The organism is Leptothoe sp. PORK10 BA2 (assembly GCF_034932105.1).
Taxonomy (GTDB): Bacteria; Cyanobacteriota; Cyanobacteriia; order Phormidesmidales; family Phormidesmidaceae; genus Leptothoe.
Map to the genome: position 1 here is coordinate 1 of NZ_JAYGIG010000129.1, position 49,238 is coordinate 49,238.

General features: G+C 51.4%; 45 protein-coding genes and 1 pseudogene. 23 read left to right on the forward strand and 23 right to left on the reverse strand.

Going from position 1 to position 49,238, the window contains the following annotated elements:
* Positions 1-208: 208 nt before the first annotated feature.
* The 3 genes from VB741_RS20615 to VB741_RS20625 all read right to left on the reverse strand — a co-directional run bounded on the left by VB741_RS20615 (position 209) and on the right by VB741_RS20625 (position 2,685).
* The gene (locus VB741_RS20615) at positions 209-604 is read right to left on the reverse strand and encodes a DUF2358 domain-containing protein (protein ID WP_442786415.1); all 396 of its coding nucleotides are present in this window, start codon (positions 602-604) and stop codon (positions 209-211) included.
* Between the two features lie 31 nt (positions 605-635).
* Complete coding sequence (locus VB741_RS20620; protein ID WP_323367089.1) at positions 636-1,226, reverse strand: hypothetical protein; 591 nt, start codon at positions 1,224-1,226, stop codon at positions 636-638.
* Between the two features lie 217 nt (positions 1,227-1,443).
* A complete protein-coding gene (locus VB741_RS20625) occupies positions 1,444-2,685 on the reverse strand; it encodes a DUF4912 domain-containing protein (RefSeq protein WP_323367090.1) in 1,242 nt (413 codons plus the stop codon).
* Between the two features lie 327 nt (positions 2,686-3,012).
* Here VB741_RS20625 and VB741_RS20630 point away from each other — a divergent pair, with 327 nt between their 5' ends.
* Positions 3,013-3,783: an LmeA family phospholipid-binding protein gene (locus VB741_RS20630; protein ID WP_323367091.1), complete on the forward strand. Its 771-nt coding sequence runs from the start codon at positions 3,013-3,015 to the stop codon at positions 3,781-3,783.
* A 10-nt stretch (positions 3,784-3,793) separates the two neighbouring features.
* Here the strand turns inward: VB741_RS20630 and VB741_RS20635 are convergent, their stop codons facing one another.
* From VB741_RS20635 to VB741_RS20645, 3 genes are all read right to left on the reverse strand, one after another.
* Complete coding sequence (locus VB741_RS20635) at positions 3,794-4,672, reverse strand: phosphatidate cytidylyltransferase (RefSeq protein ID WP_323367092.1); 879 nt, start codon at positions 4,670-4,672, stop codon at positions 3,794-3,796.
* A gap of 150 nt (positions 4,673-4,822) precedes the next feature.
* Positions 4,823-5,821 (reverse strand): NAD(P)/FAD-dependent oxidoreductase, encoded by a 999-nt coding sequence (locus tag VB741_RS20640; RefSeq protein ID WP_323367093.1) that lies wholly within the window; start codon positions 5,819-5,821, stop codon positions 4,823-4,825.
* Between the two features lie 213 nt (positions 5,822-6,034).
* A complete protein-coding gene (locus VB741_RS20645; protein ID WP_323367094.1) occupies positions 6,035-6,607 on the reverse strand; it encodes a peroxiredoxin in 573 nt (190 codons plus the stop codon).
* Between the two features lie 290 nt (positions 6,608-6,897).
* Here VB741_RS20645 and VB741_RS20650 point away from each other — a divergent pair, with 290 nt between their 5' ends.
* The 8 genes from VB741_RS20650 to VB741_RS20680 all read left to right on the forward strand — a co-directional run bounded on the left by VB741_RS20650 (position 6,898) and on the right by VB741_RS20680 (position 13,898).
* A complete protein-coding gene (locus VB741_RS20650; RefSeq protein ID WP_323367095.1) occupies positions 6,898-7,311 on the forward strand; it encodes a Fur family transcriptional regulator in 414 nt (137 codons plus the stop codon).
* Between the two features lie 238 nt (positions 7,312-7,549).
* A complete protein-coding gene (locus VB741_RS20655; protein WP_323367096.1) occupies positions 7,550-9,688 on the forward strand; it encodes a hypothetical protein in 2,139 nt (712 codons plus the stop codon).
* A 188-nt stretch (positions 9,689-9,876) separates the two neighbouring features.
* Positions 9,877-10,359, forward strand: a complete 483-nt coding sequence (locus VB741_RS20660) for a GNAT family N-acetyltransferase (RefSeq protein WP_442786411.1) — start codon at positions 9,877-9,879, stop codon at positions 10,357-10,359.
* A gap of 24 nt (positions 10,360-10,383) precedes the next feature.
* The gene (locus VB741_RS26490) at positions 10,384-10,524 is read left to right on the forward strand and encodes an HNH endonuclease (protein ID WP_442786412.1); all 141 of its coding nucleotides are present in this window, start codon (positions 10,384-10,386) and stop codon (positions 10,522-10,524) included.
* A gap of 380 nt (positions 10,525-10,904) precedes the next feature.
* Positions 10,905-11,687, forward strand: a complete 783-nt coding sequence (locus VB741_RS20665; protein WP_323367098.1) for a TIGR04255 family protein — start codon at positions 10,905-10,907, stop codon at positions 11,685-11,687.
* Complete coding sequence (locus tag VB741_RS20670; protein WP_323367099.1) at positions 11,581-12,306, forward strand: hypothetical protein; 726 nt, start codon at positions 11,581-11,583, stop codon at positions 12,304-12,306. Before VB741_RS20665 ends, VB741_RS20670 begins: the two co-directional genes overlap by 107 nt.
* Positions 12,306-13,058, forward strand: coding sequence for a hypothetical protein (locus tag VB741_RS20675; protein WP_323367100.1), 753 nt, complete (start codon positions 12,306-12,308; stop codon positions 13,056-13,058). Before VB741_RS20670 ends, VB741_RS20675 begins: the two co-directional genes overlap by 1 nt.
* 318 nt (positions 13,059-13,376) lie before the next feature.
* Positions 13,377-13,898 carry an SMI1/KNR4 family protein gene (locus VB741_RS20680; protein WP_323367101.1) on the forward strand — a complete coding sequence of 174 codons (522 nt, stop codon included), beginning with the start codon at positions 13,377-13,379 and terminating at the stop codon, positions 13,896-13,898.
* A 210-nt stretch (positions 13,899-14,108) separates the two neighbouring features.
* Here VB741_RS20680 and VB741_RS20685 read toward each other — a convergent pair whose 3' ends face one another.
* A complete protein-coding gene (locus tag VB741_RS20685; RefSeq protein ID WP_323367102.1) occupies positions 14,109-14,348 on the reverse strand; it encodes a hypothetical protein in 240 nt (79 codons plus the stop codon).
* Positions 14,349-14,626: 278 nt separating this feature from the next.
* On the opposite strand from VB741_RS20685, the gene VB741_RS20690 reads away from it, so the two are divergent.
* Positions 14,627-14,938, forward strand: coding sequence for a carbon dioxide-concentrating mechanism protein CcmK (locus tag VB741_RS20690; RefSeq protein ID WP_323367103.1), 312 nt, complete (start codon positions 14,627-14,629; stop codon positions 14,936-14,938).
* Positions 14,939-15,135: 197 nt separating this feature from the next.
* On the opposite strand, the gene hflX is transcribed toward VB741_RS20690, so the two are convergent.
* Positions 15,136-16,638: a GTPase HflX gene (gene hflX, locus VB741_RS20695; protein ID WP_323367104.1), complete on the reverse strand. Its 1,503-nt coding sequence runs from the start codon at positions 16,636-16,638 to the stop codon at positions 15,136-15,138.
* Between hflX and VB741_RS20700 the strand changes: the two genes are divergently transcribed.
* The 3 genes from VB741_RS20700 to VB741_RS20710 all read left to right on the forward strand — a co-directional run bounded on the left by VB741_RS20700 (position 16,639) and on the right by VB741_RS20710 (position 19,206).
* Positions 16,639-16,776 (forward strand): hypothetical protein, encoded by a 138-nt coding sequence (locus tag VB741_RS20700; RefSeq protein ID WP_323367105.1) that lies wholly within the window; start codon positions 16,639-16,641, stop codon positions 16,774-16,776. It begins immediately after the preceding gene.
* A 535-nt stretch (positions 16,777-17,311) separates the two neighbouring features.
* Positions 17,312-17,710, forward strand: coding sequence for a CAAD domain-containing protein (locus VB741_RS20705; RefSeq protein WP_323367106.1), 399 nt, complete (start codon positions 17,312-17,314; stop codon positions 17,708-17,710).
* A 218-nt stretch (positions 17,711-17,928) separates the two neighbouring features.
* The gene (locus VB741_RS20710) at positions 17,929-19,206 is read left to right on the forward strand and encodes a hypothetical protein (RefSeq protein WP_323367107.1); all 1,278 of its coding nucleotides are present in this window, start codon (positions 17,929-17,931) and stop codon (positions 19,204-19,206) included.
* 50 nt (positions 19,207-19,256) lie between these two features.
* Here the strand turns inward: VB741_RS20710 and VB741_RS20715 are convergent, their stop codons facing one another.
* The gene (locus tag VB741_RS20715; RefSeq protein WP_442786417.1) at positions 19,257-20,117 is read right to left on the reverse strand and encodes an ABC transporter permease; all 861 of its coding nucleotides are present in this window, start codon (positions 20,115-20,117) and stop codon (positions 19,257-19,259) included.
* Between the two features lie 60 nt (positions 20,118-20,177).
* Entirely contained in the window at positions 20,178-20,963 is a 786-nt protein-coding gene (locus VB741_RS20720; RefSeq protein WP_323367109.1) for an HAD family hydrolase, read from the reverse strand.
* Between the two features lie 395 nt (positions 20,964-21,358).
* On the opposite strand from VB741_RS20720, the gene VB741_RS20725 reads away from it, so the two are divergent.
* Positions 21,359-23,020: a D-Ala-D-Ala carboxypeptidase family metallohydrolase gene (locus tag VB741_RS20725; protein ID WP_323367110.1), complete on the forward strand. Its 1,662-nt coding sequence runs from the start codon at positions 21,359-21,361 to the stop codon at positions 23,018-23,020.
* Positions 23,021-23,142: 122 nt separating this feature from the next.
* Positions 23,143-23,895: a hypothetical protein gene (locus tag VB741_RS20730; RefSeq protein ID WP_323367111.1), complete on the forward strand. Its 753-nt coding sequence runs from the start codon at positions 23,143-23,145 to the stop codon at positions 23,893-23,895.
* Positions 23,896-24,077: 182 nt separating this feature from the next.
* On the opposite strand, the gene VB741_RS20735 is transcribed toward VB741_RS20730, so the two are convergent.
* On the reverse strand, positions 24,078-25,373 hold the full coding sequence (locus tag VB741_RS20735) for a glucosyl-3-phosphoglycerate synthase (protein ID WP_323367112.1): 1,296 nt from the start codon (positions 25,371-25,373) through the stop codon (positions 24,078-24,080).
* Positions 25,374-25,596: 223 nt separating this feature from the next.
* Positions 25,597-26,763, reverse strand: coding sequence for an RpoD/SigA family RNA polymerase sigma factor (locus VB741_RS20740; protein ID WP_323367113.1), 1,167 nt, complete (start codon positions 26,761-26,763; stop codon positions 25,597-25,599).
* 368 nt (positions 26,764-27,131) lie between these two features.
* Between VB741_RS20740 and priA the strand changes: the two genes are divergently transcribed.
* The gene (gene priA, locus VB741_RS20745) at positions 27,132-29,747 is read left to right on the forward strand and encodes a primosomal protein N' (RefSeq protein WP_323367114.1); all 2,616 of its coding nucleotides are present in this window, start codon (positions 27,132-27,134) and stop codon (positions 29,745-29,747) included.
* Between the two features lie 125 nt (positions 29,748-29,872).
* Here priA and VB741_RS20750 read toward each other — a convergent pair whose 3' ends face one another.
* The 6 genes from VB741_RS20750 to nudC form a co-directional block, all read right to left on the reverse strand.
* Positions 29,873-30,046 (reverse strand): hypothetical protein, encoded by a 174-nt coding sequence (locus VB741_RS20750; RefSeq protein ID WP_323367115.1) that lies wholly within the window; start codon positions 30,044-30,046, stop codon positions 29,873-29,875.
* 189 nt (positions 30,047-30,235) lie between these two features.
* Entirely contained in the window at positions 30,236-30,862 is a 627-nt protein-coding gene (locus tag VB741_RS20755) for a fasciclin domain-containing protein (protein WP_323367116.1), read from the reverse strand.
* A gap of 92 nt (positions 30,863-30,954) precedes the next feature.
* Entirely contained in the window at positions 30,955-31,803 is an 849-nt protein-coding gene (locus VB741_RS20760; RefSeq protein ID WP_323367117.1) for an anti-sigma factor domain-containing protein, read from the reverse strand.
* A gap of 69 nt (positions 31,804-31,872) precedes the next feature.
* Positions 31,873-32,454, reverse strand: a complete 582-nt coding sequence (locus VB741_RS20765) for a sigma-70 family RNA polymerase sigma factor (RefSeq protein ID WP_323367118.1) — start codon at positions 32,452-32,454, stop codon at positions 31,873-31,875.
* A 188-nt stretch (positions 32,455-32,642) separates the two neighbouring features.
* A complete protein-coding gene (locus VB741_RS20770; RefSeq protein WP_323367119.1) occupies positions 32,643-33,236 on the reverse strand; it encodes a hypothetical protein in 594 nt (197 codons plus the stop codon).
* A complete protein-coding gene (nudC, locus tag VB741_RS20775; RefSeq protein ID WP_323367120.1) occupies positions 33,233-34,144 on the reverse strand; it encodes an NAD(+) diphosphatase in 912 nt (303 codons plus the stop codon). Before nudC ends, VB741_RS20770 begins: the two co-directional genes overlap by 4 nt.
* A gap of 92 nt (positions 34,145-34,236) precedes the next feature.
* Between nudC and VB741_RS20780 the strand changes: the two genes are divergently transcribed.
* From VB741_RS20780 to VB741_RS20805, 6 genes are all read left to right on the forward strand, one after another.
* The gene (locus VB741_RS20780; RefSeq protein ID WP_323367121.1) at positions 34,237-35,004 is read left to right on the forward strand and encodes an SDR family NAD(P)-dependent oxidoreductase; all 768 of its coding nucleotides are present in this window, start codon (positions 34,237-34,239) and stop codon (positions 35,002-35,004) included.
* Between the two features lie 448 nt (positions 35,005-35,452).
* The gene (locus VB741_RS20785; protein WP_323367122.1) at positions 35,453-37,399 is read left to right on the forward strand and encodes a polysaccharide deacetylase family protein; all 1,947 of its coding nucleotides are present in this window, start codon (positions 35,453-35,455) and stop codon (positions 37,397-37,399) included.
* Positions 37,400-37,482: 83 nt separating this feature from the next.
* On the forward strand, positions 37,483-39,030 hold the full coding sequence (locus VB741_RS20790) for a phytoene desaturase family protein (RefSeq protein WP_323367123.1): 1,548 nt from the start codon (positions 37,483-37,485) through the stop codon (positions 39,028-39,030).
* 66 nt (positions 39,031-39,096) lie between these two features.
* Positions 39,097-39,774, forward strand: a complete 678-nt coding sequence (locus VB741_RS20795) for a transaldolase family protein (RefSeq protein WP_323367124.1) — start codon at positions 39,097-39,099, stop codon at positions 39,772-39,774.
* 169 nt (positions 39,775-39,943) lie between these two features.
* A complete protein-coding gene (locus VB741_RS20800) occupies positions 39,944-40,675 on the forward strand; it encodes an alpha/beta fold hydrolase (protein ID WP_323367125.1) in 732 nt (243 codons plus the stop codon).
* 112 nt (positions 40,676-40,787) lie between these two features.
* The gene (locus tag VB741_RS20805; RefSeq protein ID WP_323367126.1) at positions 40,788-41,324 is read left to right on the forward strand and encodes a DoxX family protein; all 537 of its coding nucleotides are present in this window, start codon (positions 40,788-40,790) and stop codon (positions 41,322-41,324) included.
* Positions 41,325-41,342: 18 nt separating this feature from the next.
* Here the strand turns inward: VB741_RS20805 and ttcA are convergent, their stop codons facing one another.
* Complete coding sequence (gene ttcA / locus VB741_RS20810; protein ID WP_323367127.1) at positions 41,343-42,176, reverse strand: tRNA 2-thiocytidine(32) synthetase TtcA; 834 nt, start codon at positions 42,174-42,176, stop codon at positions 41,343-41,345.
* A gap of 246 nt (positions 42,177-42,422) precedes the next feature.
* Here ttcA and glmS point away from each other — a divergent pair, with 246 nt between their 5' ends.
* Positions 42,423-44,321: a glutamine--fructose-6-phosphate transaminase (isomerizing) gene (gene glmS / locus VB741_RS20815; protein WP_323367128.1), complete on the forward strand. Its 1,899-nt coding sequence runs from the start codon at positions 42,423-42,425 to the stop codon at positions 44,319-44,321.
* 69 nt (positions 44,322-44,390) lie between these two features.
* Here glmS and VB741_RS20820 read toward each other — a convergent pair whose 3' ends face one another.
* The 4 genes and pseudogenes from VB741_RS20820 to VB741_RS20835 all read right to left on the reverse strand — a co-directional run.
* Positions 44,391-46,358, reverse strand: a complete 1,968-nt coding sequence (locus VB741_RS20820) for a CHASE2 domain-containing protein (protein ID WP_323367129.1) — start codon at positions 46,356-46,358, stop codon at positions 44,391-44,393.
* Between the two features lie 86 nt (positions 46,359-46,444).
* Positions 46,445-47,293, reverse strand: a complete 849-nt coding sequence (locus VB741_RS20825) for a FecR family protein (RefSeq protein ID WP_323367130.1) — start codon at positions 47,291-47,293, stop codon at positions 46,445-46,447.
* A 207-nt stretch (positions 47,294-47,500) separates the two neighbouring features.
* The gene (locus tag VB741_RS20830) at positions 47,501-48,331 is read right to left on the reverse strand and encodes a FecR family protein (protein WP_323367131.1); all 831 of its coding nucleotides are present in this window, start codon (positions 48,329-48,331) and stop codon (positions 47,501-47,503) included.
* 434 nt (positions 48,332-48,765) lie between these two features.
* A pseudogene (locus tag VB741_RS20835) lies at positions 48,766-49,238 on the reverse strand (ISKra4 family transposase); the annotation flags it as partial.

Genomic DNA, 49,238 nt, shown 5'->3' on the forward strand with positions numbered 1-49,238 from the left:
GCTGCTGCCCTTCAACTTTTTGATCACCGCTTGTAACTGATGACGCTCATCGGGGGTTAGGCGGACAATATACTTTTTCTGCATAGGATTCCGGTACGCTGCATAAAGCTTACCGCAACACTCTCAATAATCCTAATTTTTAGTCTTGACGGTGCACTAGTCAATAGGTTTAATCCTAAGGCCAGATTAAAAACAAGTGATCAGCAGATTATTCGGGACTTACAAGAGAGCCAAATAATTGTTTGAACACGGCCCACCGGGAACAGTTCCATTGGTCAATGTGGGAGCAGATCAGCCCCGCACTATTCAGCTGTAGCTCACTCCAGCCGGGGATAGAAATCCGAGGCTGCCACGGCGTCGGTGCCGTGAAGTGCAGGGTCCACCGGGTGATAAAGGTATCGGGATGGGGCTGTTCTACCCCGTGTAATTCCAGCTCTATATTGGCAAACCACCGCTCAATCAACCCGATCATGCGCTGGTAACGGGCCACCCCCCGGAACTCATTCATCGGGTCTTTGAAATACACATCCTCTGCATAGAGCTCATAGCTTTGCCCCTGGGGAAAGCGGGCATAGTCAGTTTTGACCTGGTCGATGACCTGCAAAATCCTGGTTTCTGAAGGATGGTTCGGCTCATTATCCATTACCTAAGGCCTCCGATGGATTCACCTCGGGATTCACCTCGGGCCAAAGCCTTTCTAGCTGACGCTGCCAGCCGGCTAAAGCCTGTTTGCCATAGTTGTCGTCTTCCATATCGCCCATGACGCCCTCTGCATAAAATCGGTTGATGGTTTGCAGGGTGGCTTCTAGGGATTGGCCCTGGAGCTTAGCGGCTTGAATCAGCTGCCGTACTTTGGTCTCAATTAGAGTATTGAAAAAGGGAGAAATTCCGGCTTGTTTCATGGCGATCAGCTGATCGAGGGCGGCGGAGAATTGATCCCCGTCTAGGCTGGCCAAATTATGCTGAAAGACTCCCCATAGTAGGTTTTCATGGGTGGCATAGCAGGGGGTTCGATCAAAGTTAGCCCTGAGGATTTCGGTTAAATAGGGTTGGGCTTCTGCCATAGGCACAATGGGCACCAGCAGCCTCAACCAGGTTTGATCCTCTGACAACAGGACCAATAGCCGCAGATCCGAGGTTTCCACTTGCCATTTATGGGGAGGCTTGAGTTCGCAGGCACGATCAAAGCGGGTCTGGAGTAGGTGGGTGATGTCTTGGGGAGTCATGGTGCAGGGGAGCAAGGGGTTGCAAATGGGTGACGTTAGATTTATCACCTTGGTGATAGCACCATAACGTAGGCATTTATGGCGGGCGATGGAGAATATCCGACTCTAGACATAGAAAAGGGGATGTAGTAGAACCACACCCCCCTGCAACTAGTTTGAAATCAGTCTGTGAATTCAGTCTGTGAATTCAACCCACTAACTGACAGGCTGAATTAGCCTAAAATGCGAACCATTCTTCAACCGCTTCTGCCTTGGTGTTGGTATTACGCTCAGGGGTTTCACGGGTGAACTTCATGTGGATTGAGCGAGTTTGCTCACCGTCAACGGCCACAGCCTTAATGGGATAGTCAATGAGACCATCCTGGAAGGACATTTGATAGCGGAAAGTGCCATCGGGCTTGAGGTCAATTTTGCGATCGCCAATCGTCACAGTGGCATCAGGCTCAGTAGCACCGTAAACAATCAGCTCAGCATCGGCAATCAACCAGAACTGACGCGGACGCATGGGGGGAGCAGAAGCGGAGAAGCCAGCCCCGGACATGTTCACGCCAGACGCTGTGGGTAGGGACCACATGCCAACACCGGAGGGGAAGACAAAGGAGCTAACGGACTCCTCGGGCACCTGGTGCATGGAACCAAAGATGGAACCTGCCACCCGCTGAGCTTCCATGGACTGGGCCTGGGCAAAGATGGCATCGTATATGGGGTTGCCTGCAGCATCAAAGCCAACAACACCGGGCTTCTTGCTGGGGGGAACCAAGGTCATAATGGTCTTGCCGCGCAGATCCTCGTCCCAGTTGAGCGTGACAAAGTGGTCTTCAATCCAGTCGGAGGGATAGACGGGAGGAACGTGAATGGGGCTGGAACGAGCCATCAGCAACCAACGACCGTCGGCGGCGACGTAGCCAATTTCTGCCATGTAGTCGCGATCGCTAACGGGAATTGGCAAGAACCACTCCCGAGTCATCTCATCGCATTCAAACTGCTGAAGACTGTGGGGGCTAACGTGATTGATATCAATGTCAGTCACGTCATAAAACCGAATGGCTAGGCGAATGCCTCCTTGGCGGCGCATTTCATCCTTGTGGGTGCCCGGAATATCCCAGTAAGCATAGGCCCACTGAGGGTCGCGGGGCATTAGCACAATGCGGCTTTCGCCATAGCCACCGGGCAAATCACCAAACCCTTCATCCACGGTCGCCAATTCTTCCATGGCTAGAACCGCAGTGGCGGTACCTGTACTACCAGCGGTAGCGGCACCCGCTGCCATAACTGCTTCTGTTGTAGATGTAGACGCAGGTACCTGTCCGCTGTCCCGAGCAACCTGGGCGGCACGAATCGCGTCAACCAGCTCAACCTTACGCATGCGGCTGTAGCGGGAGACCTCGTACTCACTCGCAACTAACCGTAGCTGACGCAGTGTCAAATCTTCTAATGGAGCCCTTGAACCGTTACCCATGACCATACCCTTCTTTTTCAGCACTGCAGAATAGACAGCTAAATCACCCTCTGGGGATCGCTTTCGAGATTCATCATGCCAATAAATGTTACGGGGATCAAGTCCAGCGATCCCCGTAAAAACGTTTATCCATTGAGTTTTCAATGGTTTCAGAAAATATACTGTCATGAAATCATGACAAATAGGGGAATCAGAAAGAATCCGGGGAGCAAAATAGTCATGATTTCATGACAAGTTGGGGATCGTTGGTATTTGGGTGCCGTAGGCCAGGTCTCACCCGTCAGAGGGTATGCAATGATTGGGGCTAGACCTGTTGAGCCAAGAGCCATGCCCCCATCCCCTTCCACCAGCCAAGGCAGTCGTTTGATCAGTCGTGTGCTGCCGGTGGCGGTCAAGTTCTGGCTGCAAACCCAGCTGGATGACATCGGGGATTTGAGCTTTGAGATCCAGGCTACTGACCGCCAGGTGTTGACGGGCCAAATCCCCGGTCTAGCCTTGTCGGCCCAGGGAGCGGTCTATAAGGGGGCGCGGATTACAGCTGTCAATATGCAGGCCAGGGATATTCAGATCAATATTGGTCAGGTGTTGCGGGGTAAGCCCCTGCGGCTAAAACAGGCCTTTCCTATCCAGGGGCAGGTGGTTTTTGCTGGGGAGGATCTGGCCGTGTCCAGCACCGCCTCGGTGCTGGCAGACGGGCTGCTGGATTTTTGGCAAACCCTGCTGGCCAAAGCCGATGTAGCCGCAGAAGTAGCCGCCCACTATGGCCCTCACACCATGGCATGGCAGGATCTGACCCAGTACCAGTCAAAAATGGAAACCGCTGGCAGCGGATTAAGGCTGCATCTGATCAGCCAAGGTGAGCAGCAGAATGCGCCACAGACCCCAACGGAACTCTGTTTGCAGGGGAAAATCGCCATTGACCAGGGGCAGATACTCCAGCTGACCACCGCCCATTGGGGGTTGCCCTCTGGGGATTGGGTGCCTAGTGAGGCCCTGAGGGGCTTTAGTTGGAATTTAGGCGAGCACATTGATGTGCAGTCCCTGGCCATTGAAAATGACCGGTTAAGCTGCCAGTGCGCCATTATGGTGCAACCCTAATGGCGCAACCCTAAATGTCTGGCCAAATCCCTGGCAAGCTGGGCAGCAACAGGGTAATGAAGTAAAACACGAGGGGAGCGGTAAAAATATAGCTGTCGGTGCGATCTAAAATGCCGCCGTGGCCAGGGATGAGGGTGCCGGAATCCTTCACCCCAGCGTCGCGCTTCATCAGGGATTCGGTCAGGTCCCCCAGCAGGCTAGAAACGCCAACCATGGTGCCAAAGGTAGGGCCGGTGATCCACCACAGGGGCCACTGCATTAACCGGGCTCCCAACAGTCCCACCAGCAGGCTGCTACCCAGGCCAAAGAGGGCACCTTCCACGGTTTTCTTGGGGCTGATGTGGGTCAGAGGGGTGCGACCAAAGGTACGTCCAGCCGCATAGGCACCGATATCCGCCGCCCAGATACAGGAAAAGGCCAATAGGGTGTGGATCAGGCCAATGGGCAGACTCTCTAGACTCCAATCGGTGGGCCAGTAGCCCCCCAGGGGCAGGCTGGTGGCGGGGCTTGCCCAATCCCGTAGCCGAATCCAGAAGCTGGGGAGATAGCCCCCATAGAACAGGCCCAAAATAGACGTGGCCACATCGGCAATGGTGGCAAACTTGGGCTGAAAGAGGACGTAAAAGCAAATGCAGGTCCCTGCCAGGGACAGGATCGCATCGCTGAGGGGCGGGGCGATGTGGGCCGAGATCAAGAGCACCTGACTGACGATCAGGGTGGTTTTAACGGCGGCGTTAATGCCCTTGGCCTTAGTCAGGGCAAAAACTTCGAGCTGACCGAGATAGACAATGATGCCGAAACCAATGGTGAAGTACCACCCGCCTAATATGATCATCAGGAGGGCAATTGCGATCGCAACTGCACCACTAGCAATACGGATCCACGGCATAAACGAATAAGTAAACAGTCTACCTAGTCAGAATAGACCGATTCAGCAGCGAGGCACGCTCTCCACCAATGGATCTCTGGATTGGACCTGATCTGGGTCTAGCTCAGACCTAGATCAGGTCTAGTGACTGAACTATATCTAGACAGGCATCTAGACAGGCGTTGAGATCAGGTTCTCCTCCCACTTACGGGGGGCGCTAGCACGGCGAATGTAGCGCCAAATCTGAGTCGCCGCCAATGTACCATCGGCCACCGCCACAGTCACCTGGTTCAGACCCTGTTTCAGATCCCCCACGGCAAAAATCCGATCGTGGGTGGTTTGGCCCATATTATTCGTCACCAGATTTCCCCCGTCCCAGGTCAGGCCCTCAATCCCCTTAAGATACTGATTGTGATAGATCGAACCCATGTTGATCAGACCAGTGGTGGCCTCCACAACGGTGCCATCCTGCAGCTCTACACCGCTCATCTTGTGGTTTTCTCCCAAAATTTGAGCGATGGGGGCTTCATACAGAGGGTACCCATAGTCCGCTAACTTTTGCTTCATCTCAGCCCCCACGGTGAAACCATTGGTGAGCACCGAAATATAGGGGGTAAACCAATTCAACACAAAGGCCACATCAATCTGAGATTCCCGACTCACCATGACCACGGCCTTCTGATCCCACATGTCAAAGCCATCACAGATCATGCACACATGGAGGGTATAGCCCGCATAATCATAGACATTTTGCATGTTCTCCAGCTCAGGCAAAACATCAATCACACCAGAGGCAGCAATCACATATTTGCTACGTAGGGTATAGAATTTACTGTTTGTCTTTCCCACCTTGACCTTGACCGCAAACGTATCTCCCTCGTCGGTCACCTCTTCCACAAAGGCCCGCAGGTGGTCGGCCCCCCATGCCAAGGACTGCTGCACACCATGGCTAAGAATGTCACGTCCCGGCGTGTTGGGATCTAGACCTAAATAGTTACGGGTGTCCTGCATCCATAGGGAACGCCCCTTACCTTTTTCAATCACCAGACATTTCAGACCGTAACGGGCCAGGTAGATAGCTGCTGATAGACCGCCCATGCCACCACCGACCACAATGGCGTCATAGAGGGTATCCAGATGATTTTCAATATTGGCACTCGATAATTTCATGGGTTGCTAACCTGCCCTCAGCAGGTGTCAATAGTCGGGATGGGTTAGATCGGGAAAATGAGAGAACTCGACATAGATATAGATACGGAAGGCAAAGAAGACAATACTGTGAGCCTTCTTTGCCTTCTTGCTTGACCTTCTTTTTTGGCCTTCTGACCTAAAATTTAAGCGTAACGCTCAGATTTTAGGATGGGTTTTAGGATGGGCTTAAACTTAACCCACAAACTCTTTAATCGGCTCGGAAACACCCGGAGCATCTACGCCCTTCAGGTAGGCCAACATGGTGTCAGCATCAGAAACCTCAAAGGGGTCAATGGGGCAGTTGTCACCAAAGTCAGGCTCAGCAAATAGCTGCTCGATGGTCATGTCGTTAACCACCATGGAATAACGCCAGGAGCGCATCCCAAAGCCGATGTTGGACTTGTCCACCAACATGCCCATTTTGCGAGTAAATTCGCCGTTGCCATCGGGCAGCAGCTTGACGTTTGTAGCGCCCTGCTGTTTGCCCCACTGGAACATCACAAAGGCATCATTGACAGAGATGCAGTAAACGGCATCAACGCCCAAGCCTACCATTTCGTCATACAGCGCTTCATAGCGGGGTAGGTGGTTAGAAGAGCAGGTGGGAGTAAACGCACCGGGCAGGGAGAAGACAACGACCTTTTTGCCAGCAAAGATATCTTCGGTGGTGGTATCCTGCCAGCGATAGGGGTTAGGGCCTTCAACGGACTCATCACGAACGCGAGTCTTAAATACAACGCTGGGTACTTTTTCGATAACAGCCATGATAATTCCTGTATTTTGCTTGCTAGGTGGATCGTTAGTAAAACAGATATGGCGGATTCAATAGCAAAATTGAACGGCCGCCTACCTAAACCAGAATAGTTCTTATCTTCAAAAATATCAACATCTAAGAATAATTCTGACTTTGAAGTCTATATTAGATAATGTGGATGCTACGATAGGGAAATATAGGTGCACTATAGACTTTACAGGGTCATACGGCTTGTATAGTCTGATGCAGCTGGTGCGTAAAATTAGATTTATATCCTCGTTCCCATCTAAACCTTGTGGTGATGTCTCAGCAGACAGAAGAAATTGTCAAGCTCCTCAAATCCAAGCATCTGCGCGTAACGCCCCAGCGATTTGCAGTCTATGCCAACCTGCTTGCCCGCGAGGATCATCCCACTGCTGAGCAAATCTTGAACGATGTCAATAAGGATGTGCCCCGGTCTTCCCAGGCGACTATCTATAGTTCTTTGCAGGCACTGCGGGATGTGGGCCTGGTGCGCGAGGTGCTCTTAGACGAAGGGGTATGTCGCTACGATGCCAATGTGGAGCTACACCATCACTTTCGTTGTAAGGTGTGCGGCTCTATTGAGGATATTCCCTGGGAGCGATTTCAATGTTTGGATACGGCCCAGCTGCGGCCAGGACTGACCGTGGATAACTATGAAGTGACGGTGCATGGAGTTTGCGATCGCTGCTAACCCGCACCAACCCCAAAGTCATCGCCTACTATCAGCAATTAATTTACCGTACCCCACTGCATCCAAGGGTTTTAACGCATCAGTTTTCATCCCAGAAATAAAACTTCAGCAGAACTTCGAAGTAATTTGAAGTCCGCAACACCATACTTTTGAACAGATTGACATACAACTAAAGGGTGGTGTGTCCCAACCTTACCGTTGCTGATTAATCCGCTTTCGCCAGCTGGACTGTGGGCCATTGGCCCAACCTCCAACCCTGGGTCTTGCCCAAGGATCAGCCACGTTCCAATCAGCCTTGAGTTGTCCCCTAGATATTTTTTCTAAACTCATGACAGCCCTCAATCCTATTCTGAATTTTCTAACCCAGCCTGCCAGCCCCGAAGTTGAGGCAATTTTGCCCCTAGCACTGACCAACTTCGCCGATGGGCAAGATGCCACATCCCTATTGCAAACTCTTAATGCCGCCTTCTTGGTCGTGTTAGCAGGGGAAACCCATCCCAGCTTTGCCACCGCCCAAACCTATTTAGATAAACTCTCCACCTCCCCTGATTGGGGCAAAGCGGCCAAATTTTACGCCCACAGTGCCCAGCTCATTACCCAGGAATTAGCACAAGCCTGCGCCCAAGATGCTGAACTAAACGCCAAACTAGACCAAATGGCCGCAACTTTGGCAGACGCCGCCGGAGATGACATCGCCACCGCCAATGCCGTTTGGTCCGTCCTATTTCCCGAAGGGACAGGCATTTGGGGCCAAGAAGCTGACCAGGTCACCCAGCTGCGTCAACAACGGACAGTCACCATTGACCAGCTCAACCCCCATCCCATTGAGAACCCCGCCCAGCAGGTCCTATTTACCTCCAATGCCCTGCTGACCATGCCCCTCGGGTCAACCGACCTGTCCAATTTTGATGCCGACTTCCAAGCCCAGCTCACCGAAGCAGCCGACGACCCCCAGCTCTACTGGTACGACCATCCCATTCCCATTGGCATCAGCGAAGAAAGCAACGAAATCCTCTACGGTCTTAAGCACCTGAACCATGCGGTGGAATTTGAGCAGCAGCAATCGGGCAGCACCGACAAGGTGAACTGCGTGCTGTCCGTATCCGTCACCCATGAGCGTTTACAAACCCTAGGCAAGAACTACCTAAAGCAGGTGCTGGCAGCCAGTGAGCCCCTAGCTCAGCTGAACATTTTTGCCTTTACCGAGACAGACACCAACAGTTTGGTAGAAAAGGTATTGCTGCCTATTCTGGAACAGTCTTCTGCCAGTGAAGATGCGGAGAAAATGCTGTCCGTTTTTGGGGTAGATGGTCGTTATGGCCGACACTACAGTTTCCTTAAGGCCATTGTGCCCCTGTGGCATGTGCTAGTGGACCCCAAAATCAAGGCCACCTTCAAGATTGACCTAGACCAGGTCTTTCCTCAGGCCGAGCTACTAGAGCAAACCGGTGCCACCGCCTTTGGCCATTTGCAAACTCCCCTGTGGGGTGCCACCGGCACAGATTCGGCCGGTCACCCCGTTGAGTTAGGCATGATTGCTGGCGCATTGGTGAACCAAAAAGATATCCATCAGGGGATATTTACCCCGGACGTAACCTTCTCCAATAGCAGTCTAGCCCCAGATGAATATGTGTTCTTTAGCAAACTGCCCCAGGCCCTATCCACCGAGGCGGAAATGATGACCCGCTATGCAGCGGGCACGGACTTTGATGGAGAGACTAAGGCCATTCAACGTATCCATGTGACCGGTGGTACCAACGGTATTTTGGTGGACAGTCTGCGGCGCTATCAAACCTTTACCCCCAGCTTCATTGCCCGGGCGGAGGACCAGGCTTACATTCTGTCGGCCCGGGGGCAGCAGCCAAACCTGGCCTATGCCCATGCCTCTGGTTTGATCATGCGCCATGACAAAGAAGGCTTTGCCCAGGAAGCCATTGCCATGGCTAAGGTGGGTAAGCAGGTGGGAGACTATCTGCGGATCTTGTTGTTCTCGGCCTATGCCAAGGCACTGCCCGAGGAGATCGGCAGCATTAAGTCAGACATTGATCCGTTTACGGGTTGTTTTGTGTCTCGGCTGCCCATCACGGTGGCTATGTTGAGATTCTCCCTCAAGGTGGCAACCCTGTTTAATACAGGTCAGTCAGACGAAGCAACTGAGTTTATCTACACGGGTATTTCCCAGTTGCAGGAAGGATTGGACTTTATCCAGGGTGAACCTAGCGACTTGGAAAAGACCTACGAGCGAGAGAAAGCTGGTTGGCAGTTGTTCTATCAGGCGTTAGAGACGGTGGAGAAAGCGTTGCACGCTGGAGAAGACTGGGCACTAGAGGTACAGAAAGCGGCCCAGGAAATCGTGGAGAATTGCCGCGTTAACTAGGATGAAGTGACTAATCCTGGGGCTTACTTAGGTCAGCCCTGAATCGAAGCCCGCAGGACAGCTATGTCTTGCGGGCTTTTTTTAAATGCCTAGAATAGGTAAGGATAGTGCTTTGTGGCCAAAATATAATGAGTTATGCGGCTTAGACTTTCGGTGAGACAGTACTTGAAGATTATCGGTGAAACGTTATGGAAAACCCTGTAAGGATTCGCAAAACTTGCCCTAGTGATTACAGTCCTATCATTAGCGTTCTTGATGCATGGTGGGGAGGGAGGCGAATGAGTGATATGCTTCCCAGGCTCTTTTTCACTCACTTTCGCGAAACAAGTTTTGTTGCAGAACTAAACGGCAAAATAATTGGTTTTTTAATCGGCTTTTTGTCGCAGTCTCATTCAGAAGAAGCTTACATCCACTTTGTAGGGATTCATCCAGACTTTAGAAAACAAGGTGTAGGGAGTGTATTATATAGACAGTTCTTTCAGACCGCTCAAGAGTTTGGCCGTGTCCGAGTTAAATGTGTTACTTCGCCAGTTAATAAAAGTTCAATTGCCTATCATCTGCATATAGGATTTGAGGCTGAATCGAGTGAGACTCAGGAAGATGGTGTGCCCTATCATTTGGACTATGACGGTGTAGGTGAGCATCGTGTACTATTCGTCAAGCATCTGTAAGCGATCGCCGTGTAAGATAAGTTATTGACCGCTGCCTACAGGCAATGGTCAATTGGGGAGGATATCCACATCCACCATACGGTTCCACACAGTCAGGGAGGAAGCAACCACAGCTCCAATTCGGTGGCCGTCCATTTAGTCTGCTACTCACAACTCCATCGATAAGCCATTGAGATTACTTGAGCCGTATACAGTGAAAGTTGTACGTACGGTTCTGAGGGAAGGGTGGGGGCCATATCTAAAACATCCTCCTTTACCCAACCTCGACTCCTCATATCTACAATGGTTGCAACTGAGACGTTATAATGAAATATTATATCTATCTTGACTCACATAAGTTGAAGTGATGCACTGGCAGCTTATGACGAGGGGAGCTTATTAGCTGCGACGAGATCGGGAGCGGGTATTGCCATGAGGGTAACGCAACGAAGATAATGAACCTAGCCAGTCATACCTACACGCTAGCAGTACATACGTACGTCGAAAAGCACATGGTTCTGTCTTTCTTGATATGGAAACTCATAGTAGTAACTTTTTGATAAGACATGAAGTTCCCTGAATCTCAACGTGTAACGTATTCCCGAAATCCTCTTTTAGAGGTGATTTGTCAACTTCGCTTTCCAAAAATCCTACGGATTGACACTGAGGTTCCGGTTGATTTTCAGGAAGCAATTCGTGCTGAATACCCAACTTTGAATACCTCTAGTGCCATTGAACTACCATTTTTGTCAAATCCTCAAACTAACTCGCCTCCTATAGTGATGGGTCAAGGATTGACTTACGAGTTTCTTGACAAGGAAGGAAAGTGGAAACTTGTCTTATCTAGTGACTTCATTGCTCTTTCAACAGTAGATTATGAGAAGTGGGAAGACTTTAGATCTCGTTTATCTTCTGCTATTAGCTTATTAGTTAAATATTATTCTCCTTCACACTTCACTAGAGTTGGATTACGTTATCAAGACCTCATTATCCGCTCGGAACTTGGATTAGAACAGCATCCTTGGCAAAGCTTGCTTCAACCTCCTGTATTAGGAGTTTTCGTCGCTGATAATTTGCCCGAGCATGATTTCACTGAAGCATTATCAGTGTTCGCTTTTCGTCTTGATTATGCAGATGCAGTTCTACGGGTTCGGTATGGTCTTGCTAGAAAAGATGGATCCGATGAATTGGGATATTTAATAGATGCTGATTTCTACACTGAGAATAACACGGAGATAAACGATGTCACTCACTCTCTCGACCAATTTAACCGAGAAGCAGGAAATTTTTTCCGCTGGTGTATCACAGAAGAGTTACAACAAGCTCTCCAGCCTAAACCCCTTACATGAAAGCAAAGAAAAATCTAAAAGAATACTTTTTTCTCTTACTTCGCTAACTCTTACAGATGACACTTCCTCAATACGTGAAGAGTATTTTCAAGCTTCAATTAATCATGATGAAGCTGTTCGGAGAATATTTCTGCATAAAGGTGTAGCAAATTTTCAGTATTTACAAGAAACAGGGACATCTACGTTTTCCTCAGTCCATTTTTCAACTCTAAATAGTATTCCTTATAAAGTTAAAGAGTGCTTTGACAGAATTTCTCATTTTCAGGAGGGTGAAAATAATTTATACGAGACATCAAGCTTGATAGCTGAGTGGTTAATGGATGCTCCTCATGAGTATCAAACATTTTTTGCTGGTTATATTCAAACTATCCCTTCAAAGAGCGTCCGAATTCTAATCGCGGCTCTTAGTGATGCAGAATTTTCGACTGATAACAGCAGTTTGGTTGCCTCTGTTAGTTCATTCATTAAATCTACTGACAAACGTTTAGCTCAAACGGCAGCAGCTTTTCTACTTATATGCGGTGGTAGTTTGGGTAAAGATTTTCTATTTCAAGTACTTGCTACTCAAGAATTACCTCATTCACAACTTGTTAGAGGCATAAGCAAACTTCTGAGTTAATGATGCCATCATTTCTTAACTTTTTTCAGCGAATTTATATATCTTTCGGGAGAGCTAAAAGTTCAAAACCCAGTAAGCTTTACCCTGAGAATTTAGTGCGCCTTTGTAGGAATCGTGTTGACTTCATTACTATAATTAATGAAGCAATTCATCATCCTAATCAAAGTTGGGATCAAGAACTTGTTGATAGAATTATCCAATTTGTTTTGGAGAAAGCAGATTCGGGTGTATCAGTTTATAGCTCAGCTACTCTTGACCCTCTAGATCATGGACATGCTTTTGCTGTTGTAGCAGAAGGTATGTCACAAAGTAACTTTCGTTCTACTAAAGGCTCTAAACGGAAATCTAGTTGTACACGTGGTTCCCTAATCATTCCAATATCTTGTCTTCCTAAAACTACTTATTATGACTTTACTCCTAAAAATAATCTGGACTTCTATCCAGCTAATCAACATCACTTTGATCTGACTATAAATGATGTCGAAGAACTGGCAGTAGCTCTTTTGGATGGGATCAAGCAAGGAAGTATAGCGTGGTCGATCCTTGGCAATGATGGAAAATTTACAGGAAGCTACCGACTTCAGGCGGCTATTGCTTACTCACATTGCCTTCAAGCTTTTGGAAAGCTAAATCCTTCTGCCCCTCCATCTGATTGGATAGATGGTAAGACAGTAACTGCCTCAGAGCAAATTGATACTCTTAAGTACTTAGCACAAACAGTCGCAGTTGATAGTCCAAACCCAAATAGCTAGGCTGAAATGATAACCTCTCATTTATTAAGCAATTCAGAAGTTCATAGGCTATGGTGCGGACGGGCGAGAGATCTTGTTGATGATGCCAGCAATTCTCATTATGAGAATGATTCTCACTCAAATGTCTGATTTCAGTGGCTTCAAATGGCTAGACCCTGCATTCTGTCGTCCAAACGATCAGGAGTAAAAGTCTTTGAAAGCCCTGATTTCAGTACAAATGTTTCAAAATGAGAATTGCTGTGATGATGCAAAGGTTATCTGCGCCACACAACTGCACCGTTATAATATCGAATCATCAAGATTCTCTGGATTTAATCGATGTTAAATATATTTGGTGATTTTGATATTTCTGATTTTTGGGAAGTATCTGAAGCTAACAATTCCTACATCGATGAACCATTGACTGACGATATGGTGCGCGAGATTGAATTGAAATTAGGGTATCGGTTGCCAAAATCTTATATAGAACTTTCGTGCCATCAGAATGGGGGTATCCCAAAGAATACGAACCATCGCACAACAAGTTCTACATCATGGGCTGATGATCATATTGCAATTACTGGTATTTATTCGATTGGAAATAAGAAGACTTATTCACTTGGAGGACCGCTTGGATCACAGTTTATGATTGAACAGTGGGGATATCCACAGATTGGCATCTATTTTGCAAATTGCCCCTCCGGCGGGCATGACATGATTTGTCTTGACTATCGAGAGTGTGGAATAGAAGGAGAACCGCAAGTTGTTCACGTAGATCAGGAATTCGACTACAAAATTACATTTGTTGCGCCTAATTTTGAATCGTTTATACGTGGGCTTGAAAATGAAGCAGCTTTTTAAGACGATAACAACGAATAAAGCATAACAACCGCAATGCGCCGAAATTTTGAAGTATGCTGTTTCTAGCAAAAATTATTGTTATCCCCTGAATCCCTCGCACCGCATAGAGTTTCAACTTTGCCTCACGGGCTGGACGAATATTACTCTCACCGGACAAAAGCACACTTCAACAATTAGCTCAGGCAACCTTGCCAGATGTCCCGCTTCCAGTCACCCCAACCGCTGCTTGCCGATCAACACCCCATCAGGAATTACCGTATCCGTATCCAACAGCATAATGCCCGGTGCCAAGATAGCCTCCCCTAAACCCGACGAGTCTGACCAAGCATCCAAGGCAGCAAACACTTTGCGACTAATCTGCTGCTGCCGACAATGGAGTGAACGAATAACAAATAGCTCTCCATTGATCAGTTCATGCCCAGTGCCTTCACTCTGGGGCAGTAATTCCAAATCCCGTATGGTCTATAGCACCCGTTCAGCAGTGTGACTCATGATTGTTTTGGCCCCCATAAATGAACTGGTGGTCTATGGTATATATATGCAGGTTGAGCTATGCAAGTTGCCTAAAATCTGAGGCATAGGGCAGACGCCGAATCGTCGACTAATCTAACAACACAGCCAGTTGTACAGATCCGAAGGTGGAATATGTTTACCCCTTTACAATAATTGCCGGGTATCAGGTCTCAGGTATATTAAGACGTGAACCATCCCAATAAACCCATTTCCCTATGCTCTACGCTATCGGTGTAATCGAAACCTACGGATATCCCACTGCGCTGGCAGCAGCAGATGCCATGGTTAAAGCAGGTGAAGTCTCCCTTTTAGGCATTACCCAGGCCGATAGCGGACATCAGTTTGTCACGATTCGCGGGCGTGTGGGGGAGGTTGATAGGGCCATGGAGGCGGGAATAAAAGCTGCTAACGACTGCCCTAATAGTGGACAAGTTATGTCCCACTACACCGTGCCACACCCAACTGAAAATATTGAAAGTGTCTTACCCTTACACTTCGATGAAAATTCAGAGCCCTTCAGAGTTTGACTTGTTTGACTGAATTTGTTTGACTTCGGAAAGTCCTGGCTAGGTGGGGAATCCGGAGCCAGAAGCCAGTGAGGCCCTGATTCCTGGCTCCTGACTTCTGAATACTATCCTTGGGAAAACGTCCCGCTTTTGAGTTGGTACTCAACCTGGAGGTTGCTTGCTGAAGACTATCCAGTTCTGGACATGGAAAAGGTTGATCAGCCTGCCACAGCATAATCCACCAACTGCACCAACCGCTGCCGCAACGTCTCCAACCCCAGCTTCTGCGACGCCGAAATAAACAACGCCTGGGGATACTCATCCTGTGCCAAGGCTAGGGTGTCACTATCCACCGCATCCAACTTATTAAACACCAACAAAATTGGCCCCGGCGTCGTCGGCATCTGCTTCAAAATCCCCATCACCGAACGAATGTGGTCCTGCCAGCAATCATGGGATAAATCCACCACATGGAGCAACGCATCCGCTTCCGTCACCTCTTCTAAGGTGGCCCGAAACGCATCCATCAGAGCCGAGGGTAAATCCTGAATAAACCCCACTGTATCCGTCAGCACCATAGACCGCTTCTCATGGGTCTCCGGATCCACGACCGACAGCCGCTTTGTGGTCGGGTCCAAGGTGGCAAACAACTGATCCGCCGCATAAATATCCGCATTGGTCAGGGTATTCAACAAGGTTGACTTGCCCGCATTGGTATAGCCCACCACCGCCACCGAGGGCACCTCATGGTGCTGACGGTTCTGCCTGAGTCGTGCCCGGTGGGCCTGGAGCTGGTTCACCTCCCGCTGTAACCGGGTAATCCGTTTTTGAATCGCCCGGCGCTCCGTTTCTAGCTTTGTCTCCCCCGGGCCCCGAGTACCAATGCCCCCACCCAGCCGAGACATGGCCTGACCACGCCCCGTCAGCTTCGGCAGCTGATATTCTAGCTGGGCCAGTTCCACCTGCAACTTACCCTCCCCCGTCCGCGCCCGCTGGGCAAAAATATCCAAAATCAGCTCCGTGCGATCTACCACCCGAATGCCGATGCGCTGCTCCAGGTTACGCACTTGACCAGGGGATAGATCCCGGTCGAATACCACTAAGCTAGCCCCAAGGGTTTGGGCTTCTAATGCCACCTCGTCGATTTTACCGGCCCCTAGCACCGTCTGGGGGTGGGGCTTCGCCCGCTTCTGCTGCAGGGTTTCTAAGACTTCCCCCCCGGCGGTTTCCACTAGGCGCACAATTTCGTCGAGGCCGCTTTTAAACCGTCGAGTGGACACCCGCTCGATTTGTAACCCCACCAGCAGCACTCGGTCATGGCTAGTATCTACCTGCTGGGCAATAAATAGGCGACGAAATTCTTCTTCTAAACTCTCGGTCAGGTCAACAAAGTCTTCCAGTTCCAAGGTGTTTAAATCTATCGGCTCAGACACGAACCAGCGCTCGGACTCATCGGGGACCAGATGGGCCAAATAAATTTCCCGAATATAGCCGGTGTCACCCCCACCCTTGCGCTGAAAGCCACTGCCCGTGAGGGTTAACATCACCAACGCATCTAACCGCTGGAGGGCCATGGCGGTTAAGTCTGCGTTGTCGGGTTTTTCGAGCTTCAGCTGGGTGGCAATACACCGAATCCCACTCAGACGTTCAGCGCCGTAGCGGGGCAACTCCATAACGGGAATCTGGGTCTGGCGAGGGGAGCCCACACCAACCCGAATCACATGGCCCCGTCGATCGATATAGGCACATACGGGTTGATTGATATCGGTACTGATGGCCGACAGGCGTTGGGCAAACTCAGAACTGGTAATTTGACTGCCTGGAATGCGGTCCTGGTAAAGGCGACGGAGTTTCTTTAGCTGGTTCGGTTTTAGACCCTTCAGCTCGCCATAGATGGTTTCGATAGGCCCCTGGGGAATGCAGCAATGTTCCTTATTTTAGCCATGGCCCCGAAACCCAGCACAGGCCAGTCTTAAATTGAAACGTTGTGGATTAATTGACGCAGGTCTAACTGATTGAAATTGCCTATATATTGCCGATGTATCCATGGACGATATCAATGCACGATATTATTTTTCTATGAAGTTAGAATAAACTGTCTAAAGTGCGCTAGCTGATATAAACCTTGTCCACGTCCAGAATGGCTTGTTCACATCCAGAACGGTCGTTTTGCCCTAGGAGAAACGACCAGTTTTAACTTGGACTTGGTTCGGTCCCTGGTTCGGCGATGCTGGTTTGCATAACCCGTGGGTGGGTGGTAGCTTGCATTTGTGCCAACTCTGACTTAGTTTCTGACTTACATTTCAGAAACTGATCACTCGGTCACCAGCCATTCCCTGTAATGGTAGACGAGCGTAGGAATCCGCTCCTAGGTTGTTAATTCCCCATATGAACATGAGCACCGATATAAATTCCCCCGAAGAGAACGTGACCACTGAAAGCACAACCCCTAACAGCACGACTACTGATGCCACTGAGCAGGCCAAGGAAGTTTTGGCTAAGGTTGCCAGTGTCCTAGGGGATGCCCCAGAGTATGTGGTTGAGACTTTTAAAGAGTACAAACGACCGATTACGGTAATTGGTCTAGTGCTCGGTGTGCTGATTGGGATCAAGATGACCTTTGCTATCTTGAGTGCCATCAATGATATTCCAGTCCTCGCTCCTACCATGGAGTTAATTGGGTTGATCTACACTGGCTGGTTTCTCTATCGTTATCTCCTCAAGGCCAGCAATCGTAGTGAGTTGCTCAGTAGCCTGGGTGAGGTAAAGGACCAGATTACGGGTAATAAATAAAGTTCAACAGTAGAGTTCAACTTCATCAACCAACTTCATCAACAATGACGATAGCTGGAGGCCAATGCCTGCGGCTATTTTTTGTATGGGCTCAGCCCCATTTGCTGGAAACCCACACCTGACCGCCATGGCAAAGGTTCCCTTTGGCTTTCTATACTAGGGAAACTGAGAAGCATCGCTAAAAACCATACCTACGAGAAAGTCCCCTAAAGAAACCCATGGAGCTAAATCAGGACATCATGAAAGCGGTCGAGACCCTGGGCTACCGGGTGACTGCGGGTGATGTGGCCGCTAAAACTGGATTGAATATTAGCCAGGCGGAGGCGGGGGTGCTGGCCCTAGCGTCTGCCACCCAGGCCCACATGCAGGTGGCGGAGACGGGGGATGTGGCCTATGAGTTTCCTCGGCAGTTTCGGAACACCCTGCGTAATAAATATTGGCAATTGCGCTGGCAGTCGACCTGGGCCAAGATTTGGGCAGTACTGTTTTACCTGATTCGCATTTCCTTTGGCATCATGCTGATTACGGCGGTGATGCTGGTATTTTTGGCGATTATTGCCATCATGATTGGCATGCAGTCCCAGCGGGATGAGGAGGATCGCGACGGTGGGTACGGCGGCGGTATGGGGTTTAGTCCCTGGCTGTGGATCGGTAACGATTGGTTTTATTGGTTTAGCTATGGACCCCAGCGCCGTTACGACCGCTATGATCAGGTGGGTGGGGGCCGCGATCGCAACCGCCGTGATTTAAACCTATTAGAGGCAATCTTTTCGTTTTTGTTTGGGGATGGCGATCCCAATAAAGATTTGGATACGCGCCGGTGGGGTGCGATCGCAGCCGTCATCCGCAACAACCGAGGGGCTGTCGCCGCCGAGCAATTGGCACCCTACCTAGACAATGCCAACCTCAACGACGACCTAGAAGACTACGTGATCCCGGCTCTGAGCCGCTTTAACGGCCAACCCAAGGTCAGTCCCCAGGGCGACCTAGTCTACTACTTCCCCGAGCTACAGGTCACCACCCAAAACTCCCAACCCCAGTCGGTCCCCGCCTTTCTCAAAGAAACCAAACGCCGCTTTACCAGTGCGGCCCCCAACCAAGTCGCCATTGCCATTGGCCTGGGCACATTGCTGGTGGTAGGGTCCCTCTACCTCGCCTTTATCGCCGCCGGTTGGACGACGGGCTTTGTTGGTCTGGTCTATTCCCTGTGTGATTTATTTTTGGCCTACGGCATTGCCTTTCTCGGCATTCCCGCCGTGCGCTATTTCTGGATGCAGCGCATCAACCAAAAAATTGAATCTCGCAACACCCAGCGTCAGAGCCTAGTAGGCAAGACCATCCAGCGCAAACTGGACTACGCCAAACAGTTTGCCATCCAAACCATTGTGGGCAAAGACAACCTTGCCTACACCACCGAAACCGATCTGATCGACCAAGACATTGCTAACCGAGACAAAATCGACGAAGAATGGCGTCGACGCCTCGAATCGTCCTAAATCTGTATGTAGCAAATATCACTCTGCCACGCCGGAAAATACGCCAACCCTCAATTTTCCTTCCGTACCAGGGGATTCACCAGATCATTTAGGCCTTCACCGATCAGGGATAGCCCCGTCACCATGCCGGTAATAGCCAGTCCCGGAAACAGAGCGGTCCACCAAATGCCCGTGGGCAAGGCATCCAGCGCCTGACGTAAGGAGCTGCCCCACTCAGGCACCTCATCCGGCAGCCCCAAGCCCAGGAAACCCAGGCCGCCCAAAATTAGCACCGCATCCGCCGTATTCAACGTAAACAGCACCGGCACACTCTGCACCACGTTCAAGAATAAATAGCGGGATAACACCGCCCAGGTGGACGCCCCCATGGCCTGGGCCGCCTCCACAAATAGCTCCGTCTTGAGGCTCACGGTGTGGTTACGCACCACCCGGTAATACTGGGGCACATAGGCAATGCTCAAGGCCGCTGCCGCATTCACCACCCCCTTACCCAGAATGAAGGCCAGGGTCACCGCCAGGAGCAACACCGGCAGGGTGTAGATCGTATCCATAAAGAACAGCAACCCCCGATCCAGCTTCCCCCCCAGGTAGCCGCTGACCATGCCCAGGGGCACGCCCACCACCACACTCATGGCAGTGGCCAGCAGCACCACCTGCCAGGCGGCCCTAGCCCCAAACAGCGTCCGCGAGAAGACGTCATAGCCCTGACGGCTGGTGCCAAACCAATATTTGCCAGACGGCGGCACATGCACCGGATTTTCCAGCGTCATCAGCGGATCCTGAATCCATCCCCAGCTCTGGAGCAACGGCGCCCCTAAGGCCACCAGCACAAACAAGAGGGTGATCACAATCCCCGTCCACATGAGGGTTTTAGAAATGGTCCAGCGTTGCGATCGCAGAGTTTCCGCCATAGCCATCCGAATAAAGTCAGGTTTCATTGTCTAATGGCAAGGGCCCAGGGGAAAGGGTCATTATGGATTACGCTTGGCCAATAGGGCCTGCATCAATTCCTGAAACCCGTCCCCTGCTTCCGCCTGGGTAATAAACGCTGGATGATGGTCCAAGGCATCTAGATAATGGCGGACATTGGCTACCCCCACCGAATGGGGAAACTGGGCCGGGTCAAACATACTTTCATCATTGGGGCTATCGCCAACGGTCAGGACCTGGTGGTGGGCCAGGCCAGGAAACTGCTGGGCAATCACCTGGGTGAGGCCGCTGGCCTTGTCCTGGGGTAAGGGTTTGATGTGGCACTGGACGGTGCTATAGGTAAAGCCCCAGCCGTTGTCATAGCAGTTATCGGTCATCCATTGCAGATCCTCCAGACTCAGGCCCGTCACCTCAAAGGTCCAGTCGGTGAGCCGGAAGGGATTGTCGCTAGACTCCTGAAGCTGGGGGTATTTTTGTCGCAGTCGCTGAAATTGTTGTAACAGCAACTGTCTGTGGTTGACCGCCAGGGGCTGGAGGAATGTGGGATATCGGTTTTCTTTAGTGAAATAGAGCCCACCATTTTCTGCGATCGCCAGCACAACCGGCAAATAGTGCAATAATCCATGCACCCAGCCCGCCGAGCGGCCGGTGGTAATCAACACCGGCATACCCACAGCCCGCAGCTGTTCCAAGCTCACAAACAGAGCATCCTTAAACTCTTCGGCCTGGGTGAGGGTACCGTCCATATCCGTTGCCACCAGACGAATCTGGGCCAATGCTTGGCCACACTGCTCACTGGTCAGGGCCTGTAACCGATTTACTGCCATTATTTTTTTACTTACACCGATTGCCAGAATGACTATTACCAAGACACCGATGGCCAAAACACCGATTACCCAAACTCCCTGGCCAGTCATTCCATTGCCACGGCCATAGTGACAGACAAGCGCTAGATTTTGATTAAGGAATTCCCCCGATCTCAAGAAACTGATATACGTTAGAGGCCAGTTCTTGAAGTCCCTGACAGCAGGGGTACAGCTCAGGCGGATCATTTATGGAAATAAATTGATCTAACTAGGAATCTGATAATTTATGCAGATCGCCGATGCCAAGGGTAAAGACGTCCTATAATCAGGCCTTTCCCACCGTCTAGGTAAACCCCCTCCAGGTAAATCCCAGCAATATAACCCCGTCCAGGCAAGCAACCGTAGTCCAGTTAACCATGGCAGAACTCGTCCCCGATCAACGCAACTACTACTACCTTCTCGAGGCGGAACGAGCCGGGATCCATAAACCGATTCTGGCGGGCCTCTATGCTGTGCACCAAGCCCCCCGGTTAATAGATGGGGAAACCGGCCTAGGCATCGCCGCTGCCAATAAGGTGCCAGTAGACCAGGTCAATACCTTTCCCGAACAGGTACAGTACGCCGCCAACACCCTGCGGGGATTGACCAGTACCCTGACGGCGGGGGGCTGGAGTGGGAATGACCTATGGGATGCCGCCAAGGGACGCTATAGCGATCGCTTTATTGAGCGCATTGCTGAAGGGTATATGCCATCTGGATCTGAGGCAAACTCCGCCCGATTAGAAAGCTGTAATGCAGAAAAGCTACTGGCGGCCTATGTCGAAGATATTAACTATGACTACGGTGCCCAGGAGCTGCCCCATAACCTGGCCGACCTAGACGATGAACTTCTGGCCCTCGCGGACCGCATTGCCCCCAACTATGGTCGCTTAGACTTTCAGCGCGAAGCCCTACTGGAAGTTGCTCGCATCTGGCGCAAGCTCGACTCCCATCAGAGCACCATCCAGGCAATGAATATACCCCTTACCAATGGTGTGGCAGACGAAGCAGCCCTGGATAAGGGGCTGACGGACTTTATGCGGCAGATCTCCCGGTTTTACTCCGGCTATCCCCACCAGCGCGAAGCCCTACTACGGCTGACCCAGCTATGGAGACAGTTGGACTCCCGTGAGGAGGCCATTGATTGGTTACAAACCCATGACCCAAGGGCTGAGGAAACGAATCTCGACATTGTAGACCCAGCCCTGATTGCCTTTGTCCAGAGAATTCCTGACAATTACAAAGGGGATGGCTATCAACGATTTGCTCTCACCGAGGCCTACCGCATGTGGAAGGGGCTAGACTCACGCCCCACTGCCCTCAGCGAACTGGGAGCTAGCCCCCAGTTTCTTCGAAGCAATAAGGACAACCCCACGGCCCTAGCCGCTGCCGCCAAGGCCGTGGATCAATCCCTGATCAGGTTTATCGAAGACATTCCCAAGGTCTATAAAGAAATCGAAGAACAGCGAGAAGCCCTGATTCGTCTGGTGCAAATCTGGCGCAAGCTCGATCGACGCATCGATGCGATTCAGTCCCTATTTGATGATGTGCGGGCCATGACCCGCGCTAACCGTAACTCCATCGATGCCGCCCCACCCCCCAAGCCCATACCCCTGCCACCGCGTCCGGCCCGTTGGACGCCTCACAACATTCAGATGGGGGCCTCCATTATTGCCAATGGCAGCTTTACCTGGGCCGAAGCCACCCATGGTGGCACCCGCATGCCCCCCAACCAGGCTACGGTGGATAGCATGGTGCGAATTGCTACATTGGCCCAACAGGCGCGCGATCGCATCGGCCGTTCTTTTCGCATCACGAGCTGGTATCGTCCCGCTGACATTAATCGCCAGGTGGGTGGGGCCTCCAACAGTCGCCACATTGTTGGTGACGCGATCGATTTTTATGTAGATGGTCTCTCCGGCGATCAGCTTTACTGGGCGCTTGATCCCTGGTGGCCTGGAGGATTGGGACGTTATACTAAGTTTCCTAACCTGAGTCATTTAGATGCTCGGGGATATCGCGCACGCTGGCGTCACTAATTGCACCTAGGTCTATGGAAACATCACATAGATTTTATTCAGCTTTAGATATATCCCCTTAGTCCGGAAACCACCCCCCAGGGCATGCTAAATGTAATCGGATAGCACCAACCGCCTAAGCTATGTCTAATCCTGTTATTGAGCTCAATCCTCTGGTGGCTCAGACCCCTATCACCGTGGCCCAGCCAAAAAACCCATGGATGTATACATCGATCGGTCTGGCTGTGCTGTTGATAATTTTGGGTGTTCTTTCTCAGCTACAGTTTGCGCGAGTTCGCAAAAAGCTGAAGTTTGAAGCCTATAAAAATAAGGAATTACATAAACGGGTAAAGCTAGCGCTGACCACCATCAGCAAGATGGAGAAAAACCCGGACCTAGTTCATTCCCGTGATTTCAATCTGGATTACCTCAGGATGCGCATGGAGGAAACTCATTTCCATGCCTCCGTAGTGAATCAACTTAAGGTCAAAGTTAAACAGCGGGTGACCCTGGCGCTCCGGCCCCAGCCCCAACAACAAGGCGTAGTGGGCATTGCCTCTGGCAAACCCCGAGCGGTGGATCAAATCTTTGATGTGGAATATCAGACCGTCCAAGATTCTCAAGCCAAAAAACGGGTGCTTTTCCGCATTCAAATCAAACTGGTGAAACTGCCCACCCAGGCCACGTCCATTACGGTGCAAGAAATTATTGACTGTATTGAGAACTTCTTGAGCCCAGAACGGGACGAAAAATTCTGGCAGCCCACCTTGTTGGGGCGTTTGGCTACCATGCAGTGGGACCAAAAGGCCAAACCCACTCCCCTATTGGTATTGGAACAAACCAGTGAAGGGGTGAATGTCACCTTCCGCAGCACGACAAATCGAGTTGCCCTCTAGTTTTTTCTAATTTTTATTGAGAGTTTTATAGCAAACGTCCTAATGCATTGGGACGTTTGCGCGTCGCATGGGTGGTACAACTTAACGCCTTAAAGGGATATGAATTGTCCTAACCAATGTGACCAAAGCTATATTTAGAGAATGTAGCAATCGGCTGACAACCTTCAGCCGATTGCTACAGCCTATGGCGTTAAGACGACAAAGTCCTTAGGGTTAGCGGATGAACTATGCCCTTGGCCATTAGTTGTGACAAGCAGGGGAGTGGGCTGCTTGAGGGCATCCTGCATGTCATCGGTCACGATCTGCCCCAGACGCTGTCGCAGATCGGGCATCACCGCCAGGGCCCGAGTCCAGTCAGGAATTTCGGTCCCTGTAGGATCTTTGAGGTACTCTTCACCGGCGTTGATAATCACTTCTTCAAACCGTTCGAGGGTGTTTTCCTCCTGATGACGGTCGTACTCCAAACCATTGAATTTGGCATCGACAAAGTACTGGCGCGCCAGATCTTGAGCCTCACGACGGAATTTGATCCGCAGCGATCGCAACTGATCTTGGCCAATCACCACCTGTTCGGTTTCCGTTAGGCTACGGAGCACGGATTGCAAAATATCCCGGCACATTTTTTGTAGCCCCTGATCGGGGGACTCCCCTACGGACTGATGCTTATGGTCAAAGGTGCCCAGATCCACCTGGGCAATGCGCTTGAGGGCGACATTGCGATAGACCTCGGCCAGTAGACCGACTTCTAAGCCCCAGTTGGCCGGAATTCGGGTGGTGAGGGCGAGATCGCGGGTGAGGGCGAACTCCCCCGATAGGGGATAGCGATAGGCGGACAGGTAGCAGAGATAGTCCCGATGCCCCCACACATCCATCAGGGAGTGGAGTAGGGGCGCAACGAACAGGCGCGTCACCCGACCATTAAGTTTGCGAGGTTCATGGCTGATACGGGCGTAGTAGGCCTTAATAAAGGCCAGGCCAAACTCAGGCTCCAGCAGGGGAAATAGCAGCTTGAGAGGGTAGGACCGGTCATAGGTGACGATGTCCGCATCGTGGAGGGCGATCGCCCCCGCATGGAGCGTGGCTAGACCTAACCCCAGCCAGACCGCCCGTCCCTTACCCCGGTGGGCCAAAATATCCAGGCCCCGTTCCTTCAACTGCTGGAGCAGGCCAATCATCCGGGGACCGTTTTCCCAAATAATTAGGGTTTTCTGCGGTAAGGGCCGAAAAAACTGGACCGCATTCCAATACTGTTCCGCCGTATCCGCATAGAGGCTGACAATCACGGTGTTGACAAAGGCGCAGTCCTTAAGATGATCCCGAATGCGAGTGAGGGCAGGCCGTTCCAGCTCTTCATACAGAGAGGGAATCAAAACAGCGGTAGGCGTATCGCGGGTCAGTTCCCTTGATCGTTCTTCTAGTCGCGATAGGTCGCTCCCAAAATCATGAATTGTAGTGATTCGTTCCTGCTTATAGTCCATTGGATCGTAGACACCCGTTAGCGTTCAGTCACATCATAGGGAAGATTCTAGGTAAATAGTGTCCTCAACGCTACAGCAGTTTTCTGGAGCAGCCGAGTGTCTCATGGAAAAGCCCGGTTTATTCCAAAAACCGGGCTTTTACGGGCTGATAGAACAACCTAGCGCCACCACGTAATACCGCCATGTAACACTGCGGCCTAGCGCGGTCCAATCACGCAGCTACCTAACGCAACCAATTTTTTAGTCGAGATGCCACTTGGGGACGACGTAGTTTACGCATAGCCTTGGTCTGGATTTGGCGCACCCGCTCCCTAGATAGGTTAAAAATGCCACCCACCTCTTCTAGGGTGTGGGGTTCTCCAGTGGTCAGACCATATCGTAGGGAAATAATGTCCTTCTCCCGTTCAGTCAGGACCTCGGTGAGGACATCGGAGATTTCCTGACGCATCATGGCTTCGTTCATCCGAGACTCGGGGGACAGGGTGGTGCCATCTTCCAACAGCTCCATCAGTTCCGTATCTTCGCCTTTACCAACCCGATGGTTGAGGGAAAGTGACTTACGCCGGACCTGTTGTAAACTCCGCAACTGCTCGGGAGTGAGGTCTAATTCACCGGCCAGCTCAGCTTCGGTGGGGGCACGGTTCAGTTGCTTTCGGAGTTCCCGCTGGGTCTTTTTGATTTTGTTGAGTTTTTCCACAATGTGGATGGGCAGCCGGATGGTGCGGGCATCATTGGCGATGGTCCGCGTAATTCCCTGGCGAATCCACCAGTAGGCATAGGTGGAAAACTTATAGCCCTTATCGGGATCAAATTTTTCAGCCGCTCGGTTTAACCCCAGGGCTCCCTCTTGGATTAAATCCAGAAACGGTACACCTCGGTTTAGATAGCGCTTGGCTATGGAGACCACCAGGCGTAGATTGGAGCGAATCATTTTGCGCTTGGCGCTGCGAGCATATTGCAAACGATGCTGGAAATCAGCTTCGCTACAGTCCAGCGCATTAGCCATTTCCAATCGGCTGGGGGGGCGCTTCAGCTGTTCAGCCAGCTGATTGGAAATGGCTTCTATGTCGGATAAAAACTTGACCTGACGAGCCAACTCAATTTCCTCATCCGCCTTGAGGAGCGGGTAGCGGGCCATCTCCTTAAAGAAAGCACCGACGGCATCATCAGAGAGGGTTTTCTTATAGGCAGACGCAACTTCAGCGGTCAGCTCAGCGGTGGGATCAGCATTGAGCTCATCATCGGCCAAGCCGTCCCAACTAGGAGCATTGGCGTCTTCCCTAGACTGAGGGTCCTGATCAGGAATGTTCTGGGTTGTGGATGCTTGGTCTATATCATCAGTCCAAGGTTCAATTACTGCCGTTTCCGGGGAATTAACAGAAGAAGCCATAGTTCCGCAAGAAAAATCTTTGCCTGAAGGGTTTTAAAAACGTAACCGTGGAATGCCGCTATCGATAAATTTAAAGGAGGCTGTGGGCAGCTGCAATTACACTATACCAAGCCCATTTTGAAGCGCTGTCCACCATGATATTTTTTGAACGATGAAAACTCTTATTTATCAAGGTTCTTATAGCTTTTGTAACGATTGGTTCCATTCATTGCAACTTGTAAAGTTTTCATGACATTGACGACCTAAAACAGATTCAAAATCCCCCTATTTTTTTATCTTTCAACTAACAGTTTAGTGCATCTATTTCTTGTCTGACAGCTCTTTAGAGGCTTCTACAGACGTTTATATTTATTGCTAGTTTAGCTTCCATGTCTCAGCTTGAATCCCTTGTTCTGAAGCCCTTTGAGTCTGTTGAGGTGTTGGTGGACTGCCCCGGTGCTCAAGGGCTTTATACCTATCGTATTCCTAGTGATTTCAGGGTTGAGCCTGGCGATATTGTCAGTGTGCCATTTGGGGGACGTCAGCTGGGTGCGATCGCAATTCGATTGATATCGATGGCATCGATATCCGACCTCGATTACCAACTGCGGAATGTTGATAGCGTCGTCAGCCACGGCTTTCTTTCTAAAGATTATTGGAAATTATTAGAACGGGTGGCTAACTATTACCAGACAGCCCTAATTCAGGTGATCCGTACGGCGTTACCACCGGGTTTATTGGGCCGTTCTCAACGCAGAATTCGCCTCCTGACACCGCCTCACCCCAGGGCCTTGTCCCCTGCCGCCCCTGACCTCACGCCACCGGCCCAAGCCCTACTGGAGGCCCTACGTCAATCCCCTCGGGGGGATTATACCTGGCGCTATTTGCAAGGTCAGCATCAGCAGGCCAGGGTGGGGCTGGGGCAACTCCTCAGCCAGGGCTGGGTAGAAAGCTATTTGGCCATGGCCACCCCACCTCGGCCCCAACAGCGCCAGGCGGTGAGTTTGGTGCACTCCGGTGGGCCTGCCCTAGGGCCTCCAGCCCCCGATGCCTTACCCCCAGGGATAGGCAATGGGTCGGACTCCCTGACCCATCGTCAGCAGGAAATTCTGCTCACCTTGCAACGCTGCGGTGGAGACCTGTGGCTCAGTGATGCCCTGCAACGGCTGCGCACCACCAGCACCACCCTGCAGCGGTTGGCCGCCAAAGGATATCTCACCATCCAACCTCGAGAGCAGTTACGGGTGGGCAGTCATTCCCAAGCCCCAGCGGATCGGCCAAAGCCCCTGACCCCGGAACAAAGTTCCGTGGTGGCCGTTCTCCATGGCCTCAAGGGCTACGCTCAGGTACTGCTCCATGGAGTAACTGGTTCTGGGAAGACCGAGGTCTATTTACAGGCCATTGGCCCCCGCCTAGGGGCAGGCAAGTCAGTATTAGTGCTCGTCCCCGAGATTGGTTTGACCCCCCAGCTGACCGACCGGTTTCGCGCCCGCTTTGGGGCCCAGGTGTGTGTTTACCACAGTGGGTTGTCCCCAGGGGAACGCTACGACACCTGGCGACAGATGCTCCAGGGGCAGCCCCAGGTGGTCATTGGTACTCGCTCCGCTATTTTTGCCCCCTTACCCAAGCTGGGGATGATCGTGCTAGACGAAGAACATGACAGTAGTTTTAAGCAGGATCAGCCTGCCCCCTGCTATCACGCTCGCCAGGTGGCCAAGTGGCGGGCGGAGATGGCGGATTGTCCGTTGATTTTGGGGTCGGCAACACCTGCCTTGGAGACCTGGGCGGAGATTCAGCCTCCCCATTATTTGGCCCTGCCCCATCGAGTCCATCAACGCCCCCTGCCCCCAGTCACCTTAGTGGACATGCGCCTGGAGCTGCAGGCGGGGAACCGATCGATGTTTAGTCGTCCCTTGCAAACGGCCCTAGAACAAATGCAGGCCAAGGGCGAACAGGGACTGTTATTTATCCATCGGCGGGGCCACAGCCGATTTGTCTCCTGTCGTGACTGTGGCTATGTGATGGAATGTCCGCATTGTGATGTGTCCCTGGCCTATCACCAGCCCCAGAATGAGGGTCCGGCCCACCTGCGGTGCCACTACTGTGGATATGGGCAGCGCCACCCGGAGCAGTGCCCCAGTTGTAAATCTCCCTATCTAAAATATTTTGGCAGTGGCACCCAGCGGATTGTCCATGAGTTACAGGGCCGGTTTCCGGGACTGCGCTGTCTGCGGTTTGATAGTGATACTACCCAGGCAAAGGGATCCCACCGCGCCTTACTGGAGCGGTTTGCAGCAGGGGAAGCCGATGTCCTGGTGGGGACTCAAATGCTGACTAAGGGGATTGACCTGCCCAATATTACGGTGGTGGGGGTGGTGGCCGCCGATGGACTGTTGCATATGTCCGACTACTGGGCGGGGGAACGGACGTTTCAAACGTTAACCCAGGTGGCGGGCCGAGCGGGGCGGGGCGAGCGGCCAGGCCAGGTAATTTTGCAAACCTACACACCTGAGCATCCGGTGATTCAGGCCGCGAAGGACCATAATTACCAAGCATTTATTGACCATGAGGTCGCCCATCGGCAACAGCTGGGCTATCCGCCCTATGGTCGGTTGGTGCTGTTACGGTTGACCAGTCCCACGGAAACTGAGGCAGAAACAGCCGCGCAGCAATGTGCGGCAAAACTACGGCGGCTTCTGCCAGCCATGGGAGATGATCTGGGTAGTGGGTTTGGCGATGCTTCAGGTGATGCTTCAGGTGATGCTTCAGGTGATGCTTCCCGAGACAAATCACCGTCGATGGACGAGTTGGGAAATATCCTGGCGGGCCCCGCAATTCTAGGTCCCACTCCGGCACCCATTCTGCGGGTGGCCAAGCGCTATCGCTGGCATGTGTTGCTGAAACTGCCGTTGGATATGATCGTGCCGGATTTGACGTCGTTGCGATCGCACCTGCCTAAATCCGTCAGGCTCACCATTGACATTGATCCCTTGAACCTAAGTTGAGGACTATAGGGTTGATCAGGTTAGTCAACCCAATGGATAGTCTTGAAAGCCTCAAATCTCAGCTGTTACCCTGATAGGCCAATAGCTGAATGCATCAGACATTGGCCCATCACTGGTAATCAAACCTAGATATTCATATCGCGCCAGGACCATTCTTCGATGACGGTTTGGACTCGGCTGGCATGGATTTCCAGGCGAGAGTTTTGATAAGGAGCTGTAGCCAAGGCTGGGGTTGACATTACCAATACAGTAGTCAGAACTCCACCCGAAACTTTAGCTGAGGTGTTAAAACGTTTCATGGGGACCTCCTGGTATCAAATGAGACGGTTTTGACTACTAGTATGAGGATTTAGTCTGAGATTTTACTGAGGTATTCCTAAACCATAGTTAATTTTTGTAGCTTTAGATACAGATGCTGTTAGTCCGTTATGAGCGGACTAACAGCGTTTAGCTGCTGTGACCGGGTCTGGGAAGATCACGCGAACCGTTTACTGAGGTGGCAAAAGCACCTGATCAATCACATGAATAATTCCGTTACTGGCCTCAATATCCGCAGTAACAACATTGGAACGATTGACGGTTACCCCAGACCCAACAGAAATAGTTAGGGGAATACCAGCAACAGAATCCACGGCCCCTGACGAAAGCTCAGTTGAGCGTACACTTCCAGGGACAACATGGTACGTCAAAATTGTTGCTAATAACTCCCGGTTCTCCGGCTGATACAAACTCTCAATGGTACCCTTGGGCAAACGACCAAAGGCATCGTCTGTAGGTGCAAAAACCGTAAATTCTGTCTCTCCATTTAACACACCCACCAACTTGGCGTGCTTCAGTAATGCAGTCAAAACATTGAACGAATCATTGGTAGACGCAATGCTGACAATGGTGTTACCAGCATGTCCATCTTTTGCTTGAAGAGAGACTACCTCTTTTGCTTGAACTGCAGGAATAGTCAACGAAACAGCCAAGAAACTGAGCAAAAAAGTTATCTTTTTTATGTTGTTCATGAATGAATAGCTTAATAACGGGCTTTCATTAGATATACGACACCCAACCAAAATTGGATTGATTGAATTTTGAAACTCCAAGTGCATCGCCCATAGCTTTTGCAAATGAAGGGTTTCAGCAATACGCCCTCATTCATCCAGAATATTTTTTTAGCTATCCCAGTCCCCGAAATCAATCCCCAAAATGAACGGTAGGTTTAAACACTGCCCTCTAGGACGGCGGGGCCTTTGGGGATGGGGGGGTCGACGACCGCATCGACGGTGATGATGACTTTGACGGGGGTGGCATTGCAAATGGTATCCGGCACAGTCAATTGCACGTTGCCCGCTTCAGTATTGTTAAACTCGCCGCAAAATATGGGGGATGATGTCTCACTGGCAACTGACCAAAGACGATAGACCTTGTCTTGGGGGAGTACGGGCAAATTGTGGGAGACCAGCTGCACCTCTGAATGGTTGGGCAACGTGAGCAGGCTACCAGAGGAGGTTACAGCATCGCCAGTGCCCTGCAGGGAATATACCAGGGCATTGGGCTGTCGTAGGATTTCTACAACGTTCTCCAACTCAGGTTTAGTGGTGGCCTCTGCCAACAGTTGCTCTTTTAATGTTTGAATCTCGGCTTGGCGAGAATTGATTTCTGTCTGTAGGGTCATTTGCCGTTGCCGTAGGCGGTAGTTGTCAACTCCCACCACGGCGATCAGCACAGCAGCAGCGGCGGCGGCACCATACCAAGGGGATCCCATAGTGCGTCTGGGACGATGGCTTGAGGCTGGCCTCCGGGCCTCAGTTTGGCGAGGGTGCTGGGTAGCGGCGGCGATGACCCTGTCCTCTAACCCTGGCGGTAAGGATTGGGGCTCTAGGGCATAGGGAAGCATGCCCAAGGCTTCTTGGTAGGCCAATAGCTCGGCCTCGAGTTCAGGGCGCTGGGCCAACAGTTCTTGCAAGGCGGACTGCTCCTCCGGTGACAAATTACCGAGGGCATAGCCTGCTAGTAAATCATGCCAGTCAGGCGGCGGGACTGAGTTGGATGACGAATCGAACGACATAATAATTTGACAAAAAAGAGTAAATGGGAGTGCTGTGGTAATACGTTAATAACCAGACAATAACCAGACTTAGAGGCAAGTTTCGAGGGTTTGGCGTAGCTTGAACAGGGCTTGCCGAGAGCGGGATTTGACGGTACCCAGGGGGATATCTAAGCGCTGGGCGATTTCGGATTGGCTGAGACCTTCGTAATAGGCAATTTCGATCACCTGCCGTTCCCGATCTGATAGATTTTCTAGGGCCTGCCGGGTGCGTTCTTGTCGTTCGTTGAGGGTGGCCATATCCAGGGGCGTGGGGGAGGCATCGGCCATCATCACATGCCATTTGTGCAAACGTTGACGATGGGATGTTTGCGATCGCAACTTGTCAATGGCACGGGATCTGGCCAAAACCACCAAATAGCGGCTAAGGGACCCTCGGCCAGCTTGATAGGCATCTTTTTCCCAAAGCGTTATGAATACATCCTGGGTGATTTCTTCCGCTTCTTCATCACTGTGGAGAATACGACGGGCCAGGGTATACACCAAACCGCCATAGCGTTGATATAACGTTCGCAAAGATTCTACCTGGCCAGCCCGCAGGGATGCCAACAGATCCGCGTCAGAAGATATGGGATCTGATACCGTACCCTCCCAAGATTCAATTGGCCCCATAGATTTAATCCGATACTCCAAAGCTTGAATCGCCATCATTCATAACATCGGCTAGGGCCGATCCGATACTAAGTATAGTAAGCCAGTATTACGAGACAATTGACTGCACCTAATAGAAAGGGTACGGAGTCGATGGCGCGTTAGATTATCAGCATACAAAAAACGGCTTTGATTGGCCCAGCCTGCAGTCAGCGCAGATAAAAGCCAACATAGGCCACCCCCATCAGCCCAATGCTACCGATGAGTAGGGCCTTGAGCCATCGCGATCGCAACAGTTTCCATACCGGCCAACTAGCGATTAGCACCAGGCTCAATTCCACCAGGGCCACCACCGCACCATGGTGGTCGGGGTCCCAATAGGAAACTGGACTCTCAAACCGAAAGTTACTCAGGGGCCAAAAATGGCGGTGGCCGTCGTCCACATGGAGGGGCAAATCGGCCAGGCAGTGAAGAATCACGCTGGCCGCCAGAAAAATAATGACATGCCCCCCAGACCGCCATTGGGGATACCGCTGGCCTAACCAGAAGGCAATCCCCATCGCCAGCAGCGCCAGGGGAATCGAATTGCCCACGTCAAATACGGTTTGCCAAAATGGCTGGTAGTAAACCTCTTGCCAGATGGTGGCTTCGTCCATCCGGGCCACTAGCTTAGCCCAGGCATAAAAACCAAACATGGCTAAATCTGGCAGCAGCGCCCCCCAAATGATCGGACTGTTCATCTGCGATCGCGACTGCCGCCCCAGGAGTGCCAGATTAAGAATGACGTGGCTAGGAGTATTCACAGCTTCCCCTGCACTCCTTGCTCGACAAACCAATCAATCAGCTTTCTAGCAATACTCAACTTGCCTGGCACCGGGGGCAGGGCATCTGGGGAAAACCAGTCTGCCGTTTCGATTTCCTTGGGGTCAATGACAATCTCTCCACTGGCGTAGCGGGCGGTGAAGCCAATCATCAGAGAATTGGGAAAAGGCCAGGGCTGGGAACCAAAGTAACGAATATCCTGGACTTCAATGCCCACTTCCTCACGCACTTCCCGAGCTACGGTTTCCTCTAAGGATTCACCCGGTTCCACAAATCCGGCCAGCACACTATACATCCCCGGTCGAAAGCGCGGCGAACGGGCCAGCAGCACCTCCGAACCACGGGAAACCAACATGATCACGGCGGGAGATAACCGGGGATATTGGCTCAGGTTGCACTGAGGACAGCGTTTGACCCGCTCATGGCGGGATTGCTCCATCGGAGTGGCGCAACAGCCGCAGTATTGGTGGGTGCGGTCCCAGTCCACGAGCTGAACGGCCCGACCTGCGATCGCAAACAAAGCATCCTCCAACTGGCCATGGAGTTCCCGCAGTGGTTTCAAGGCTAAACCCTTAGGTACGTCTAGGTCCGGGGTCAGCTGGGCGGCATAGCAAGGGCAGTTGTGGAAGGTGCCGAGATATTGCGATCGCACCACCTCTACCCCCAACTCCTCTAACCGCACCACCCAGGGCACCCCAAGGTCCATGGCCGCCCCTGGTCCCACTGAAACCTCTGGCCCCTCTTGCTGCCCCTCGCTCACCAAAATCCGAGATCCACAAAACCCAAACCACCACCCCGCTCCATCAGCCACCATCGCCGGGTCGACCCCCGCGACAAATGCTGAAGACACCGCAAATGGATTCATATCACCAACTATCAAGTTATTCATGCCCCCTAGCAAGTCCAAACTGCCTGCGCTATCTTACGTTAACGCCTTTCCCCATCACCCCTGCCCATCAACCCTGCTATCCCCGCTCCTCAATGACAATTTTTTCCCAAATCCAGTTAGGTCAGGCCCTCGTTATCGGTGGCAACCGAGGCATTGGCCTCGGCTTTGTCCAGCAGCTCCTCAACCATAGACAGTTTGACCAAGTATTCGCCACCTATCGCACCGCCAGTTCATCCACCGAGCTATTGCAACTAGCCCAGCACGACGACCGGCTCCACTGCATCGCCATGGACCTGACGGACGAAGCCCAAATTGCCCAAGGATTGTCCCAGCTCCAAGCCATTACCCCCCGGCTACACTTTGCCATCAACTGCGTTGGCTTTCTCCACGATGGGGCCATCACCCCTGAAAAAGCTCTGCGCCAGCTCAACCCCGAGCATCTAATGCGCTACTTCCAGGTCAACAGCATTGGGGCAGCACTACTCGCCAAACATCTGCAGCCCCTACTCAACCACAAACAGCCCAATATCTTTGCCACCATTTCGGCCAAAGTCGGTAGCATAGAAGACAATCGCCTGGGCGGCTGGTATGGATATCGCGCCTCCAAAGCAGCGTTGAACATGTTCCTCAAAACCGCTGCCATCGAGTACGGTCGTCGGTGTCCAGCCACGGCCATTGTCATGCTCCATCCCGGTACGACAGACACCCGGTTATCAGAACCTTTTCAACGGGGCGTACCACCCGAAAAGCTTTTCCCTGTCGAAAAAACAGTCAGTTTATTAATGGATGTTTTAAGCCACATCACCCTAGACGACAACGGTTCTTTTTTCTCCTGGGATGGCAGCCCTCTACCCTGGTAAAGCACAGCAGCTGATCCCTACAGCCAAATCCCCTGCCGCCGAGACTCTTGTCTTCCATCTAAAGATGGATGGTCCATCCAGCCTTTAGTTGCATTGCCTTGTAACAGAAAAGTATTTTCCTTGACCAAATTTTATAATTTTAAGCTCTGGTTTTTGAAGTTTTGCAAGAGACATTGGCGTTTTATTACCCTGTACCTAATTCCATGCCACCAGTCGATAGACTACAGTCAGTCTTCAGAGATTAGGACCCTCTGGAGTTCAATACCGAACCGGTTCCTTTAAAAGCACCTATACTAAGGCCACTCCATGTTGTAGCTGTTCTGCTGACTGGGGTGGCTTTAGCATTTTATTTTTTAGCTTTCCTTAACCTTTTCACTAGGGTTTTCTTAGTAAACGCCCAGTAACCTAACCTCGGTTGGTTAACGCTAGGAAAGGAAGGAGTCCTCGGATGGAAGCTTGTGATTTAAAGGTTTCTCCCAGGACTCAAGCACGGATATCACTGCTACGTCGGCCCCTAGGGATGGTTCTGCTGGGGACAGGTTTGCTAGTTGCCTTGGGTAGTGGGCTGTTGTTATACGGTACCGCGGCTGTAGATACAGAAGTGACATCCCAGTTGGCCTTTAGCCAAACATTAGAGAGTGGAATTGGCCAAGCCCTGGCCAGTTTACCTTCTCCTGACATTGCGACTATTGTCTTCAATTTGGATGCTGATCCCTCTGAGTCAGAGACTCTGAATGACAGCTTAGGGGGTGACAGCTTAGATACCCGCCAGAAAAATGGTGTCCCTGGGTCAGATTACAATTGCCTACCAGCATTCCCAGCTGATCCTTCCATTACTGCCCTGGGACAAAATCTCTCCACCTGGAGCAATCAGGTTAACCAAAGTAGTCAGAGTCAGGTGTCCCAGTGGGTAGCCAATATAACAGCCCAGCTAGAGGCGGCTGATTGGCCTCAAATCCATGGGCGCGCTGAGATCGGTCGGGTACCCGTGATTATGTACCACGATGTCCTGGCTGAGAAGGAAGTGTCCTTTGACATTACCCCCGAACGCTTAAATGCTGATTTCCGGGCGATTCAAGCCCAGGGGCTAACGCCCATTAGCCTGGATCAGTTGACTAACCACCTGAGGACTGGTGTACCTCTGCCGGAAAAACCTGTTGTCTTGACCTTTGATGATGGCTATGTCGGCCACTATAACTATGTTTATCAGTTAGCTAAGTACTACAACTATCCCATTGCCCTGTCTATTTTTACCGACAAGGTGGATGGCAAAATTGTGGGCCGTTCTACCGTTACCTGGGACCAGTTAGAGGAAATGGTTCAACATCCCCTTGTTACCATTGTGTCTCACAGCGTGACCCACCCGCAAGACTTAACCAAACTCTCGGATGAGGATTTGCGCCATGAGCTGGAAACATCTAAAGAGCGGCTAGAAAACAAACTGGGTATTCCCATCGACTACTTTACCTATCCAGAGGGTAACCACGATGAACGGGTGGTGGCAGCAACAAAAGCTGCAGGCTACAAGGCGGGCCTAATCATGAATGAGCTTTCCGGTCAGTTTGCTGGAGCCTCAAAAAATCTATTGACCATTGAACGGTTTGGAGAATCTCGCTTTGCTGAGGTGATTGCATCCGCCTGGGGTGGTCCGCCACTACCAGGGTTCGAACCTGCCTTGACCTTTGAGGCTCCAGTGAGGAAGTTAGCAATGGAAATCGACGAGATTTCCTTCACCCTAATCAGCGGTGGCCGCCCCCAAACCATCCATGCAGATAGCCGCTATCCCCTGACCGAAATTGCTAACGAGGCTGGTGCCGTCGCTGCCGTCGATGGTACATTCTTCTCCTTAGAATATCTGGATTCCAACACCATGATTGGTCCAGTCCTGAGCCAAAACACAGGGAAGTTTGTCCCAGGTAGCGAAGGAGACATTTATAAGCTCAAGGATCGTCCCTTGGTTTTGATCAGTCCTCAAACGGTAGAATTTATCTCTTTTGACCCTAAGCAGCACAATACCCTGGCTGGCATCCAGGCAGAAATGCCCACCGTAACCGATGCTTTTGTGGGGGGGAGCTGGTTGGTACGGGAGCAGGAACCCCAGCCTGCCCACACATTTAAGAATTTGTTTGCCTATGAAGAACATCGATTCAGAGCATTTTGGGGCATTAACTTCCAGGGACAGCCTGTGGTGGGGGCCACCCATGGCAAAATCGATTCAGTGGGGTTAGGCAAACTGCTGTTGAAAGCCGGGTTCCAAACTGCTGTCATGTTAGATTCTGGTGCAAGCACCTCTCTGGTCTATGAGGGTGAGTCACTGGTTGCGTTTGAGCCTCGCACAGTGCCCCATGCTGTGGTCCTCGTCACCCAAGGAGGCGTCTGTGGTATTTCTGGCTAGATGGGACAAACTATAGGCACAGACTAGATCGCACAGACTAAATGAGACAAACTATAGGAGACAGGCTATACAAGACAGGCTAAATGGCACAGACAGAAATAGTGGTTATCGGTAGCGGGATTGGGGGGCTGTGCTGTGCCTCACTCCTCGCCCGCTATGGCTATGACGTGGTGGTGTGCGAAAGCCACACCATTGCCGGTGGGGCGGCCCATGGGTTTGAGCGGAGCGGCTTTTTGTTCGATTCGGGTCCATCCCTTTATTCGGGCCTATCCTACAGTCCTTCCCCCAACCCCCTGCGCCGGGTCCTAGATGCCATTGGCGAAGATGTCACCTGGCTGCACTATGACACCTGGGGGTGTTGCCTGCCAGAAGGAGACTTTGACACCAGGGTGGGGGCAGAACATTTTTGTCAGGTTTTGGAAAACCTCAGGGGTCAGGATGCGGCCCAGGAATGGCGTGACCTCCAGCGGGTGATGCAGCCCCTAGGTGCGGCGGCTATTGCCTTGCCCCCTGCGGCCATGCGGTTGGATCTGGGGGCGCTCCGTACGATCGGGCCCTTCGTGCCATCTCTCCTCAAGCAAGCACCCCAGGTAGCTAAGCTCACCGGTCCCTTTAGCCGCATTATGGATGGGATAGTGCGGGATGAGTTTACGCGACACTGGTTAGACATGTTGTGCTTTTTGTTGTCGGGGCTGCCTGCTGAGGGAACGATTGCCGCTGAGGTGGCCTTTATGTTTGCCGATTGGTATCGCCCTGGCGTCCAGTTGGATTATCCCCAGGGGGGGAGTGCGGCCCTGGTGGCGGCCTTGGGGCGCGGCTTGAAAAACCACGGTGGCGATCTGAGGCTCAATGCCCATGTGGAAGAAATTTTGTTGGATGGGGATCGGGCGGTGGGTGTGCGGTTGCGCAATGGCCAGAAGATTCATGGGACTGAGGCGGTAATTTCGAATGCATCGATATGGGACACCCTGAAGTTGTTACCATCACTGCCGCCAAAGTTAAAGCGGTGGACTAACCAGCGACAGACGACTCCTGAGTGCGATAGCTTTATGCATTTGCACTTGGGCATTGACGCCACGGGGTTAGACCACTTGGCTTGTCACTATATTGTGATGAATGATTGGAGCCTCGGTGTAGATGCGCCGCAAAATTTGGTGTTGATATCGATTCCGTCGGTGCTAGATCCAAATTTAGCTCCCGCTGGGAAGCACACGATCCATGTGTATACGCCGGGGAATGAACCCTATGGGCTGTGGGCGGGCATGGATCGCCACAGCGCTGACTATGCTCAACTCAAGCAGCAGCGGGCCGAGGTGATGTGGCGGGCGTTAGAACGGGTTATTCCGGATGTGCGATCGCGTTGCCAAATCACCCTCATCGGCACCCCCTTAACCCATGGCCGGTTTCTCCGACGACACCACGGTTCCTATGGTCCAGCCATCAGAGCAGGGCAAGGCATTTTCCCTGGACCGCGCACCCCCATAAAAAATCTATGGTGCTGTGGTGATTCTACATTTCCCGGCATTGGTCTCCCTGCCGTAGCTGCCAGCGGCATGATCTTGGCAAATACCCTTGCCCCTGTTAAAAAACATCGAGCTATGCTGCAAGACATTGGTGTTTTGAGTGCCTAAAATATATAACTTTTCCCCATCTCTGCCGCTTATAAAATACTCGATACAGTTACTGGAGCCCTATTTGTGAATTTACGCCTTTATTTAGATACTGCTGATGTCACAGCCTGGGAAACCTGGCTACCGGTGGGTATCTTTTATGGGGTCACCTCTAACCCGCTGCTGTTAGAACGAGCCCATCTCCCTTGTACGGTTGAGTCACTTACCCAGCTAGCATCAAAGGCTTTTGAACTAGGTGCTAAGGAAGTGCAGCTGCAAACCTGGGGAGACACCAAACAAACCCTAGTGGGCACGGGAAAAGCTTTAGCCGCAATCGATCCACGAGTGGTGGTAAAAGTGCCGATCACCCAGCTGGGGACGGAGGCCGCTGCCGCCTTAATCGCAGCGGGGGTGAGGGTTACACTGACTGCGGTATATGGGGTACCCCAAATTTTAATTGCGGCGGCCCTGGGGGCAGACTATGCCGCGCCCTACCTGGGTCGAATTAATGATGCTGGTGGCAATGGTCGAGAGGACTTAGCCCAAATGCAGCGGGCGCTGGATGGCGTGCAAAGTTCCACCCGAATTCTCACCGCGAGTATCCGCGATGTGGAGGACATGGCATATTTGGCCACCCAAGGCCTGGATACATTTACGTTTTCTCCTCAGATCGCTGAAGCTCTTTTTAGCAATCGGCAAACAGCCGCAGCCACCGCAGCCTTTGAAGGAGCTGCTAAGACCATGGGGAAAAATGGTGCATACTAAAATCTTTGTGACGACAAACTCTCTGGTGCCTGCATGGGAACTTGCAACAACCCACCCTGTGGAATGATTTTAGTGTTTATGCGATCAATATGCGGTCAAATAGATACTATCGATGCTGAATCTGACAACTACTTCGATATTCTCGGTAGTAATGTGACGAGTGGCAGCGATGAAAATTTTGTGGTGTCTGCACGGTAACCTGCAGCAGCCCATAGTCTGGGAAGTCCTCTCCTATGCTCTAGAGCAACCAGGAAAGGACTTTTTTATACAGTCTGTTAGCCTTTGGGAAACCCTCAGCTGTAACTGCTGGGATTGGGCTAATGGCTTTTGTGCCAGGGTTCGTTTGGCTTCCCAGGTTAGTTCGCCACAGCATTATTTACTCGGATACTCGCTGGGGGGGCGCTTAGCGTGGCATGCATTACTAGCAGCTCCTGAATTATGGTCAGGAGCCATGATTGTAAGTGCTGATCCGGGTAGTAATCATGGTCAGCTTAGGCAAAAAAGTTTAGAACGCGATCGCATCTGGGCCAACCGCTTTCTCACAGAACCTTGGGATACCCTACTGGCCGAGTGGGATGCCCTACCCATCTTTTGCCAACGCCCTTGCCCCACCCCCCGACCAGAGTCTGCCTTTGACCGTCAGAAACTCGCCCACGCCTTTGAAGCCTATTCCAAAGGGCACATGGAGGAGCTGACCGAGCGACTGTCATCCCTATCGGTCCCCATCACCTACATTACCGGCAGTGAAGACCGGCACTATAGCCAGCTGGGGAAAACCCTACAATCCCAGGTTGCAGCCCTTACCCACATAGAAGTCAAGGACGCTGGCCATCGAGTGCCGTGGGAACAACCAGATGCGTTTCTCATAATTCTCAAGGAGGTCCTAGAGCTTGGAGGATAAATGGTTGCCCCGATGGCGACAATTATTTGATAAGGATAGGTTTGCATTTCTTAACTAACTAGTTACAATTTTCAATATATCGATTTCAAATCCTGCACCTAGCTTTAAGTCAATGGCATTAAAATCCCTATCAATACTTCTCCTAAAGCCCAACGTTAATTTGAATCTGTTGGCCCAAGCAACCTTGGCTATCGTCAGGGTGACGGTTAGCATCATGATGGTCCACAACGGCTTTGATAAACTGGCCGATATCGAAGGTTTTGCGGCCGCCTATGTCGAGTACCTGGGCTTACCCTTTCCCATTTTTCTCAGCTATGTTGCCGCTTACACTGAGCTCATCGGTGCTCCCTTGGTGGCCTTTGGCTTACTTACTCGACCCGCTGCCCTGGGCTTATTTAGCACCATGGCGGTGGCAATGTACCACCACATTAAGGTAGCGGGTCTCAGCCTTCCCTACCTAGAACTGTCCGCGATCTACGCAGCTATCTTTTTGTTTTTTGCCGCCAACGGGGCTGGGCTGTTTTCGGTGGATGCGCTGCTCACTTACTGGCTAAATAAGGGTGTTTTATCGGCTAAGGCCAAACAGTTGATGAAGCTGGAAGAGAGTTTTGAAGCATCTTCCGTAGATCAAGTGACTGTCAATTCCTAAACCCAGTGCATCAGTTGCTCAAAGCGAAGGGACCGTACCTGCGGGTGCAGTTCCTTCGCTTTTTTCACTGGTCAAGTTCTGAAAATCGAACAAATCCCGGTCGGCCAGCTGGGACGGCGACACGTTTTGAATACTGCGAAACAGGCTTTCAGTCCGCCCCGGAAACTCCGTTTCCCACTGTTGCAACATCTGTTTGATATTCCCACGCTGCAGATTTTCTTGGGAGCCGCAGAGGTTGCAGGGAATGATGGGAAAGTCGCGATAGCGGGCGTAGCGAATAATATCATTCTCTGGGCAGTAGGCCAGGGGCCGAATGACAATATGTTCGCCGTTATCTGTCCGTAGCTTGGGCGGCATGGCCTTGAGCCGTCCGCCATGGAACATATTCAAAAATAGGGTTTCCACGATGTCATCGCGGTGATGCCCCAGGGCTATTTTGGTCGCTCCTTCTTCCCTAGCCACCCGATAGAGAATCCCCCGTCGGAGTCGAGAACATAAGCCACACATCGTTTTCCCTTCGGGGATAATCCGGGTCACGGTACTGTAGGTGTCCTCCTCCACAATACGGTAGGGTACGCCGACGGATGCCAGGTAGTCCGGCAATATATGCTCTGGAAAATCAGGCTGCTTTTGATCCAGGTTGACCGCTAGTAGCTCAAATTTGACGGGGGAACTCCGCTGTAGCGACATCAATAGGGACAGCAGGGTGTAGGAGTCCTTACCCCCCGACAGGCACACCATCACCTTGTCCCCTGTTTCGATCATGGCGTAGTCGTAAATCGCTTTACCGACTAGGCCCCGAAGATGCGCTTCCAGTTTCTTTGCAGTTTTTGAGGGTAAGGTGGCGACCATAGAGATGGCTAAAGGAGAGGAGCTTTGATATTTTACGCTATCTCCCCGTCTGGCCCATGCCCTGCGACGTATATTAGGAGCCTAAGTAACCTGTGCTTCATCAAGTAAAACGTGCCTGTGATATTAGTTAGCAGGTATTACTGGCCACAGGCCCCTAGGCAACGACTATAAAAAATCGTATTAATGTTGGTGGATGCTAAGGATCAGCAACGCCCCGAATTAATACCCCTTGAAGGAGACATCATAATGTGCGGAATTGTCGGTTATATAGGCACTCGCGCCGCTAGCGACATCTTAATTGAAGGATTGCGCAAGCTGGAATATCGGGGCTATGATTCAGCCGGTGTGGCCACCATTAGCGAAGGCAAGCTCAACCGGGTGCGGGCCAAGGGGAAGCTACAAAACCTGCAGAACAAGCTGGACGGGTTGGCAGATCCCGCTCGCTTAGGCATTGGCCACACCCGCTGGGCCACCCATGGTAAACCCGAAGAACGGAATGCCCATCCCCACATCGATGGCAGTGGCCGGATCGCGGTGGTGCAAAATGGCATCGTCGAAAACTATCGGGAACTGCGGGAAGAGCTGATGGCCAAGGGCTATGAGTTTCATTCTGAAACCGATACGGAGGTGATTCCCCACCTGATTGCAGACTATTTGGCAAAGGGGGTGGAGGGTCCCCTGGAGCATGAATCCAAGCTGCTAGAAGCGGTCCGCCAAACGGTTCAGGATTTGGATGGGGCCTTTGCGCTGGCGATCATCAGTGCGGATTTTCCCGATGAGCTGATTGCGGTACGTCAACAGGCTCCGCTGGCGATTGGCTTCGGTCAGGGGGAGTTTTTCTGTGCATCAGATACACCGGCGATTGTGTCCCATACTCGGGCGGTTTTACCGTTGGAGAATGGTGAGTTGGCAATGCTCACACCCCTGGGGGTGGGGATTTACGATTTCACTGGCAGAAGGCTGAAGAAGCATCCCATTACCCTCAGCATTAGCCCCACCATGGTGGAAAAGCAGGGCTTTAAGCACTTCATGCTGAAGGAAATTTATGAACAGCCTGGGGTGGTGCGCACCTGTTTAGAAACTTACCTGACCAGTGGCTGGACGCCGGAAAGTGAGGGTTCTCCCATTAATCTGGGGCTGCCCCCTAGCCTGTTGGCGGACCTTAACCATATTCAAATCCTGGCCTGCGGTACTAGCTGGCACGCTAGTCTCGTCGGGAAGCACTTGCTGGAGCATTTGGCGGGTATTCCGACGGTGGTGCACTATGCTTCGGAGTTTCGCTATTCCCCCACGCCGATGATTGCCCATGCCCTAACCATTGGGGTGACCCAGTCGGGGGAAACGGCAGATACTCTGGCGGCGTTGGAAATGGAGCAAACTCGCCGGACAGAACAGGGTGGAGAAGCCCTTGCCCCTCGTATGTTGGGGATTACCAACCGACCTGAAAGTTCGTTGGGACGATTGATTCCGAATGTGGTGGCCACCCATGCCGGGATTGAAATTGGGGTGGCGGCGACGAAAACCTTTGTGGCTCAGCTGATGGCGTTCTACTTCCTGGCCCTAGAGTTGGCCTATCAGCGGCAGACGCTTTCTGGCCAACGGCTGGCTGAGATAATCGAGGGCATGCGCCAGTTGCCAAACCTTATGGAGCAGGTGATTGAGCAGCATGAAGGGGATACGGAAAAGCTGGCCCACAGCTTTACGGAAACCCAGGACTTTATCTTTATTGGTCGGGGGGTGAATTACCCCATTGCTTTGGAGGGGGCCTTAAAGCTGAAGGAAATCAGCTACATCCATGCGGAGGGGTATCCGGCTGGGGAGATGAAGCATGGGCCGATTGCGTTGTTGGATGCGAAGGTGCCGGTGGTTGCGATCGCAGTTCCCGGCTCCGTCTACGACAAGGTCCTTTCCAATGCCCAAGAAGCCAAAGCCCGCGACGCCCAGCTGATCGGTGTGGCCCCAGCCAATGACCCCGAAGCCGAGCATACTTTCGACACTCTGCTGTCAGTACCCACGGTGGATGAGCTCCTGTCTCCCATGCTAACGGTGCTGCCCCTGCAGCTACTGTCGTATCACATTGCCGCCCGACGCGGTCTCGACGTAGACCAGCCCCGTAACTTGGCAAAGTCCGTCACTGTCGAATAGGTCACACCCATAGGTCACAAGGGTTTTAGCGCTCATCGATGGTGTGAACGATGGGCGCAAAGCTATAGATTAACGGTCTTCTGATGGTTTGATACCACTCAGTGCATAAACAGTGGTGGTCGCCGTACGTCCCCGTAGCTGAATTTGGGCTTTTTCTGCACTAATGGTGCAGTGATCCGCCACATATTGATAGGTGGTCTCACTCATCAAAATTGGATAGGGAGAATTCTTAGTCAGAGTCTTCGTCATATCCTGCAATCGGGCGGCAATGTTGACCGTGTCACCAAAGAGAGAATAGTTCGCTCGGGTGCGGCTACCCACCGTACCTGCGACCAAGGCCCCCGTATGTAAGCCGACGCCAAATTTCACGGTGGGTAAGCCCTGGGCTTTAAATTCTTGATTTAAGTCTTTAAGCCTTTCCGCCATTGCCACACTGGCCTTGACTGCATTTAAGGCATCCTGTTGAATAGCGTCTTCCCCGATGCGAGCTACCGGAGCCCCAAAGGCCGCCATAATGGCATCCCCAATATACTTGTCCACCACACCACCATGATCCATGATGCATTCGGTCATGACTTCAAAGTAACGGTTGAGCCAAGATAGGAGGACCGCTGAAGGCAATATTTCAGTAATGGTTGTGAAGCCTCGAATATCGCTAAACAATAGGGTTGCCGTTAATTCTTGGGAGTGGATTTGGCCCTCAGTCAATAACTCATCCTTGTGTTGCCAAACAAAGTCAGCCATTTCTGGAGATAAGCTGATGGCAAACAGCTCCGTTAACGCCTGGCGTTCTCTTTGCTCTGCGATCTGAAACAGCAACAGCCCTAAAAATGTGGTACCCACGGGAGCTGCCATGGGGAGAACCAGACCGGCTCCTACAAAGCAACCGTAGATCACAGCAAACCAAGCCGGAATGAGCCCAACTATAAATAACAACCGCCCTCTAAGTTTTAACGGTCGGATCACCAAACTGCTACCGACACCACAGACGACGGTCAGGATTAAGGCCCAGCTATAGGGGAGCGATTTTAGAAAACGGTCATTGAGGAGATTATCCAGTAGGGCTGCATGGAGGTGAACGCCTGAGTCAGGAATTTTGCGGGAGAATGGCGTTTTAATCGGGTCTTCTATGTTCCCAACTACACCTGTTGCCGTATAGCCGACCAATATAATTTTGTTTTGCAGCTGCGCAAGGACATCATCATTGTTCATGACCTCCTGAAAAGACAAAATGGTCAAGCCAAGGGTATGATTGGCATCACTGGACTGGTCTGAAGTTATCGGTCCTGGCCAATTGATCCAGATAGGTTTATTTTGGTCAAACGCTTCTAGTCTTTCAAACTTCTCCACTCTTTGTGGAGGAACTGTAGGGGGATCTAATTCGGTGGTCAGTGAAGAGTTAATAGTACCCTCTAAACTAGTGTAGTACTGCCTTAGTAGGGCAATGGCCAAACTATCAAACACACCCTCGCTATGACGCTCGTAAAGAAACGCCCGGCGACTAATGCCATCGACATCGGTAATATGCTTCACATGACCAACCGAGAAAAAGCCCTCAGCAGGTTGGGTAATACTTTCAGTGACATCAATCATTTTTCCTTGGTTATCACCCCCAACTGCCAAGACAGCATACGGGTTATAGGTGAGAGCTTCGGCAAATGCTGCATCTTCTGGAGTAGCCTCAGGCATCAGAATGTCGAATCCTACGGCTGCAGGTTGAACAATTTCGAGCCGATACAATAATTCTGCGTAGAGATCACGACTCCATGGATAGCTGCCATACTCCTGCAAACTAGCATCATCAATCGCGATGACCACAATGTTATCGTCCCACCCTATGGGGTGAAATTGTTCGCGCGTGGAGAACAAACGAGTATAGACTCCTCGCTCCAGGGGACTCCAAGCCCCCAAAACTGTCAGGGCCACCCCCAGGCCAGCGGCGGCCAAGCCAGGGCCAAAAAACATATAGAGCCACTGCTGTCGTTGCGATCGCACAGCCCTACTCTTGCCCCTAAATTGGTTCAGCCACTGTCCCATAACCTACCTATCCAAACTATCTGTGCTGCTGAACCTAACATGCCAATCCCCGGCATCTACACCTCGCCGTAACTGCTCACGCCAAGTCATTCTACCCGAGGAAAAACCCTATGGATACGAGTTTCTCCCATGGGATTCTGAACCATGATTGACACTACACGGCGATAACGAACAGCAGAAATAATCTGATCAAAATAACCTGCTCGATCCACAGGAATCTGTTGATCGTTAACCCAAAGAAGATTAGCGGCGTCGACAAAGCCAGCCATATAAAATCCCTCCTCTCTCCATTCATAATCTTGCCATCGAATATCTAGCTCCCGATCCAGATCTTGGGCTTCGGTGGGGGCCGATCCAGGATAAATGATGGACACCTGGCCTGGATTGACGGCAACCCTTGAACCTTGAGCCCCTGCCTCCACCTGGCCTTCGAGGGCGGCCACATTGGTTTGTCCCTCCTGATTGACAGAGATCCCAAAGTTGGTACCCCTGACAGCGGCCACACCGCTGGGGGTACGCAACTCTAGGCGGGAATTTGGGTTGGTGAATTGTCGTACCTGGAATCTAACCTGACCTTGGGGCACATCTAAAACCGTTACGCGGCCACCGTCAGGCAGCACCGATAGCTGCTGAATGGTCATCTGAGTATTTTGGGCCACGGCCAAAGAGGCAATGCCATCATCTACGGCCAAATGGGCCGTGGAACTAGGCCCCGTGATCAGTCCATGACCGATTGAGGTGAGTTGATCGCCTACGCTTGCACGTTTACGTTGAGCTGTGATCGTAGTGACATCTCCAGAAATCCGCTGGATTTTCAACCAGCGTCTCAAATAGGCGTTAGCAAGTAATTCTTGAGGTCTCAGTAGACAGCCCAAAGTTGTTGCCACTGCCAGTGCCCCAAAATCCCTTCTATTTAATCGTTTGGCGTTTGCCATCAGACGCATATCCATAAATTTAATCGACCAGCCTTGCCTCTTGATTTTTCCCCAGATCCCAGTATGGACGTTTATCTGATGGGTGAAACTTTCAGAATTGACAGCTTTAGTATGTCAAGGGATACCACGTATGATTTCTTTCAACCGTCTCCACGTCCGGAAGGGTCTTACCATGGGAAAAACGATAGGTTGCCACTTGGACGGGATTTACAAATCAAAATCATGGACAATCCATCGAAACAAACGGTGGTCGCGGGTCTCTCCCATGGGATTTTGCACGGTGGCGATCACTCGATGGGTGGACTTTGACAAGGGAAAATCCGATTTAAAGTAGCCATGACGATCAACGGAGATTTCGTTTTCTGCCACCAACAAACTATTAGCTGAGTCAATTTTGCCCTCAACATAGAGTCTGTTGCCCCTCCACTCAAACAGATTCCATTGAATCTCCAAGGTGCGATCTAAAGGCCGAGCAGGGGTGGGGGCCTCACCTGGATGAATAATTGAGACCATGCCAGGTGCCACAGGTACTTTAACGGATTGGGCACTGGCCTCTACTTTACCTTCTAGGGTGGCAATCCCCGTTTTCCCATTTTCCGATACGGACACCCCAAATACGGTTCCCCTAACGGCAGCTACACCGCTGGGCGTATGCAGTTCTAAACGAGAGCTAGGGTTAGTAAACGTCGGTACCTGCACCCGCGCTTGCCCCCGTGGCACATCGAGCACGGTCACATGTCCCCCTCTTGACGAGACGGAGAGTTGCTGAATAGTCATTTGGGTATTTTGTGCGACGGATACTGAGCCACTACCCCCGTCAATGGCCAAATTTGCACTGGAGCGGTGGCCCGTGATAAGACCGTGTCCCGAAGCCGTGAGTTGGTCTCCCACTTGTGTTCTTCTCTGTTGTCCGTTGACGGTTGTTACCGTACCCGAGGTGCGTCGCACATGTAATGCCCGTCTGACTGCAGACTCCGCTTCAAAGGTGGAGGCTAAGGAAAGACCGAACGTTGTTACGGCTAGCAGAGAACTCAGCACAAGACGACCTGATAACTTTGACCGTTTTGGGAGACACGTTTTCATTATGTTACAAAGCATTTTCTAATAACGATAAGCAGGCAAGAAGCGTAGGTTAAGCTGGCAGACTCAGTAGTTTTTTATACAGCGGCCCTAAGGCTGGTTAATCCGGAAGTAACGTTGATGTCCAATCTTCTTCACGATATATATTCCTTTTAAGGTTGATGGGCTAACCTTTCCAGGATTTCGATTGTCACAACAATAACTCAGCCAAAAGACTATGTTTACTCAGGCATTTGGCTCTTGCATAGATCGCATGGTGCCCACAGGCAACAACAGCAACAACATAAGTAGTTCCTAAAACCCTTCGGGGCCAAACGTTATGTACGACGCAACCCGAACAATGCCGCTGAGGGTGCATCTCACTTTTGCGATGAGTATTATTACTCATTTTGCTAAGAAAGTGAGGATACCGTCGAAAATTGCCCATTCAAATAGGCACAACGGTGTCGTAACACTTGAGGTATATTCTTCGCCTCCCACTGAGCGCCCGTTAGTTTGACTCGGGCTGCTATCTGCTTGATACCTGATTCAATCGCACCAGAGCCAATCGATATCCCTTCTAACTGATAATACTCATAGTTGACGATGCGATGTTGATGCTTTCTCAAGTAAGCCACGAATGCTTGGGCATGAGCATCAGAACAGTCTTCAAACTGAGCGAGCACCGTTTTTACTTTACCTTCCCACAGTAAGTCTTTGATGCTATCCAATCGTTCTGGGGAACTCTCTACTTTCGCTAAATTTTCCATCAAATGGTACCAATCGAGAATCTCTCGACGTTGGTCCTCATGGCCAATCTCAGCAATTATATTCCAGATGCCATCATGCCCGTCACCTAAGCAAGTCAGTGTCGCCGCTAGCGGTT

Coding starts and splice junctions, on each gene's coding strand:
- VB741_RS20680 (WP_323367101.1), top strand. CDS start 13,377: ATGTTAAATATATTTGGTGATTTTGATATTTCTGATTTTTGGGAAGTA.
- VB741_RS20825 (WP_323367130.1), bottom strand. CDS start 47,293: ATGGCAAACGCCAAACGATTAAATAGAAGGGATTTTGGGGCACTGGCA.
- VB741_RS20715 (WP_442786417.1), bottom strand. CDS start 20,117: ATGGCGGAAACTCTGCGATCGCAACGCTGGACCATTTCTAAAACCCTC.
- VB741_RS20785 (WP_323367122.1), top strand. CDS start 35,453: ATGGAAGCTTGTGATTTAAAGGTTTCTCCCAGGACTCAAGCACGGATA.
- nudC (WP_323367120.1), bottom strand. CDS start 34,144: ATGAATAACTTGATAGTTGGTGATATGAATCCATTTGCGGTGTCTTCA.
- VB741_RS20725 (WP_323367110.1), top strand. CDS start 21,359: ATGGCAGAACTCGTCCCCGATCAACGCAACTACTACTACCTTCTCGAG.
- VB741_RS20660 (WP_442786411.1), top strand. CDS start 9,877: ATGGAAAACCCTGTAAGGATTCGCAAAACTTGCCCTAGTGATTACAGT.
- VB741_RS20805 (WP_323367126.1), top strand. CDS start 40,788: ATGGCATTAAAATCCCTATCAATACTTCTCCTAAAGCCCAACGTTAAT.
- VB741_RS20635 (WP_323367092.1), bottom strand. CDS start 4,672: ATGCCGTGGATCCGTATTGCTAGTGGTGCAGTTGCGATCGCAATTGCC.
- VB741_RS20625 (WP_323367090.1), bottom strand. CDS start 2,685: ATGGGTAACGGTTCAAGGGCTCCATTAGAAGATTTGACACTGCGTCAG.
- VB741_RS20735 (WP_323367112.1), bottom strand. CDS start 25,373: ATGGACTATAAGCAGGAACGAATCACTACAATTCATGATTTTGGGAGC.
- VB741_RS20800 (WP_323367125.1), top strand. CDS start 39,944: ATGAAAATTTTGTGGTGTCTGCACGGTAACCTGCAGCAGCCCATAGTC.
- VB741_RS20640 (WP_323367093.1), bottom strand. CDS start 5,821: ATGAAATTATCGAGTGCCAATATTGAAAATCATCTGGATACCCTCTAT.
- VB741_RS20700 (WP_323367105.1), top strand. CDS start 16,639: ATGGCCCCGTCGATCGATATAGGCACATACGGGTTGATTGATATCGGT.
- VB741_RS20710 (WP_323367107.1), top strand. CDS start 17,929: ATGGAGCTAAATCAGGACATCATGAAAGCGGTCGAGACCCTGGGCTAC.
- VB741_RS20665 (WP_323367098.1), top strand. CDS start 10,905: ATGAAGTTCCCTGAATCTCAACGTGTAACGTATTCCCGAAATCCTCTT.
- VB741_RS20645 (WP_323367094.1), bottom strand. CDS start 6,607: ATGGCTGTTATCGAAAAAGTACCCAGCGTTGTATTTAAGACTCGCGTT.
- VB741_RS20705 (WP_323367106.1), top strand. CDS start 17,312: ATGAGCACCGATATAAATTCCCCCGAAGAGAACGTGACCACTGAAAGC.
- VB741_RS20765 (WP_323367118.1), bottom strand. CDS start 32,454: ATGGGGCCAATTGAATCTTGGGAGGGTACGGTATCAGATCCCATATCT.
- ttcA (WP_323367127.1), bottom strand. CDS start 42,176: ATGGTCGCCACCTTACCCTCAAAAACTGCAAAGAAACTGGAAGCGCAT.
- glmS (WP_323367128.1), top strand. CDS start 42,423: ATGTGCGGAATTGTCGGTTATATAGGCACTCGCGCCGCTAGCGACATC.
- VB741_RS20650 (WP_323367095.1), top strand. CDS start 6,898: ATGTCTCAGCAGACAGAAGAAATTGTCAAGCTCCTCAAATCCAAGCAT.
- VB741_RS20740 (WP_323367113.1), bottom strand. CDS start 26,763: ATGGCTTCTTCTGTTAATTCCCCGGAAACGGCAGTAATTGAACCTTGG.
- VB741_RS20675 (WP_323367100.1), top strand. CDS start 12,306: ATGATGCCATCATTTCTTAACTTTTTTCAGCGAATTTATATATCTTTC.
- VB741_RS20720 (WP_323367109.1), bottom strand. CDS start 20,963: ATGGCAGTAAATCGGTTACAGGCCCTGACCAGTGAGCAGTGTGGCCAA.
- VB741_RS20790 (WP_323367123.1), top strand. CDS start 37,483: ATGGCACAGACAGAAATAGTGGTTATCGGTAGCGGGATTGGGGGGCTG.
- VB741_RS20760 (WP_323367117.1), bottom strand. CDS start 31,803: ATGTCGTTCGATTCGTCATCCAACTCAGTCCCGCCGCCTGACTGGCAT.
- VB741_RS20730 (WP_323367111.1), top strand. CDS start 23,143: ATGTCTAATCCTGTTATTGAGCTCAATCCTCTGGTGGCTCAGACCCCT.
- VB741_RS20620 (WP_323367089.1), bottom strand. CDS start 1,226: ATGACTCCCCAAGACATCACCCACCTACTCCAGACCCGCTTTGATCGT.
- VB741_RS20630 (WP_323367091.1), top strand. CDS start 3,013: ATGCCCCCATCCCCTTCCACCAGCCAAGGCAGTCGTTTGATCAGTCGT.
- VB741_RS20670 (WP_323367099.1), top strand. CDS start 11,581: ATGTCACTCACTCTCTCGACCAATTTAACCGAGAAGCAGGAAATTTTT.
- VB741_RS20750 (WP_323367115.1), bottom strand. CDS start 30,046: ATGAAACGTTTTAACACCTCAGCTAAAGTTTCGGGTGGAGTTCTGACT.
- priA (WP_323367114.1), top strand. CDS start 27,132: ATGTCTCAGCTTGAATCCCTTGTTCTGAAGCCCTTTGAGTCTGTTGAG.
- VB741_RS20780 (WP_323367121.1), top strand. CDS start 34,237: ATGACAATTTTTTCCCAAATCCAGTTAGGTCAGGCCCTCGTTATCGGT.
- VB741_RS20820 (WP_323367129.1), bottom strand. CDS start 46,358: ATGGGACAGTGGCTGAACCAATTTAGGGGCAAGAGTAGGGCTGTGCGA.
- VB741_RS20690 (WP_323367103.1), top strand. CDS start 14,627: ATGCTCTACGCTATCGGTGTAATCGAAACCTACGGATATCCCACTGCG.